57 protein-coding genes (1 of these 57 cut by a window edge) are annotated in these 55,845 nt (G+C 55.9%); 29 read left to right on the forward strand and 28 right to left on the reverse strand.

Annotation, left to right across the window (positions count from 1 at the left end; all coding sequences use genetic code 11):
- The first annotated feature begins 65 nt into the window (after nt 1-65).
- From ACFIO0_RS01735 to ACFIO0_RS01755, 5 genes are all read left to right on the forward strand, one after another.
- Nucleotides 66-479 (forward strand): Hsp20 family protein, encoded by a 414-nt coding sequence (locus tag ACFIO0_RS01735; protein ID WP_390913014.1) that lies wholly within the window; start codon nt 66-68, stop codon nt 477-479.
- 3 nt (nt 480-482) lie between these two features.
- A complete protein-coding gene (locus ACFIO0_RS01740) occupies nt 483-707 on the forward strand; it encodes a DUF1150 family protein (RefSeq protein WP_390913016.1) in 225 nt (74 codons plus the stop codon).
- 185 nt (nt 708-892) lie between these two features.
- Nucleotides 893-1,831, forward strand: a complete 939-nt coding sequence (locus tag ACFIO0_RS01745) for a hypothetical protein (RefSeq protein WP_390913018.1) — start codon at nt 893-895, stop codon at nt 1,829-1,831.
- Entirely contained in the window at nt 1,828-2,703 is an 876-nt protein-coding gene (locus tag ACFIO0_RS01750) for a PhzF family phenazine biosynthesis isomerase (protein WP_390913020.1), read from the forward strand. Before ACFIO0_RS01745 ends, ACFIO0_RS01750 begins: the two co-directional genes overlap by 4 nt.
- A 28-nt stretch (nt 2,704-2,731) precedes the next feature.
- Nucleotides 2,732-3,589, forward strand: coding sequence for a glycosyltransferase family 10 domain-containing protein (locus ACFIO0_RS01755; RefSeq protein WP_390913021.1), 858 nt, complete (start codon nt 2,732-2,734; stop codon nt 3,587-3,589).
- A gap of 52 nt (nt 3,590-3,641) precedes the next feature.
- Here the strand turns inward: ACFIO0_RS01755 and ACFIO0_RS01760 are convergent, their stop codons facing one another.
- Together ACFIO0_RS01760 and trxB are read right to left on the reverse strand one after the other, a co-directional pair.
- Complete coding sequence (locus tag ACFIO0_RS01760; protein ID WP_390913022.1) at nt 3,642-5,360, reverse strand: bifunctional sulfate adenylyltransferase/adenylylsulfate kinase; 1,719 nt, start codon at nt 5,358-5,360, stop codon at nt 3,642-3,644.
- A gap of 227 nt (nt 5,361-5,587) precedes the next feature.
- Nucleotides 5,588-6,529, reverse strand: coding sequence for a thioredoxin-disulfide reductase (gene trxB / locus ACFIO0_RS01765; RefSeq protein ID WP_390913023.1), 942 nt, complete (start codon nt 6,527-6,529; stop codon nt 5,588-5,590).
- 219 nt (nt 6,530-6,748) lie between these two features.
- On the opposite strand from trxB, the gene ACFIO0_RS01770 reads away from it, so the two are divergent.
- Complete coding sequence (locus tag ACFIO0_RS01770; protein WP_390913025.1) at nt 6,749-7,249, forward strand: winged helix-turn-helix transcriptional regulator; 501 nt, start codon at nt 6,749-6,751, stop codon at nt 7,247-7,249.
- On the opposite strand, the gene ACFIO0_RS01775 is transcribed toward ACFIO0_RS01770, so the two are convergent.
- From ACFIO0_RS01775 to lgt, 5 genes are all read right to left on the reverse strand, one after another.
- Nucleotides 7,246-8,007, reverse strand: a complete 762-nt coding sequence (locus tag ACFIO0_RS01775) for a Hint domain-containing protein (RefSeq protein WP_390913026.1) — start codon at nt 8,005-8,007, stop codon at nt 7,246-7,248. The genes ACFIO0_RS01770 and ACFIO0_RS01775 overlap by 4 nt on opposite strands.
- A gap of 297 nt (nt 8,008-8,304) precedes the next feature.
- Nucleotides 8,305-8,448: a hypothetical protein gene (locus ACFIO0_RS01780; protein WP_390913028.1), complete on the reverse strand. Its 144-nt coding sequence runs from the start codon at nt 8,446-8,448 to the stop codon at nt 8,305-8,307.
- A gap of 263 nt (nt 8,449-8,711) precedes the next feature.
- Nucleotides 8,712-9,467, reverse strand: a complete 756-nt coding sequence (gene pgeF / locus ACFIO0_RS01785; protein WP_390913030.1) for a peptidoglycan editing factor PgeF — start codon at nt 9,465-9,467, stop codon at nt 8,712-8,714.
- Complete coding sequence (locus ACFIO0_RS01790) at nt 9,464-10,522, reverse strand: SAM-dependent methyltransferase (protein WP_390913031.1); 1,059 nt, start codon at nt 10,520-10,522, stop codon at nt 9,464-9,466. Before ACFIO0_RS01790 ends, pgeF begins: the two co-directional genes overlap by 4 nt.
- On the reverse strand, nt 10,519-11,409 hold the full coding sequence (gene lgt, locus ACFIO0_RS01795) for a prolipoprotein diacylglyceryl transferase (protein ID WP_390913032.1): 891 nt from the start codon (nt 11,407-11,409) through the stop codon (nt 10,519-10,521). The genes ACFIO0_RS01790 and lgt overlap by 4 nt, the downstream gene beginning before the upstream one ends.
- Before the next feature lie 96 nt (nt 11,410-11,505).
- Here lgt and ACFIO0_RS01800 point away from each other — a divergent pair, with 96 nt between their 5' ends.
- From ACFIO0_RS01800 to ACFIO0_RS01820, 5 genes are all read left to right on the forward strand, one after another.
- Entirely contained in the window at nt 11,506-11,748 is a 243-nt protein-coding gene (locus tag ACFIO0_RS01800) for an accessory factor UbiK family protein (protein WP_390913033.1), read from the forward strand.
- Between the two features lie 285 nt (nt 11,749-12,033).
- Nucleotides 12,034-12,534 (forward strand): YbjN domain-containing protein, encoded by a 501-nt coding sequence (locus ACFIO0_RS01805; protein WP_390913034.1) that lies wholly within the window; start codon nt 12,034-12,036, stop codon nt 12,532-12,534.
- A gap of 36 nt (nt 12,535-12,570) precedes the next feature.
- On the forward strand, nt 12,571-13,386 hold the full coding sequence (proC, locus tag ACFIO0_RS01810) for a pyrroline-5-carboxylate reductase (protein WP_390913036.1): 816 nt from the start codon (nt 12,571-12,573) through the stop codon (nt 13,384-13,386).
- Nucleotides 13,379-13,717, forward strand: a complete 339-nt coding sequence (locus ACFIO0_RS01815) for a tRNA-binding protein (protein ID WP_390913037.1) — start codon at nt 13,379-13,381, stop codon at nt 13,715-13,717. The genes proC and ACFIO0_RS01815 overlap by 8 nt, the downstream gene beginning before the upstream one ends.
- Complete coding sequence (locus ACFIO0_RS01820) at nt 13,714-14,673, forward strand: NAD(P)-dependent oxidoreductase (protein ID WP_390915270.1); 960 nt, start codon at nt 13,714-13,716, stop codon at nt 14,671-14,673. Before ACFIO0_RS01815 ends, ACFIO0_RS01820 begins: the two co-directional genes overlap by 4 nt.
- Here the strand turns inward: ACFIO0_RS01820 and ACFIO0_RS01825 are convergent.
- Nucleotides 14,670-15,254 (reverse strand): thymidine kinase, encoded by a 585-nt coding sequence (locus ACFIO0_RS01825; RefSeq protein ID WP_390913039.1) that lies wholly within the window; start codon nt 15,252-15,254, stop codon nt 14,670-14,672. The genes ACFIO0_RS01820 and ACFIO0_RS01825 overlap by 4 nt on opposite strands.
- Before the next feature lie 453 nt (nt 15,255-15,707).
- On the opposite strand from ACFIO0_RS01825, the gene ACFIO0_RS01830 reads away from it, so the two are divergent.
- Nucleotides 15,708-16,172, forward strand: a complete 465-nt coding sequence (locus ACFIO0_RS01830) for a hypothetical protein (RefSeq protein WP_390913041.1) — start codon at nt 15,708-15,710, stop codon at nt 16,170-16,172.
- Nucleotides 16,159-16,872, forward strand: coding sequence for an arsenical resistance protein ArsH (gene arsH / locus ACFIO0_RS01835; RefSeq protein ID WP_390913042.1), 714 nt, complete (start codon nt 16,159-16,161; stop codon nt 16,870-16,872). The genes ACFIO0_RS01830 and arsH overlap by 14 nt, the downstream gene beginning before the upstream one ends.
- Before the next feature lie 50 nt (nt 16,873-16,922).
- On the opposite strand, the gene ACFIO0_RS01840 is transcribed toward arsH, so the two are convergent.
- Nucleotides 16,923-18,047: a beta-ketoacyl-ACP synthase III gene (locus ACFIO0_RS01840; RefSeq protein WP_390913043.1), complete on the reverse strand. Its 1,125-nt coding sequence runs from the start codon at nt 18,045-18,047 to the stop codon at nt 16,923-16,925.
- A gap of 165 nt (nt 18,048-18,212) precedes the next feature.
- On the opposite strand from ACFIO0_RS01840, the gene ACFIO0_RS01845 reads away from it, so the two are divergent.
- Nucleotides 18,213-19,091, forward strand: coding sequence for a hypothetical protein (locus tag ACFIO0_RS01845; RefSeq protein WP_390913044.1), 879 nt, complete (start codon nt 18,213-18,215; stop codon nt 19,089-19,091).
- Between the two features lie 39 nt (nt 19,092-19,130).
- Here ACFIO0_RS01845 and carB read toward each other — a convergent pair whose 3' ends face one another.
- A complete protein-coding gene (gene carB, locus ACFIO0_RS01850) occupies nt 19,131-22,463 on the reverse strand; it encodes a carbamoyl-phosphate synthase large subunit (RefSeq protein ID WP_390913046.1) in 3,333 nt (1,110 codons plus the stop codon).
- 135 nt (nt 22,464-22,598) lie between these two features.
- On the reverse strand, nt 22,599-23,366 hold the full coding sequence (locus ACFIO0_RS01855; protein ID WP_390913048.1) for an alpha/beta fold hydrolase: 768 nt from the start codon (nt 23,364-23,366) through the stop codon (nt 22,599-22,601).
- A 75-nt stretch (nt 23,367-23,441) separates the two neighbouring features.
- Between ACFIO0_RS01855 and ACFIO0_RS01860 the strand changes: the two genes are divergently transcribed.
- The 4 genes from ACFIO0_RS01860 (at nt 23,442) to ACFIO0_RS01875 (ending at nt 25,554) form a co-directional block, all read left to right on the forward strand.
- The gene (locus ACFIO0_RS01860) at nt 23,442-23,816 is read left to right on the forward strand and encodes a hypothetical protein (protein WP_390913049.1); all 375 of its coding nucleotides are present in this window, start codon (nt 23,442-23,444) and stop codon (nt 23,814-23,816) included.
- Nucleotides 23,817-23,874: 58 nt separating this feature from the next.
- On the forward strand, nt 23,875-24,468 hold the full coding sequence (locus ACFIO0_RS01865) for a WHG domain-containing protein (protein WP_390915271.1): 594 nt from the start codon (nt 23,875-23,877) through the stop codon (nt 24,466-24,468).
- A gap of 86 nt (nt 24,469-24,554) precedes the next feature.
- Nucleotides 24,555-25,229 carry a PspA/IM30 family protein gene (locus ACFIO0_RS01870; protein WP_390913051.1) on the forward strand — a complete coding sequence of 225 codons (675 nt, stop codon included), beginning with the start codon at nt 24,555-24,557 and terminating at the stop codon, nt 25,227-25,229.
- 43 nt (nt 25,230-25,272) lie between these two features.
- The gene (locus ACFIO0_RS01875; RefSeq protein ID WP_390913053.1) at nt 25,273-25,554 is read left to right on the forward strand and encodes a YiaA/YiaB family inner membrane protein; all 282 of its coding nucleotides are present in this window, start codon (nt 25,273-25,275) and stop codon (nt 25,552-25,554) included.
- Between the two features lie 55 nt (nt 25,555-25,609).
- On the opposite strand, the gene glyA is transcribed toward ACFIO0_RS01875, so the two are convergent.
- A complete protein-coding gene (glyA, locus tag ACFIO0_RS01880) occupies nt 25,610-26,893 on the reverse strand; it encodes a serine hydroxymethyltransferase (protein WP_390913054.1) in 1,284 nt (427 codons plus the stop codon).
- A gap of 171 nt (nt 26,894-27,064) precedes the next feature.
- Between glyA and ACFIO0_RS01885 the strand changes: the two genes are divergently transcribed.
- On the forward strand, nt 27,065-27,826 hold the full coding sequence (locus ACFIO0_RS01885; RefSeq protein WP_390913055.1) for an NAD kinase: 762 nt from the start codon (nt 27,065-27,067) through the stop codon (nt 27,824-27,826).
- Here ACFIO0_RS01885 and ACFIO0_RS01890 read toward each other — a convergent pair.
- From ACFIO0_RS01890 to ACFIO0_RS01900, 3 genes are read right to left on the reverse strand one after another with little or no spacing between them, the layout of a single operon-like run.
- On the reverse strand, nt 27,819-28,379 hold the full coding sequence (locus ACFIO0_RS01890) for an SCO family protein (RefSeq protein WP_390913056.1): 561 nt from the start codon (nt 28,377-28,379) through the stop codon (nt 27,819-27,821). The genes ACFIO0_RS01885 and ACFIO0_RS01890 overlap by 8 nt on opposite strands.
- A complete protein-coding gene (locus ACFIO0_RS01895) occupies nt 28,376-28,936 on the reverse strand; it encodes a hypothetical protein (RefSeq protein WP_390913058.1) in 561 nt (186 codons plus the stop codon). The genes ACFIO0_RS01890 and ACFIO0_RS01895 overlap by 4 nt, the downstream gene beginning before the upstream one ends.
- Nucleotides 28,933-29,382 (reverse strand): hypothetical protein, encoded by a 450-nt coding sequence (locus ACFIO0_RS01900; RefSeq protein ID WP_390913060.1) that lies wholly within the window; start codon nt 29,380-29,382, stop codon nt 28,933-28,935. The genes ACFIO0_RS01895 and ACFIO0_RS01900 overlap by 4 nt, the downstream gene beginning before the upstream one ends.
- A 151-nt stretch (nt 29,383-29,533) precedes the next feature.
- Here ACFIO0_RS01900 and ACFIO0_RS01905 point away from each other — a divergent pair, with 151 nt between their 5' ends.
- Nucleotides 29,534-30,811: an Hsp70 family protein gene (locus ACFIO0_RS01905; protein WP_390913062.1), complete on the forward strand. Its 1,278-nt coding sequence runs from the start codon at nt 29,534-29,536 to the stop codon at nt 30,809-30,811.
- On the opposite strand, the gene ACFIO0_RS01910 is transcribed toward ACFIO0_RS01905, so the two are convergent.
- Together ACFIO0_RS01910 and ACFIO0_RS01915 are read right to left on the reverse strand one after the other, a co-directional pair.
- Nucleotides 30,812-32,701, reverse strand: coding sequence for an AMP-binding protein (locus ACFIO0_RS01910; protein ID WP_390913064.1), 1,890 nt, complete (start codon nt 32,699-32,701; stop codon nt 30,812-30,814).
- Between the two features lie 140 nt (nt 32,702-32,841).
- Nucleotides 32,842-35,115, reverse strand: coding sequence for a phosphate acyltransferase (locus ACFIO0_RS01915; protein WP_390913066.1), 2,274 nt, complete (start codon nt 35,113-35,115; stop codon nt 32,842-32,844).
- Nucleotides 35,116-35,348: 233 nt separating this feature from the next.
- On the opposite strand from ACFIO0_RS01915, the gene ACFIO0_RS01920 reads away from it, so the two are divergent.
- The 6 genes from ACFIO0_RS01920 to ACFIO0_RS01945 all read left to right on the forward strand — a co-directional run bounded on the left by ACFIO0_RS01920 (nt 35,349) and on the right by ACFIO0_RS01945 (nt 41,516).
- Nucleotides 35,349-36,437, forward strand: coding sequence for a cupin domain-containing protein (locus ACFIO0_RS01920; protein WP_390913068.1), 1,089 nt, complete (start codon nt 35,349-35,351; stop codon nt 36,435-36,437).
- Nucleotides 36,438-36,463: 26 nt separating this feature from the next.
- Complete coding sequence (locus ACFIO0_RS01925; RefSeq protein WP_390913070.1) at nt 36,464-36,862, forward strand: cytidine deaminase; 399 nt, start codon at nt 36,464-36,466, stop codon at nt 36,860-36,862.
- 5 nt (nt 36,863-36,867) lie between these two features.
- Nucleotides 36,868-38,172: a thymidine phosphorylase gene (locus ACFIO0_RS01930; RefSeq protein WP_390915272.1), complete on the forward strand. Its 1,305-nt coding sequence runs from the start codon at nt 36,868-36,870 to the stop codon at nt 38,170-38,172.
- Nucleotides 38,172-39,362 (forward strand): phosphopentomutase, encoded by a 1,191-nt coding sequence (locus ACFIO0_RS01935; RefSeq protein ID WP_390913072.1) that lies wholly within the window; start codon nt 38,172-38,174, stop codon nt 39,360-39,362. The genes ACFIO0_RS01930 and ACFIO0_RS01935 overlap by 1 nt, the downstream gene beginning before the upstream one ends.
- Nucleotides 39,363-39,428: 66 nt before the next feature.
- Complete coding sequence (upp, locus tag ACFIO0_RS01940) at nt 39,429-40,061, forward strand: uracil phosphoribosyltransferase (RefSeq protein WP_390913074.1); 633 nt, start codon at nt 39,429-39,431, stop codon at nt 40,059-40,061.
- 81 nt (nt 40,062-40,142) lie between these two features.
- Nucleotides 40,143-41,516: an SPOR domain-containing protein gene (locus ACFIO0_RS01945; RefSeq protein ID WP_390913076.1), complete on the forward strand. Its 1,374-nt coding sequence runs from the start codon at nt 40,143-40,145 to the stop codon at nt 41,514-41,516.
- A 55-nt stretch (nt 41,517-41,571) separates the two neighbouring features.
- Here ACFIO0_RS01945 and ACFIO0_RS01950 read toward each other — a convergent pair whose 3' ends face one another.
- Together ACFIO0_RS01950 and ACFIO0_RS01955 are read right to left on the reverse strand one after the other, a co-directional pair.
- The gene (locus tag ACFIO0_RS01950; protein WP_390913078.1) at nt 41,572-42,585 is read right to left on the reverse strand and encodes a hypothetical protein; all 1,014 of its coding nucleotides are present in this window, start codon (nt 42,583-42,585) and stop codon (nt 41,572-41,574) included.
- 92 nt (nt 42,586-42,677) lie between these two features.
- Entirely contained in the window at nt 42,678-44,306 is a 1,629-nt protein-coding gene (locus ACFIO0_RS01955; protein WP_390913080.1) for an AMP-binding protein, read from the reverse strand.
- A 109-nt stretch (nt 44,307-44,415) separates the two neighbouring features.
- Between ACFIO0_RS01955 and ACFIO0_RS01960 the strand changes: the two genes are divergently transcribed.
- The 3 genes from ACFIO0_RS01960 (at nt 44,416) to ACFIO0_RS01970 (ending at nt 46,856) form a co-directional block, all read left to right on the forward strand.
- The gene (locus ACFIO0_RS01960; RefSeq protein ID WP_390913082.1) at nt 44,416-45,321 is read left to right on the forward strand and encodes an EamA family transporter; all 906 of its coding nucleotides are present in this window, start codon (nt 44,416-44,418) and stop codon (nt 45,319-45,321) included.
- 41 nt (nt 45,322-45,362) lie between these two features.
- On the forward strand, nt 45,363-46,010 hold the full coding sequence (locus tag ACFIO0_RS01965) for a sulfotransferase family 2 domain-containing protein (protein WP_390913084.1): 648 nt from the start codon (nt 45,363-45,365) through the stop codon (nt 46,008-46,010).
- A 204-nt stretch (nt 46,011-46,214) separates the two neighbouring features.
- Nucleotides 46,215-46,856, forward strand: coding sequence for a Hint domain-containing protein (locus tag ACFIO0_RS01970; protein ID WP_390913086.1), 642 nt, complete (start codon nt 46,215-46,217; stop codon nt 46,854-46,856).
- A 165-nt stretch (nt 46,857-47,021) separates the two neighbouring features.
- Here ACFIO0_RS01970 and ACFIO0_RS01975 read toward each other — a convergent pair whose 3' ends face one another.
- From ACFIO0_RS01975 to ACFIO0_RS02015, 9 genes are all read right to left on the reverse strand, one after another.
- Nucleotides 47,022-47,642: a TIGR02466 family protein gene (locus ACFIO0_RS01975; protein WP_390913088.1), complete on the reverse strand. Its 621-nt coding sequence runs from the start codon at nt 47,640-47,642 to the stop codon at nt 47,022-47,024.
- A 78-nt stretch (nt 47,643-47,720) separates the two neighbouring features.
- Nucleotides 47,721-49,922: a 3-hydroxyacyl-CoA dehydrogenase NAD-binding domain-containing protein gene (locus ACFIO0_RS01980; protein ID WP_390913090.1), complete on the reverse strand. Its 2,202-nt coding sequence runs from the start codon at nt 49,920-49,922 to the stop codon at nt 47,721-47,723.
- A 67-nt stretch (nt 49,923-49,989) separates the two neighbouring features.
- On the reverse strand, nt 49,990-50,382 hold the full coding sequence (locus ACFIO0_RS01985) for a hypothetical protein (protein WP_390913092.1): 393 nt from the start codon (nt 50,380-50,382) through the stop codon (nt 49,990-49,992).
- Between the two features lie 80 nt (nt 50,383-50,462).
- A complete protein-coding gene (locus ACFIO0_RS01990) occupies nt 50,463-51,674 on the reverse strand; it encodes an acetyl-CoA C-acetyltransferase (RefSeq protein WP_390913094.1) in 1,212 nt (403 codons plus the stop codon).
- Between the two features lie 28 nt (nt 51,675-51,702).
- Nucleotides 51,703-52,083, reverse strand: coding sequence for a membrane protein insertion efficiency factor YidD (gene yidD / locus ACFIO0_RS01995; protein ID WP_390913096.1), 381 nt, complete (start codon nt 52,081-52,083; stop codon nt 51,703-51,705).
- 5 nt (nt 52,084-52,088) lie between these two features.
- Nucleotides 52,089-52,730: a glutathione binding-like protein gene (locus ACFIO0_RS02000; RefSeq protein WP_390913098.1), complete on the reverse strand. Its 642-nt coding sequence runs from the start codon at nt 52,728-52,730 to the stop codon at nt 52,089-52,091.
- Between the two features lie 35 nt (nt 52,731-52,765).
- Nucleotides 52,766-53,914 carry an acyl-CoA dehydrogenase family protein gene (locus ACFIO0_RS02005; RefSeq protein ID WP_390915273.1) on the reverse strand — a complete coding sequence of 383 codons (1,149 nt, stop codon included), beginning with the start codon at nt 53,912-53,914 and terminating at the stop codon, nt 52,766-52,768.
- Between the two features lie 29 nt (nt 53,915-53,943).
- Entirely contained in the window at nt 53,944-54,156 is a 213-nt protein-coding gene (locus ACFIO0_RS02010) for a hypothetical protein (RefSeq protein WP_390913100.1), read from the reverse strand.
- A gap of 55 nt (nt 54,157-54,211) precedes the next feature.
- Nucleotides 54,212-55,845, reverse strand: partial view of an acyl-CoA dehydrogenase C-terminal domain-containing protein gene (locus tag ACFIO0_RS02015; RefSeq protein WP_390913102.1) — the 3' portion only. The gene runs 148 nt beyond the window's last position; only the last 1,634 of its 1,782 coding nucleotides appear in the window; the start codon falls outside the window, past its right edge — the gene reads right to left on this strand; the stop codon is at nt 54,212-54,214.

Here is a 55,845-nt window from a genome sequence, read left to right on the forward strand (position 1 = left end):
TCTAACGGTTGCCGCTGATGGGACCGAAGAATGAGATGTCGCTTGACCTAAAAAGGACGTGTCGCATGACGAAAATGACGCTTGCCTCATACCCGCACATGCTGGGATTTGAGCAGTTGGAACGCCTGCTGGAACGTACGGCGAAATCTGGTAACGAAGGCTATCCGCCTTTCAACATTGAACAAACCTCTGATTTTTCCTATCGGATTACGCTGGCTGTTGCCGGTTTCGGTGATGACGATCTGACCATAACTGTCGAAGATCGCCAATTGGTTATCCGTGGTCGGTTGGACGAAGACACCGAGGGCCGCGTGTTCTTGCATCGCGGGATCGCTGGGCGACAATTTCAACGCTCGTTCGTGTTGGCAGACGGGGTGGACGTTGGCGAAGCAATCATGGAGAACGGGCTATTGCACATCGATTTGACCCGCTCCAAACCCGAAACTGTCGTTCAAACCATCAACATAAAGAAAGGCTAAGCCATGAATACCGATTTTGATTTTTCAAGCGTCACAGGCGGAATGGTCTATGTGAAACCTGTTGAGGTTGCTGATCTACCGGCCGCAGTGCGCGAGCAGATCGAAGGCACTGAGCAGTTGTTTTCTGTGCACGATCCCGAAGGTCAGCAATTGGCCCTCGTTGCTGATCGGCGCTTGGCGTTTGATCTGGCGCGTCAGCACGACTACGCACCTCAGGCCGTGCACTGACCTAAATGTTATGGCGGGGTTTGGCATTTGCGTTTTGCATGATGGCAGCCCCGATTTTCGCAAGCGAAAGGATCGCGTGCGTTCAATCCCAACTGGCGTCGTTAGGCTACGACATCGGGAAGATTGATGGGCAAATCCAACCACAAACGCGCACAGCAACGCGCGCAGCCTTTCACGATATAGGCGTGGACACCAAATTAATTTTGCCATTTGATGACCGGCGCGCTGGCCAGTGGTGTCGCCAATTGGGTCTGTCTAACGTAGATTTGCAGGCAGCATGGCCATCGCAAAACGCAGTTCGCATTTATACGGATCAGTTTGAAAACGCGCTAAAGCTGGCGTTGCTTTCAAAGGCCGAAGCCACTGCGCGTCAATTCTTTAAAGATCAGTTTGGCATAAGGCTATCGGGCAGTTTTGCACTGATTGGCACCGAAGACCCTGAACACGTAAACCCGCTTTTGAACACGGCGCTGGCTGAACGGGGGGTAAGACCCCGCAAGTCGCCGCTGGATTTCGAAAAGATATGTCAAGGACGCAAAATTGGTGCTGCGGCCAATCGTGAATTCATCACCATGTGCTGGCAAAAACCGGACGCATATAATTCTGCTTGGGCAAATCAGATCTCGCCGCGCCTGACCGCAATTTTGGTGCATGAATTCATGCATCAGGCGCAGTACGAACTGGCAATTGATATCCCTGCGCGTCGGTTGTCGAACAACAAGGATTGGCTGCTTGGCCCGGCCTGGATGATCGAAGGCAGCGCCGAGGTGGTCGAAGAAATATTTCAGAACGCGGATGTGCAAACCAGTGATGGAAACACGTTATTCACGATGCAAAAACCTGCGCGACGAGCGCGTGTGCTTCTGTCCGATCTCAACCAAAGCGGCGCAGTGAACGACAGCGCCGACTATGGGACTGCTCGTTTTGCGGCCTATATTCTGGCGCAAAAGCATGGGGTGCAATCGTTGTTCGACTATTTTCGCGCGCTGGGCGATACAGAAGACCGCGACGCTGCATTTCGACAGGTGTTCGGTCAGTCTCTGGGCTCATTCGAGGTCGAGTTTGAAAACGTGCGCCGTGATTTTGGTGCCGCACGTAAATACATCAAAAAGGGAACGCCATGAGCTTTGAATTCGACTGGGTAGATGCCTTTACAGACCAAGCATTCGGGGGCAACGGCTGTGCGGTTGTGCATGGCGGTGCAGGTCTCAGCGCCCAAACCTGCATGGCCTACGTGCGTGAAACATCCCTTGTCGAATGTACATTTACGGGCCCGTCAGACGTGGCTGATGTGCGTGTTCGCTATTTTTTGGCATCTCGTGAAATTCCGTTTGCCGGGCACCCGACCTTGGCGACAGTGGTGGCCATGCGCCATCGCGGTTTAATCGAAGACGGGCCGCTGGTTTTGGAGACTATGGCCGGTTTGGTGCCTGTTATCGTCAACGGGACGCATGTGACCATGACCCAAATACCGCCGGAATTTGGCATCGAAGTGCCGCACGAAATCGTTGCTGAGGTTGGGGGCATCGATGCGGACGACATCTTGTTTGCACCACAAGTCGTGTCCACAGGCCTGCCATTTTGTGTGACTGTGGTGAAATCGCGCGAGGTGCTAGAAAAGGTAGCGCTGAACGTAGATGCATTGAAAAAGTACAGCGCCTTTTTGGGCCAAAACACCATCGACATAATGGAACCATTTTGGGTCACGCTGACCGGTGCCACACAGGCTGGTGATACCTCTGCACGCTTGTTGCTTGCACCACCGAGCCCTGCTGAGGATCCTTTTACAGGTTCTGCAACAGGGGCGATGGCGTCGTATTTGTGGGCCAAAGGTGCGATCGAAACGCCTGATTTTATTGCCGAGCAAGGGCACGGCATGGGCCGCCCGGGACAGGCACAAGTCAAAGTTTTGGGGCCACGTGATGCAATCGCAGGCGTCGATGTCGGGGGATCCGGGTTTGTCTTGATGTCTGGTCAGGTGTATTTGACCGATTAAGAGGATTTTCCAACAGGACCGAACCTAAATGACTGATGCTGCGATCGCCATTCTGCCCTACGGCTATAGCCTTGGAACGCACCTAAAAGACATGTCGTTGGACTTGTTGAAATGGCCTTTGGGGCGGCCCAAACGGGCAGCCGGATGCGTGAGTGATCTGGGTAAAAATGATCACTTGATCGTTTTTCCCAAGTTTTCGATGCACACAAAGCTGCGTTGGGGAACCCGCGCCAAAGTGTCTTTGATGGTTGTTGAACCACGGTTAATTCATGCTCGGCATTTGCAGGCCCTGCGCTTGTCGCATCACCGGTTTCACCGCGTGTTTACCCATGATGCAGTCACATTGGCGCGCTTGCCAAACGCGCGATTTTTGCCAGCGGCCAGCACATGGGTGCAAGATTATGCCGGTTTGAAAATCAAGAAAACGGACAATGTTTCACTGATTGCGTCCGCCCGACTGGATCAAGAAGGCCACCGTTTGCGTCATGCAATTGTCGATGACGTACGTGCCCAAGGGATAGATGTAGATGTGATGGGGCGCGCCTATCGCCCGTTTGATGAAAAGTCCGAAGGCCTCGCGCCATACCGTTTTTCTGTGGTGATTGAAAACATCCGCAGCTCTGGATATTTTACTGAAAAATTGATTGATGCGCTGTTGTGCGAAACCATTCCGATTTACTGGGGCGCACCTGACGTTGCCGATCATTTTGACCCGGGCGGCATGATCGTGTGTGAAACGCACGATCAGATTGTGAATGCCGTGCGCGGCGCAAACGCATCCCGATATGACGCGATGAAACCTGGATTGCTACGGGCCAAAGACCAAGCGGTTGGCCTGCGCGACTACCAACTTTTGGCGGCTCAAAGCCTTCGGAACGAAACATAAAAAAGGCGGGGCAATCGACCCCGCCTTCTTCGTCAGCCTGATGGCACGTTACTTAGTTCGCAGCGATCAAACCCATGCTTTCCAGCTTGAGCAACACCTGATGCGCACAGTTATCAACCGCAACATTTTCGGTCTCAACGCTTAGTTCTGGGTTGGCGGGCACATCGTAGGGGTCTGAAATTCCTGTGAATTCCTTAATTTTGCCTTCACGTGCCAGTTTGTACAGGCCTTTGCGATCACGTTTTTCGCATTCATCAATGGATGTGGCCACATGGACCTCCACAAAGGCACCAAATTCCTCAACGTCTTCACGTACGGCGCGGCGCGTTGTGGCGTAAGGCGCGATGGGTGCGCAAATAGCGATACCACCGTTTTTGGTGATTTCTGACGCTACATAGCCGATGCGGCGAATGTTCAAATCGCGGTGCTCTTTGCTAAAGCCCAATTCTGACGACAGGTTTTTGCGCACGATATCACCGTCCAGCAAAGTTACCGGGCGGCCGCCCATTTCCATCAGTTTGACCATCAGCGCATTCGCGATGGTGGATTTGCCGGAGCCAGAGAAACCAGTGAAGAACACGGTGAACCCTTGTTTGGAGCGCGGTGGTTTGGTGCGGCGCAATTCTTTGACGACCTCAGGGAACGAGAACCATTCAGGGATCTCAAGACCTTCTGCCAAGCGACGGCGCAATTCGGTACCCGAGATATTCAGAACCGTGACGTTTTCGCGATCTGCGATCTCGTCGTTTGGCTCGTATTGGGCGCGTTCTTGCACATAGACCATGTGTTTGAAGTCGACCATTTCGATGCCCATTTCTTCTTGATGCGCGCGGAACAGGTCCTGGGCATCATAGGGGCCGTAAAAATCTTCGCCTTTGGAATTGTTGCCGGGGCCAGCGTGGTCGCGACCGACAATAAAGTGTGTGCAGCCGTGGTTTTTGCGGATCAAGCCGTGCCAAACCGCCTCGCGGGGGCCAGCCATGCGCATGGCCAAGTTCAACAATGACATTGCTGTGGTGGCTTGTGGATACTTGTCCAGAACCGCCTCGTAGCAGCGCACGCGGGTAAAGTGGTCAACGTCGCCCGGTTTGGTCAGGCCAACAACAGGGTGGATCAACAAGTTGGCTTGCGCTTCACGTGCGGCGCGAAAGGTCAGTTCCTGGTGTGCGCGGTGCAGGGGGTTGCGGGTTTGGAACGCCACAACTTTGCGCCAGCCCATTTTGCGGAAATAGGCGCGCATTTCATTTGGCGTGTCGCGACGGGCACGGAAATCATAGTGCACGGGCTGCTGGATACCGACGATCGGGCCGCCGAGGTAAATCTTGCCAGCTGTGTTGTGCAGATAGTTGACGGCAGGGTGCGCATCGTCGTCGGCACCAAAGACCATTTCGGCTTCGCGGGCTTTGTTCGGCTCCCATCGGTCGGTCACCGTCATGGTGCCCAAAATCACGCCTTCTTGGTCGCGCAGGGCAATGTCCTGACCCAGCTTTAGCTTGCTGGCAAATTCTTCGCTCACATCCAGCGTGATCGGCATTGGCCAAAGTTCGCCAGACGCCAGACGCATATTTTCGACAACACCGTTATAGTCTTCTTCGGTCAGAAAGCCTTTGAGCGGGTTAAACCCACCGTTCATCAGCAGTTCCATGTCGCAAATCTGGCGCGGGGATAGATCATGGCTGACCAGATCGCCGGCTTCTGCCTTTAGCTTTTGCGCGGATTCATAGGATACATATAGCTCAGGGATCGGAGCAAGGTTACTCATCGGTGTCATATTGCGTCTCGTTTTTTTTATTGCCTCAGGTGGACCGTTTTCGGCCTTTCGCGCGTCGGATACAGCTTGATTGTGTCAAAAGTCTAGCAAACACAAAAGATTTTCACGACTAAAGACGGAATTACCTCATAATTGACAGGGGCGAGGGAATTTTCCCCGCCAGAGCCAAAAAAACGGCAACAATTCGCGCTTGGGTGGATCGCAACACTAGGGCCGCAGCCGCATTATTAATCGTTTTCAGCGATCCAGCGTTCGGCCTCGAGGGCGGCCATGCACCCCATGCCGGCAGAGGTCACTGCTTGGCGGTATTTGTGATCGGTCAAATCGCCCGCCGCGAACACGCCTGGAATGGATGTTTCGGTGCTGTCGGGTTTGGTCACAACGTAGCCACCCATGTGGGTTTCCATCACGTCTTTGACCAGTTCGTTTGCGGGCGCGTGGCCGATCGCAACAAACACACCTTTGCATGGAATGTCGGTGATTTCGCCGGTTTTGGTGTGTTTTACTTTGATCCCTTCGACGCCCAAGGGGGCATCGGTGCCGTAAACTTCTTCAAGTTGGTTGAACCAAAGTGGCACGATTTTCGGGTTCTTTTCCAAACGGTCGATCAAGATTTTCTCGGCCCGCAGTTCGTCGCGGCGGTGGACCAGCGTGACTTTTGACGCAAAGTTGGTCAGGAACAGTGCTTCTTCGACGGCTGTATTGCCGCCGCCGATCACGACGATTTCTTGGCCGCGGTAGAAAAAACCGTCGCAGGTGGCACATGCTGACACACCAAAGCCTTTGAATTTCTCTTCGGTTTCCAGACCCAGCCATTTGGCGCGCGCACCGGTCGCAAGGATGATCGCATCCGCCACATATTCCGTGCCGCTGTCAGATTGCGCCACAAACGGACGTTTGCTGAAATCGACGGACGAAATGATATCGCCAATGATTTCGCAACCCATGGCTTTTGCGTGGTCCTGCATGCGGATCATCAGATCGGGGCCTTGAACCTCGGTATCGCCGGGCCAGTTTTCGACTTCTGTTGTTGTGGTCAGCTGCCCGCCCGGTTCAATCCCTTGCACCAGGATGGGTTCCAGCATCGCGCGGCTGGCATAAACGCCTGCGGTATAGCCCGCGGGACCAGATCCGATGATCAAAACTTTGGTTTTACGTGTCTCGCCCATCAGGACCCCCAATTGAAAATAGTGCAGCGGCCCCTGATATAGCGATGCAGGCGCGGCGCTTAAACCCCGCAAATTCATGACGGAGCGTGAGCGCCTACATATTGTCGTGATGGGCAGATCGGTAATATTCTTGCGTGCTGACGTAATATTATTGCGCACAAGTGCTGCGCTGTTATAACAAGCGAAAATTCGACGATGAGTTCTGGATAGGGTTTCAAAATGGCAAGCACGCGGCTCGATCCGATTGATCGCAAGATTCTGGCGGAACTGCAGGCGGATGGTCGCATGACCAACGTTGAACTTGCCAAACGGGTCGGAATTTCAGCGCCACCTTGCTTGCGCCGCGTGCGCACGCTTGAGGAAAGCGGCTATATCAAAGGGTACCACGCCGAAGTCGACGCCAAGGAACTGGGGTTTGAGGTGCAGGTGTTCGCGATGGTCGGCCTTGCGTCCCAAGCGGAAAGCGACCTGAGCACGTTTGAAGCCAAGTGCAAATCATGGCCGCTGGTCCGCGAATGTCACATGCTGAACGGCGAGGTGGATTTCATTTTGAAATGCGTCGCACCCGATTTGTCGAGCTTTCAATCATTTCTGACCGGCGAATTGCTGACCACGCCAAATGTGGCCAGCGTTAAAACATCATTGGTTATTCGTGGCGAAAAAGACGAGCCGGGCGTGCCTTTTGACGTGTTAGAGGCGCGGCTCGCCAAGGACGCTTAGATCGCGACAGATTCGTGATCATCCGGCGCGCGCGGGTGTGCCAAAGGTCCAAAATCGCTGAGATGCGAAATATGCGGAAACATCGACAAGAACAGATCGCGCACGGCGTGGCTGACACTGCGTGTGGCCGCCGAACCGGGATGAAACGTTTCCATCTCTAATCCGCCCACATTGATCGCCGCGTGACGCGACAAGCATAGGTGGAACATGCGCACCGGCGTCGGTGGGCAAATTTCAATCACATTCACACCGTCCACAAAGCTGCGGGCAGGGGTGAACATGCGCGTGCCGCCTGCTTCGCCGCGCAGATAGTCAGGCGTTTGCAGCAAACGGGCAGAGGGGCCAACGGTCAGAAATGACGCAGGGCGCCCCTGACCGAATGTGTCGGCCATAATCCGGATGATTGGCATGCGACGCGCAACGTCAGAGGGCACAAAGGTGCTGGACCCGATCCACATGATTTTCGCGGCCTCGCCTGTGGATGTGTGCACCATGTCACCCGGTTGCAGGTCTTCGATTGCCATTTGGCCGTTCACTGTGTTGATCAAAGTGCCACGGGCAAAGGCGGAAAAGGCAGAATCAAACAGCGGCAGCGCCGGTGCTTTGTGTTGTGAAATGTGCAACGAGTCATCCGCGCGCAAGGATGCGACCTCAAAGCTGCGTGTGGCTGGCAGTGCTGAACGCGGTGTCGCCTGGCGCGCCGGTACGCTGCGGATCGGATGATAGGGTTGGCGTGTAGCCGTGGCAGTCAATGTCATTGCGCATAACCTTTTGCGGTTGTCGCATCTGAAGCCGGCCCCCACCGACAACAACAGACGCAAAGGATTAAAATGTCTTAATAAGACATTGATCCGGTGCATTCAGTGTTATTGTCAAAAAGAAAGCGACATTGATGGCCAAAAACGCACCAATGAGGCGAATTTCGCACAATTGTGTCGGCTGATTTGTGTGCGGCTGCCACAATTACAAGGCGAGGTGTTGGCCCACCCATCGAATCGCGAGGGGAAAGCCGTTTAGATAAAAAGTGCCCGTTTGGTTGTGCCGCGCACTTGGTTTTACGCTGCTTTGCGTGTTTCGGTGACGCCTTTGCGCTTGGCTACAAAGGCCGCGCGGTTTGCGCCACGTGTCCAAGGCATAACAACATTTGCGTCTGCTGCGGTTTTGGTCACGGATTTGATAAAGCGCGTGTTGGTTTTCATTTCTGGTCTCCTGCTCGATTGCCACGTGGGCGTTTTGCCCTTTGTTGATCACAATATGACGAACCTTTGCGGCCGGTTTTTGACAGGTCGCGAAAAACTTTAGGAAATGATCAACCATATTGCCGAACTTTGTGGCAGTGCGTGTGGACTGCGCCGGGCTATACAAACAAGGGCGATAGGTCGTTTTGACGTGGGGAAAATCACATCGAATTGGTTCAAATTGGACATGCATGCGGCACAATGTGCCCAAGTCCTGCCTTGATCTAAAGCGTAATGGCCGCAATCAAACGGCCGTAGTCGGCCTCTTTGTTGTGCACGCTGCGCCGGTAGGAATAGAATCGATCCGGATCACTGTAGGTGCAATGGCGGGTCCATTCCGCGACGCCGACACCGGCTTGGCGCAGTCGATGCAACCCGAAGCCGGGCAAGTCAAAGTGCATGCGATCCCCGGCACCGCCCACGAAAAAGCGCGCGTTTTCCCGTTCCAGGTCGATGAATTCGTCCATGAATTCCGGTCCGACTTCGTAGGCGCGTTGACTGATGCATGGCCCGATGGCCGCGTTGATGGCGTCGCGGGTTGCCCCGAGCGCGATCATCGCATCGATTGTTGCGTCTAAAACTCCGTCCAATGCGCCGCGCCATCCTGCGTGTGCGGCCCCGATGACCCCGGCGGATGCGTCGTGAAACAGCACAGGTTGGCAATCCGCCGACAAAACCGACAGCGCGATGCCTTTGGTGGCTGTGACCATGGCGTCTGCTTTGGGGCGGTCGATTGAGGCTTTGGTCAACGTCAAAACGTCAGCGGAATGGATTTGATGCACACCGACCAGATGATCGGCAGGCACCTGCAGTGCTGTTGCCACACGGCTGCGATTGATCGCGACGATTTCGGATTGATCGGTGCTGCCGGCCCCGCAATTCAGCCCGGCATAAATGCCCGATGACGCACCGCCACGACGGGTAAAAAAACCGTGGCGCACGGCTCCAAGCACATCAGACGTGATAATTTCAAGCGTCATGGGTCCAGTCCGGGTGGTGGCGTTTTGCCTTTTGGATAAAGGCCAACAACTTTGAACAAGTTTCCCATTTCTTCGGGGTGGGTCAAGCGCCTATGTGCAGCAATGTGTTGATCCAGTGCCGTGCCGGATAGCGCCTGTGCCAAAAATTGCGCCCTTTGGGTGATGCCGAGGCGCTCCAGGAACACGCCTTGGGGGGTGACGCGGCTGTGGGCACACACGAGCGCACTACAGATCGCTTCGAAATCGACATGGGCAGTTAGGTCGGCGCAACCGGGTTCAGTGAGCGGGTCAACGGATGCATGTTTTTGCAAGGCTTGCAGCGTATCGCCAAGGCTGCGCCAGTCGCCGTAGTCAATAATCAACGCGGCACCGCTGTTGGCCTCGATGCGCGCGGTGATTTCCGAAAGGATCGGCGCGAGGGCAGGGCAATCTTCGATCAGATCCCCGTCTTTGGTATCATCCACCCGGTGCGCCAATGCGGGTTGCGGTGAATTTTGCGCCAGACCGAAAACCAGATTTCCGCCCTTTGCGCCCACGTGCCGTTCGCGCCATCCGCTGCCGTCGCGCACAAACTGGCGGATTGGCAGTGCGTCGAAAAATTCGTTTGCGACAAGGAATATGGGCATGTCGGGCAGGGTCGCCACGGTGTCGTGCCATGTGGGGTCGTATTGGTCCAACGCTTTGGCTTGGGTCTCGCGCAAGACGGGGGAGGCTTCGATCAGGTGGATTTGTGCTGCGGCATGAAACCCTGAAACGCCTTTGGTTGCGCGCAGGATGTCAGCCATCAGGGTGCCGCGACCGGGGCCAAGTTCTGCCAGCACAAATCGGTCGGGTGCCCCCTGATCAATCCAAGATTGCGCCAGCGACAGGCCAATAAGCTCGCCAAACATCTGCGAAATCTCGGGCGCTGTGGTGAAATCCCCAGCGGCACCAAGCGGGTCTTGGGTGGTGTAATAGCCAAGGGTCGGATGCAGCAGACAATCGGCCATATAATTAGCCACGCTGATCGGGCCGTTTGCAGCAATGCGCGCAAGAATATGGTCTTTCAGGGTCATGCCCCTGCTGAACGGCGCGCCCGCAGGATCAAAAGCACGCCCAAAGCGATCATGGGCAGCGACAGGGTTTGACCCATGGTGATGCCGTATCCGTTGATCTGAAAGGCGAGGCCCAAGGGGTTGCCAACAGAGATGAATTGCGCGTCCGGCTGGCGTACAAATTCAACGGCAAAGCGGGCCAACCCGTATCCGGCAAAGAACGTGCCAGCGATAACACCGGGGGTTTTGTAAGCGTTTCTGCGCCACGCGAGCCAGAGCAGGAGCGCGCCCAGAACGAACCCTTCGAGGGCCGCTTCGTACAGTTGGCTGGGGTGTCGGGCGCACAGGCCAATCACGTCAGGGCAATACTGCGCCGCTTGGGTTGGAAAAGCGACGCCCCAAGGCAGATCGGTCGGTCGTCCCCACAGCTCTGCATTGATAAAGTTCGCGATACGGCCCAGCAGCAAGCCCGCAGGGACCCCAAGCGCCATCGCATCAGCGGCGCTGAGTTTGTAGATGTTGCTGCGACCCGTATAGAGCAGACCGGCAACGATCACGCCGACAAGACCGCCGTGAAACGCCATGCCGCCTTGCCAGATGTACAAAATCTCTAGCGGGTTTTGCAGATAGTAGCTGGGCTGGTAGAACAACACATAGCCCAGACGCCCGCCCAAAATGACGCCCAAGATCACCCAGGTCAGCAAATCTTCGATCTGGGCCGGGGTCATGATGGGGGTATTGTTAGGCCAAAGGCGCGGGGTCTTGATGGTCATGACCACCAACCGCCAGCCGATCAAAATGCCCGCAATATACGCCAACGCATACCAACGCAGCGCGAAGTCCATCCCAAAGAGAGAGATCGTGAATATCTCGGGCGAGATATTGGGAAAGGGGAGCATTGCGTTCATCTGCGTCCACATGCCTCTGGAGGATTGGGGAAGTCAACCTTGCGCTGATCACAGTTGCGACCCATATAGAGGTCAAGCACGAAGGAGTGAACGTACATGCAAGCACGCGGTAAGATTTTCGACGATATTTCACAACTGATGACCAATGCGATGGGCGTGGCCCAAGGCGCAAAGGACGAAGCCGAAACAGCAATGAAGTCGCTGATGGACCGTTGGCTGGCGGATCGTGATTTCGTGACGCGCGAAGAATTCGACGCGGTGCGCGCCATGGCGCAAAAAGCCCGTGAAGAAAACGAAGCGCTTAAGGCGCGTTTGGACGCGCTTGATACCAAAGCCTGATCCAAAGGCGGCGCTGCCGCGCCATTGTTCCAATTATTGCAAGTTGATGATGATCACCCTAGCGCAACCGCTGGGGTGTTTTTCGTTTTGCGGCATTTTTCACCGTGTTCTCCACAGCTAAATCACTTTATCCCCAGACATTTTCGAAAAAAGGCTTGCCACAGAGTCCGTCAACCCGCACCATATGTAGTATATGAACGAGGGTTCGCCTCGTCACTTAGAGCAGTTGGCTAGCGATAGGGGCGCATTTTGCCTTGGACGCTAAATCGTAGAACAGGTGGTTTCATGGCCCTTTCAGAGCATATGATGGAAGACGATCTTCACCCTATTGATATTGTTGAACATTTGGCAGAGCACCACGCGTGGGATTTTGACCGGATTGCCGATGATCAGATTGCGATGGCCGTTGAAGGACAGTGGCGCACCTATTCGATCACCTTGGCGTGGTCTGGCTATGACGAGACGCTTCGGATGGTGTGTACGTTCGAAATGGAGCCCCCTGCAGAGAAACTTCCTAAACTGTACGAGCTGCTGAACCTGATCAACGATCAGTGCTGGGCCGGGTCGTTCACCTACTGGGAAGAACAAAAAATGATGGTGTATCGCTATGGATTGGTCCTGGCGGGTGGCCAAGACGCCGGGCCTGATCAGATCGACACGATGATCGGTGCTGCAGTCATGAGCGCGGAACGCTACTATCCCGCAATGCAGTTGTTGGTCTGGGGTGATCGCACGCCCAAGGACGCGATTCAGGTTGCCATTGCAGAGGCCTATGGCCGCGCGTAACACTTTGCCCTGAACGTTTTGCGCGAGGGGACTACCATGAAAAATAGCCGGATTGCTAAGCAGGGGCTTGTCCTGTTGGGCTGTGGCAAGATGGGCTCTGCCATGTTGGCGGGCTGGCTGGATCGCGGGCTGCCTGCGGATGCGGTGCATGTTGTTGATCCTTTCCCGTCTGACTGGCTGAAAGGGACCGGCGTGGCGATCAACGCCGACCTGCCTGCGAAACCCGCTATCGTATTGGTTGCCGTGAAACCGCAAATGATGGCCGCGGCGTTGCCGACCTTGCAGGCGATGGGCGGCGGAACCACGCTGTTTGTCAGCGTGGCAGCAGGCATCACAATCGCGACCTTTGAAAGCATCTTGGGCACGACGACCCCGATTGTGCGCGCCATGCCCAACACGCCAGCGGCCGTGGGCAAAGGCATCAGCGCGATTGTTGCAAATGGTGCAGCCCCCGCAGGCGCGCTGGACGAGGCCGAAGCTTTGCTCAGCGCTGTGGGCCAGGTCGTGCGCCTAGACAACGAGGCGCAAATTGACGCTGTGACGGGTGTCAGTGGGTCGGGCCCGGCGTACGTGTTTCACATGATCGAAACGCTGGCAGCAGCAGGCGAAGCACAAGGTTTGCCAGCCGCCATGGCAATGCAACTGGCTAAGGCGACTGTCGCGGGTGCTGGCGCGCTGGCCGAAGCCGCAGATGAAACGCCGAGCCAGTTGCGCGTCAATGTGACCAGCCCGAATGGCACCACGCAAGCCGGGCTTGAGGTGCTGATGGATGCCGAAAGCGGGCTGCCGATGTTAATGACAAAAACAGTCGCTGCAGCGACAAATCGATCCAAGGAACTGGCAAATGGCTGAAATCACCTTTGACGACTTTATGAACGTCGACATCCGCGTGGGGCGCGTCATCCGCGCCGAACCGTTTCCCGAGGCGCGCAAGCCTGCCATCAAGATGTGGATTGATTTTGGCGATGAAATTGGCGAACGCAAAACTTCGGCCCAAGTGACGGCGCATTACACGCCTGAAATGTTGCTGGGCAAACAGGTGATGGGGGTCGTGAATTTTCCGCCCCGCCAGATCGGGCCGTTCATGTCCGAAGTACTGGTTCTGGGGTTGCACGATGCGCAAGGCGGTATCGTGCTGATTGGACCGGACCAAGATGTGCAAGCAGGAGAGCGGATGTGCTGAAAAAAGTTTTGATTGCGCGCCCGTTGCCCGACGCGGTGATTGACGCAGCCCGCGCGCATTTTAACGTGGATGTGCGCGACAATACGGCCCCGTTGAACGGTGACGAAATGCGCGCGGCCTTGCAGAATTACGATGGTGTCATGCCGACCTTGGGTGACATGTTTGACGCACAGGTTTTTGCCGATGTTCCGGATGCGCGCTGCACAATTCTGGCGAACTTTGGCGTTGGTTATAACCACATCGACGCAGCGGCAGCGCAGGCCGCAGGCATCGGCGTTTCGAACACACCGGGGGCCGTGACCGACGCAACAGCAGACATCGCGATGACCTTGATGCTGATGAGCGCGCGGCGCGCAGGCGAGGGCGAACGAATGGTCCGCTCTGGCACCTGGCAAGGCTGGCATCCGACGCAAATGCTGGGTCTGCATCTGAGCGGCAAAACCGTTGGCATCGTTGGCATGGGGCGTATCGGGCAGGCGATTGCGCGGCGCTGCCACTTTGGGTTTGGCATGAAGGTCGCGTATTTCAGCCGTTCACCCAAGGAGTTGGACTTTGACGCGACTGCGTTCAGCGATCTGCACGAAATGGTTGGGGCCGTCGATGTTGTGGTTTTGGCCGTACCCGGCGGCCCTGCGACGCACCATTTGATCAATGCTGATGTGTTTGCGGCAATGCGCAAAGGCGGGCATCTGGTGAATATTTCGCGTGGGGATGTCGTTGACGAGGCCGCACTGATTGCAGCCCTTGAAGCAGGTCAGATCGCGGGCGCTGGGCTGGATGTTTACGAATTTGAACCAAAGGTTCCCGATGCGTTGATCGCGATGGAGAACGTCGTGCTGTTGCCGCATCTGGGCACAGCCGCGTTAGAGGTTCGCACTGACATGGGGCTGATGGCTGTGGCCAATCTCAAGGCGTATCTGGTCGATAACCTGCCCGCGCCAAATGCGGTGAACTAAGCGTCGTTGCCAACCGCTTCGCGCCAATGACGGCGGCACAGGGACACGTAGGTTTCGTTGCCGCCGATCTGGACCTGCGCACCCCCGGTCAAGACATTGCCCAGATCGTCTTTGCGCACGACCATCGTCGCTTTTTTGCCGCACTGACAAATCGTGCGGATTTCACGCATTTCGTCCGCCAAGGCCAACAGGGTCGCAGAGCCGGGGAACAGTTTGCCGCGGAAATCAACGCGCAAACCGTAGCACATGACGGGCACGTGCAGATCATCGACGGCGCGGGCTAACTGCCAAACTTGCGCGTCGCTCAAAAACTGGGCTTCGTCGATAAAAACGCAGGCAATCGGGCCGGTGGTCAGGCGGGCTTGGATTTTGGCGAACAAATCATCGATAGGGGCAAACGTATCTGCGTCAGACCCGATGCCGATACGCGATGCAATCCGGCCTTGGCCTGCGCGGTTGTCGAACTGGGCCGTCAACAAATAGGGCTCCATTTGCCCCTCGCGGTAGTTGTGCGCGGCTTGCAGCAACACGGTCGATTTGCCCGCGTTCATCGTTGAATAATGGAAGTACAGTTTTGCCATGCAAAGGTGTTATTATGCTCGGGCTTGTCGGGCAAGCGGTTGTTCTCACAAGTAAAGGGTGGGGACGCGCATGTGATGAAATTTAACCCGTCACGATCGGTGGTGACACCGTCGATACTCGTTACGCATTGCCTTGCTTGAGGCCGAAACCTCGAGGGATGGGTGCAAGGCAAATACCACTTTTCGTGACGGGCCCGTTCAGATGTGCAGGCTGGAAACCAGCGTAACGCATCCTGACGACCGAGTTTTCTACGTCCTCACCCTGAAACTGATTTGCACAAATCAGCTACTTGTTAAGTCCCCAAGCTTGATATTCAGGCAGCTAGGAATAATTGATCAATGACATTCAAGTTGTTAACGATTAATGGGAAAAGAACAGACAGGTTCCCCTTGGTGCAATACAAGGCGACAATGCTGACGCAAACGTGGACGTAAACAGTAGGGACGATCGCAATGGCCGGAATTGGTAGCTACCTAAAAAAGCACACCGAAGCTTTGGTGAAAGATGTTGGAATCGAACCGGCATGCGAGTTGACAGGTAAGTCAAAAGCGACCCTTGGGCGCTATTATTCCGATCATCCGGAACACGCGGACCGGTTCATGCCAATCGACGCTGTTGTTAATCTTGAGAAGTCCGCAGGCTACCCGCATGTCACTGGCGCGCTGGCTGAATTGCAGGGCATGTCGATCTCAAAAGATGAACGTCGGCCCAACGATACGCCTTCTAGCGGCGTAAATTCCGATGTTATTGCCCTGAGCCAGCGTTTTGCGATGCTGATGTCCGAGTACCAGCAATCCATCGAAGACGGCATTATTACCGTGAACGAAGCCAAGCGTTTGCTGCGTGAAACCAGCATGCTGCAACAGGTTTTGATCGACATGAAATTGCATCTTGAAGATGAAAATGTCGGATCATGACACACCTGCTCTGAAGGCGGGTCTGTTACCTGAAATCGATGTCGATGCATTGCGCGGCGGGGATGGTCCTGATCATCCGCCACGCATTTTGCTGCTGTACGGGTCGTTACGACCAGAAAGTTATTCCCGCAAAGCTGCCGAAGAATCAGCGCGAATCCTAAGGTTGTTAGGATGCGAAACGCGCATGTTTGACCCCTCGGGTCTGCCATTGGTGGATGATGCCGAGGCGGATCACGAAAAAGTTTCAGAATTACGTGCGCTGGCGGTTTGGGCGGAAGGCATGGTTTGGTCGAGCCCCGAACGTCACGGGGCGATGACAGGTGTTATGAAAACCCAAATCGATTGGTTGCCGTTGTCAATGCAAGGCGGAATTCGCCCAACGCAGGGTAAAACCTTGGCTGTAATGCAGGTGTCTGGTGGGTCGCAGTCGTTTAACGCGGTGAACCAAATGCGTATTTTGGGGCGTTGGATGCGGATGGTGACGATCCCGAACCAATCCAGCATTCCAAAAGCGTGGCTAGAGTTTGACAGTGATGGGCGCCTGCCCGACGGCCCATTGTACAACCGCATTGTGGATGTGATGGAAGAGTTGGTGAAATTTACATGGCTGGTACGTGGACGCGCGGATTATCTGGTGGATCGCTATTCCGAACGCGTTGAAAGCGCTGCTGATGTTCATGCGCGTGTGTCCGAAAAATAGAGCGTCTGGTGGTCTATTTTGCGATCGCAAAATGCGCCCACCCGCCGACCCTAATCGTGCCGTTCTACGATCACCGATCCGACTGAATACCCTGCGCCAAACGAACAGATCAACCCGACATCACCGTCGTTTAGATCGTCCGAGTATTTCGAAAAGGCGATGATTGATCCCGCTGAGGACGTGTTGGCGTAGTCTTGTAGAATATTGGGTTGCTCGCCTGCTTCGGGGCTGCGGCCCAGTACCTTTTTCCCGATAAAGTCGTTCATGGATTTGTTGGCTTGGTGCAGCCAAAGGCGTTTAAGATCAGAGGCTTGCACACCTTCATCCGACATATGGTCGGCGATGTGTGTGCTGACCATTGGTAGGACTTCTTTGAAGACTTTGCGCCCGTTTTGCATGAATTGCATGTCGCGTCGGTCTGCGGTGCCATCCGGGCGTGAACGGCGTAAAAAGCCGTTGTTGTTGCGAATGTTGTTTGAGAAATCTGTAGCGCAGCGCGTTGATTTGATTTCAAAATATGGCCCTGACGCGTTTTCTGCCCTTTCGATCAAGGTCGCAGTTGCCACATCACCAAAGATAAAGTGACAGTCGCGGTCGCGCCATTCCAAGTGGGCTGAGCAAATTTCAGGATTGACCACCAGTGCGCTTTTGATGCTGCCAGAACGGATCATGTCTGCGGCCGCTCGGATTCCGAAGGTGGCAGAGGAGCAGGCGACATTCATGTCAAAGGCAAAGCCATTGATGCCCAGCAGGTCTTGGATTTCGATTGCAACTGCCGGATACGCCCGTTCCAGATTTGAGGCCGCACAGATGACTGCATCGACATCAGCGGCTGTTTTGCCGGCTTGAGCAAGGGCTTTTTGAGCTGCATCAAGCGCCATTTCAGCCATAAGTGACGGGTCATCATCACTGCGCTGAGGCAGCATAGGGTGCATCATATCAGGATTTAAAATACCTTCTTTATCAACAACATAACGCTGCTCAATGCCAGATGCCTTAAAAATAAAATCCTCGGAAGAATGTGGTTTTTCCTGGATTTCGCCGGCCGCAATCTGATCTTTGTGGGCGGCGTTGAATTTGTCGGCATATGCATTGAATGCAACCACCAACTCTGCGTTGCTGATTGTGTTTTGCGGGGTGAAGACCCCGGTTCCAGTGATCGCAGGAATGTGCATTTTTTGCCTTTCGAAGTTCGCCTAATTTGCAAGCATCTGACTGCAAAGGTCAAGGGTCAGTGCAATTCTGTTAATGGCGAATTGTGCTCATTTGTTGCGCGATAACTCGATGTTAAGCGGCGTGTGGCATCCAGAGTTATGAACACAGAACATGAGGAACGCAGAATGATGCAGCGCATCTGCAGTGCTGGTATTATTGGACTTTTCGGGTTTCTTTTTGGCATTCAACCGGCGTTTGCCGGAAATACCAAACAGGTGTTTGCCCGTCTGGGTATGATCGAACGTCAGTCGATGTTGGCGCATCGGATGACGAAATCAGCGTGTCTGGTGATGATGGGGGCGAATGCGACGATTCACTCAGAGGTTGCATTGGCGACAGCTCAGGAATTCGAAGCGCATATGCAGGTGTTGATCGCTGGTGATGATGCGCAAAATGTTCAGAAAGAGGTGGACCCTGATTTGCGCACCGCTCTGCTTTCTACGCAAGAGTTTTCACTTGGGTTGACGGCCTCTTCGGCCCAGATTGCGTCGGGTGATTTCCATTCTGTGCCCGTCGGTTTGATGATCACCCGCAATAGTGATGTCGCGCGCCAAATGGAGGGTATTCGTTCTGGTACATTTGCGCGTTATTCCTCTGATTTTCAGAATGGTGATTTGGCCAAAACCGTTCATTGGGCAAATGCGCAAAATGCGTTGATCCAAGAACTGCTGCGTGATTTGTGCTTTATCACGTTGGATATTAGCGGTGCGGGTGCCAAGGACGCGTTGCTTGAAAAACTCGCGCTATTTGAGGCGCGATCTGTCGTGTTGAAAGAGGGCAGTGCAGCTGAAGGCATCGTTAAAGCGCCCAATATTCACATCAAGATTGAACTGGGCAAAGTGATTTCCAAGTGGAGCAAGATAAAGCCTTATCTCGAAGCTGCGGCAGCCGGCAAAACCTCGGATCTATCCGACATTCAACTGGCTTATGTATATGGTGAAGCAATCACCGATAATCTCAAAAAAATATTGGACCGATATGCGAAACTGTTGTCGACCGGCTGACAAAACATCAGCTGGTCGACAGTCAATTTCTCTGTCTGTTTAGCCTTGCAGGGATTTGACGACGACGTCGCCATCGGCTTGTTCTTTGATGGCAAGGGCTGCGGCATAACTGGCTGCTGCCGTCGTGAAATACGGGATTTTGTCGTATAGCGCGATAGAGCGGATCGACTTGGAGTCTTCGACGGCTTGAGCCCCTTCGGTGGTGTTCATGACCAGATGAATGCGTTCATCTTTCATCATGTCAGTGATGTCGGGGCGCCCTTCGTAGACTTTGTTTACTGTTCCACAAGGCACGTCATTTGCAACTAACCAAGCGGCCGTGCCGCTGGTTGCCACAAAGGTAAAGCCAAGCGAAACAAGAACGCGCGCGCCGTCCAGCATGTCCGCAGTTTTGTCAGCGTCTTTGATCGAGATAAAGACACAACCGGACCGCGGCAATGGGTTGCCCGCGCCCATTTGTGCCTTGAGGAATGCGCGCGGGAACGTGCGATCCCAGCCCATCACTTCGCCGGTTGAACGCATTTCAGGTCCGAGAATTGTGTCGACACCAGGGAAACGAGCGAACGGAAGTACTGCTTCCTTCACCGAAAACCACGGCATGTTTGGATCCGCCAATGTCATCGGATCACCCAATGGCAAAACGTCGTCATAACCAGCGTCAGCATCATACGGTTCGCGCATCGGGAAGTTGGTCAGTGGCTCACCTGCCATGACGCGCGCCGCGATCGACGCAATGGCGCTGTCGGTTGCTTTGGCGACGAACGGTACAGTGCGTGAGGCGCGTGGGTTGACCTCGATCAGGTAGATTTCGTTGTCTTTGATTGCGAACTGAATGTTCATCAAGCCGACCACATTCAGCCCGTGGGCCAGTGCATGGGTCTGTTTTTCGATTTCCGCGAGGATTTCTTTGGACAAGGAATAAGGTGGCAGCGAGCAGGCGCTGTCACCGGAGTGCACTCCGGCTTCCTCGATGTGCTGCATAATGCCGGCAACGTGTACGTTTGTGCCGTCGCAGATCGCATCAACATCCAATTCAACCGCGCCGGATAGATAGCTGTCGAGCAACACAGGGCTGTCACCGGACACCACCACAGCTTCGGAAATATAGCGCTCTAATTGTGCCTGATCGCGCACGATTTCCATCGCGCGACCACCCAAAACATAAGAGGGGCGAATGACCAAAGGAAATCCGATCCCTTGCGCAATTTGCATCGCTTCTGCGTCCGAATGGGCCAATCCGTTGTGCGGTTGTTTCAGGCCCAGCTTTTGCACAAGCTCTTGAAAACGCTCACGGTCTTCTGCCAGATCAATGGCGTCGGGGGTCGTGCCAAGGATCGGAATGCCTTCGTCTTGCAGGGCTTGGGCAATTTTCAGCGGTGTTTGCCCGCCAAACTGAACGATGACGCCATGCAGCGTGCCGTTCTCCAGCTCAACTCGTAGGATTTCCATGACGTGTTCGAACGTCAACGGTTCGAAATACAAACGGTCCGAGGTGTCGTAGTCGGTCGAAACGGTTTCTGGGTTACAGTTCACCATGATCGTTTCATAGCCAGCATCTGTCAGCGCGTAGCAGGCGTGGCAACAGCAGTAATCGAACTCGATTCCTTGGCCGATCCGGTTCGGACCACCGCCCAAAATGACAACTTTTTTGCGATCAGACGGCCGCGCTTCGCATTCAACGTCACCCATCATCGGGGCTTCGTATGTGGAATACATATACGGCGTTTGCGCTTCAAATTCGGCAGCACAGGTGTCGATCCGCTTGAACGAGGCGACAACGTTCACGGCTTGGCGTGCTTTGCGGACCTCGGATTCAGACATTTCCGCTAAAGTGGCGAGGCGCGCATCGGTAAAGCCCAGCATTTTGAGGGCGCGCAAGCCGGACTCATTCATCGGCAGACCGTCTGCGATAACTTCGGCCTCAGCCTCGATGATTTCGCGAATACGGGCGAGGAACCAAGGATCAAACGAGGTGACGGCAAAAATTTCGTCGTCCGTCAGCCCATGACGCATAGCTTGGGCGATGGTGCGCATCCGGTCGGGTGTGGTTTTGCTGATCGCCTTGACCACCGCCGCTTTGTCAGGTGCGCCGGGGATGTCGATGTCGTCAAAGCCTGTCAGGCCGGATTCCATCGACGCCAGCGCCTTTTGCAGCGATTCGTGGATCGTGCGGCCAATGGCCATCGCCTCGCCCACAGATTTCATCGCTGTGGTCAAATAGGGTTCTGATCCAGGGAATTTTTCAAATGCGAATTTTGGAATTTTTGTGACGACATAGTCGATTGTTGGTTCAAAAGACGCAGGCGTGATGCCTGTGATGTCGTTGTCGAGCTCATCCAGCGTATAGCCAACGGCCAGTTTCGCGGCGATCTTGGCAATCGGAAAACCTGTGGCTTTGGACGCCAGCGCCGAAGAACGCGAGACGCGTGGGTTCATTTCGATCACAACCATGCGGCCATCAGCAGGGTTAACGGCCCACTGCACGTTGGATCCGCCGGTTTCCACGCCGATTTCGCGCAAGACCGCGATCGAGTGGTTGCGCATGATTTGGTATTCCTTGTCGGTCAACGTCAGCGCCGGGGCGACGGTGATGGAATCACCGGTGTGCACGCCCATCGGGTCTACGTTTTCGATCGAGCAGACGATAATGGCGTTATCGGCAGTGTCGCGCACCACCTCCATTTCGTATTCTTTCCACCCTAGCAGGCTCTCGTCCACAAGGATTTGACCGACCGGAGACGCGTCCATTCCGGTGCGGCAAAAGTGCTCGTAATCTTCACGGTTGTAGGCGATGCCGCCGCCGGTTCCACCCATCGTAAAGGCGGGACGAATGATCGCTGGCAGGCCGACATAGTCGAGCGTTTCAACAGCCAGCGCAACGCCAGCTGCGAGGTCTTTTTTGCCATCGCTGCCTTTGGGGGCTGTGACAATTGTCGCCTTGGGGTTTTCGATGCCCAGACGGTCCATCGCTTCGCGGAACAGCTTGCGATCTTCTGCCATTTCAATGGCTTCGCGTTTTGCGCCGATCATTTCAACGTTGAATTTTTCCAGCACACCCATCTCTTCGAGTGCCAGCGAGGTGTTCAAACCGGTTTGCCCGCCCATCGTTGGCAGCAGCGCATCGGGGCGTTCTTTTTCGATGATTTTGGCAACAACTTCGGGGGTGATTGGCTCGATGTAGGTGGCGTCTGCCATGCCGGGGTCGGTCATGATTGTCGCCGGGTTCGAGTTGACCAGAATGATCCGGTAACCCTCTTCGCGCAGCGCCTTGCAGGCCTGTGCGCCAGAGTAGTCAAATTCGCAGGCTTGGCCGATCACAATAGGCCCCGCACCAATGATCATAATCGACTTTATGTCGGTTCTCTTTGGCATGGTTTTAACCCCCGATGATGTGCAAATTGTCGCGTTATTAGCGCGCTACAAATTATCGTGGGTTATAGGCATGGGGGCGGCTGTTGCAAGGGGTTTCCCCAAGTTGGTGCTCTGCGTTTCAACCGGCCATTTCGATTATGCGAGTTTGGCTTGAACCGCGTCCAGAAATACGCGCGCTGACGCTTCGAATTCGCGTGGCTTGTCGGCGTGCAACCAGTGGCCTGCGCCCGGGATTTTGGCAAAGCGTGCATGCGGGAACAGGGGTTTGATCAGTTCACGGTGTTCGGGCAAGACATAGTCTGACTGCGCGCCAGACAAAAACAGGGTCGGGCCGCTGTACGTGCCATTCAGGTCAGGAATGCCAATGATTGCGGGCATTTCTGCACCCAAGACATCCAAATTTAGCTTCCAGCCCTTGTTTTTCACATCCAGCGATTGGAGCAGAAACGGCTGCACAGCAGGATCGACACCTAGAACATCCATCTGTGCAATAGCATCCGAGCGGCGAGTGATGGTGCCGAGATCAATCGCCTGCATCGTCTGAACCAGGTGCATTTGCGTGTGGGCATAGTTGACGGGCGCGATGTCGCCGATAATCAGGCTGCGCACCAGATCGGGTTGGGTCACGGCCAGTGTCATCGCGGTCTTTCCACCCATCGAGTGACCAAGTACGTCCATAGGCGCACCTAAATGGGTGATGATTTCAGCCAGATCGCCGGCCATGTCGACATAGCCGTTGCTGTCAAATCGCGGACTGTCGCCGTGATTGCGCATATCAACGCTGATAACGCGGCGGGTGTCGGACAACCGTTTGGCGATGACGCCCCAATTGCGTGCAGACCCGAACAACCCGTGGGCGATCAGCAGGGCAGGGCCGGTTCCGATGTCAGTGTAATTCAGCATAAGATGTGATTACCGCAATGCGCGCAGGGTCGCCAGATGTATTGAAGCATGCGGCACTTGGGGGTAGATAGCCGCATGGATATTGAGGCCGATATTGCCACCAAGGCAGAAACGTTGCGCAAAGCGATGCACAGCAAGCTGAGCATTAAGGGGCGTAGCTTTGCCGGGGCGGTGCGCCGTGCGGGTCGTCTTTTGCCGGGGCGGATCAGGCGGCAGGCGGACGTCATTATCAAAGCACAAGAACTGGGCGGCCATCCGAAACTCATGCGAATGGTCGATCAAAAAGCCGTCGATGCCGCGTTCAAAGACATCAAAGGCTATCTGGCTGGGATCGATCCCGCAGAGCGCAAACGGTCATGGTGGCTGAAATGGACGGGTCTGAACGTCTTGAACGTGCTGATTGTTGCGGTCTGTTTTGTGATCTGGTTGGTGTGGTCCGGCACTATTTGACGCTTTGCAATGCTGTGCTGCGCGCCTATGAATGAACCGTGTTCAAACGTGAGGGCAAATCATGGGCAAAGTTCAAGAACGCAAAGCTAAATTGCACGACCGCCTGATTGATGTCGCCGAGGCGCAGATCATCGAGGGTGGCCTAAGCACGGTCAAAGCACGTGATCTGGCGCGCAAAGCCGAATGTGCGCTGGGTGCGATTTACAACGTGTTTGACGACATTAACGATCTGTTGATGGCCGTGAACGGGCGTACGTTTCACAAGCTGGGCGAGGCGGTCAGTGCTGCTGTAAAAGACGCTCATGACGAGGGGCCAAATGACCAACTGATCGCGATGTCCAAGGCGTATTTGGGGTTCGCAGCCGAGAATACGCATTTGTGGCGCGCATTGTTTGATCTGGAAATGTCGTCGGAATCAAAAGTGCCAGAGTGGTATCTGGCCGAGCTTGCCCAACTGTTCACGCATATCGCCCACCCTTTGGCGCGGCTTTTCCCTGATTTGCCACGGGACGAGCTGGATTTGATGGTACGTGCCTTGTTTTCGTCGGTGCACGGCATTGTTTTACTGGGGCTTGAAAAGCGCATCTCGGGGGTGCCACGCCCGCAGATCGAACATATGATTGCCCAGGTTCTTTCTCAAATCGGAAAATAATTGAACGATGTTCAAGCTTCTTCTTGAATTGCCGAGCTGGGTCTCTATATCCATTCCATGAACGATGTTCAAAAATGGAGAGTAAGATGTTTTCAACACTTAGAACTTTAGTAACAGGTGCAAATGCACGGGCCACGGAACAGCTGCGCGACGTCTATTCAATCGAGTTGATCGAGCAAAAAATCCGCGAAGCCCAAGAAGGACTGCGTGCGGCGAAATACACGCTTGCGGGATTGATCCAGCGCGCTCGGTCAGAAGATCGCCAGATTGCAGCGTTGGAAAATCGCGTGACCGATTTGTTGGCCCGCGCAACCGAGGCCATGGGCGCCGGACGCGACGACATGGCCCAAGAGGCAGCCCAAGCGATTGCAGACATGGAAAACGAAATTGCGCTGCGCCGCGAGACATCCAGCCGTCTTGAGACGCGTATTTTGCGACTGCGCGCCTCTGTTGAAACCGCCAACCGGCGCATCATTGACCTCAAGCAGGGGGCGATTGCCGCCAAGGCCGTGCGCCGCGAACAAGACATGCAATCGCGATTGGGTCGTACCTTGCACCAAGACAACGCAATGGACGAAGCCGACGCGCTGATCAAAGGCGTGATGGGGCGCGATGATCCGCTGGAACAAAGCGAAATTCTCGCTGAAATTGACACTGGCCTGAGCCATGAAAATCTAGGCGATCGCATGGCCGCTGCGGGTTTTGGTCCAAGCTCAAAAACTACCGCGAGCGACGTCTTGAGCCGTTTGAAAACCAAATAATCGCGCCGCGTGTGCGCATAAATTTACAGTACGGAGAATAAAAATGAACAACGAAAACACAGATAACGGTATGATTTTGTTTATTAACGTGGCGGGGGTGTTGATTGCCTACGTCTTGCTGGCGATTTCGCTTTGGCTGTCTACGGAGGTGCCGCTGTCGACCAAAGGTTATTGGGGCATGGGCATCGTATTGCTGACGATCAGCCTGATCAACGTGGTCAAATACCGATTTGATTGGAAGCTGAGCGGGGACCGGATCCAACGGATCGAAGACGCCAAGAACGAAAAAATTCTGGAAGATTTCGTGAGCGATCCGAAGGCGTAAATTCGGACACAAAAGCAAGCGTAAGGCGGGCCGTGATAGCCCGCCTTTTTAGTGCTTACAGGTTTTGGTACATTGGGAAACGCGCACACAGTTGCGCAACTTCTGCCTTTACCTTGTCTTCAACCGCGCCGTTGCCGTCTTCGCCGTTTGCGGCCAAACCGTCGACAACTTCGATGATCCAATCAGCAATCTGGCGGAACTCGGTCTCGCCAAATCCTCGTGTGGTTCCAGCAGGAGACCCCAAACGGATACCGGAAGTCACGGTTGGTTTTTCTGGGTCAAACGGCACGCCGTTTTTGTTGCACGTGATGTGCGCGCGGCCCAAGGCCTTGTCCACGATATTGCCTGTCACGCCTTTGGGGCGCAGATCGACCAGCACAACGTGGGTGTCGGTGCCGTGTGTGACAGTATCAAGACCGCCTTTGATCAACTGATCTGACAGGGCTTGGGCGTTTTTCACGACCTGTTGGATGTAGGTTTTGAACTCTGGCTGCAAGGCTTCGCCAAACGCCACGGCCTTGGCTGCAATCACGTGCATCAGCGGGCCGCCCTGGATACCAGGAAAGATCGCCGAGTTGAATTTTTTGGCCAGCGCCTCGTCATTCGTCAGGATCATGCCGCCCCGTGGGCCGCGCAGGGTTTTGTGCGTTGTCGTCGTTGCAACATGCGCATGCGGGAACGGCGATGGGTGTTCGCCAGCCGCGACCAGACCGGCAAAATGCGCCATGTCGACGTGCAGATATGCGCCAACCATGTCGGCAATTTCGCGCATGCGTTTGAAATCAATCTGGCGCGGAATGGCAGAGCCACCGGCGATGATCATTTTCGGTTGGTGCTCTTTTGCGAGCGCTTCGACTTGGTCGTAATCAAGCAGATTGTCCTCGCGTTTCACGCCATATTGCACAGCGTTAAACCATTTGCCCGACTGGTTCGGGGCCGCACCGTGTGTCAGGTGGCCGCCGGCGTCCAGCGACATGCCAAGAATGGTGTCGCCCGGTTTCAGCAACGCTTGGAACACGCCCTGGTTGGCTTGCGAACCCGAGTTCGGCTGCACGTTGGCAAAGCCACAGTCAAACAACTGCTTGGCGCGATCAATGGCGAGGTTCTCGGCAACATCGACGTATTGGCACCCACCATAATAGCGCCGCCCCGGATAGCCTTCGGCGTATTTGTTGGTCATCACTGACCCTTGCGCCTGCATTACTGCGGCAGACACGATGTTTTCTGAGGCGATCAATTCGATCTCGTCGCGCTGGCGACCCAATTCGGCTGTGATCGAGCCAAAGATTTCTGGATCGCGTGTTGCGAGGTCTTGGGTGAAAAAGGCGTTGTTGCTCATGGCGCGTGCTCCGCTGAGAGGGACAGGATTTTGAGGTTTCGTATCGGAAACCCTACCAATCTGGAAGCGGCTAAAGCGACGCAGGACAAAGAATATGCGGCAATGCTGGGCAAGGGAGGAATAATATGTTTGTTTCGGATACAACATGGCCGCGATAGGAAACAGATCAGCATGCCCCTGAAAATTGCTTTTGCCGCATCCCGTGCGCCTGTTGCCCAAACAGCCCGGGCGGCTTTGGTCGGGCGGTACGGGAATGCACCGCTTGAAAGCGCTGATATTATCGTCGCGTTGGGCGGTGATGGTTTTATGTTGCAGACCTTGCATGACACTCGAGAATTGTCGGCGCCTGTGTACGGGATGAACCGTGGCACGATCGGATTCTTGATGAACGAGTATAGCGAAAGCGCGTTGGTCGAACGTTTGGAAGCAGCAGAAGAGGCAGAAGTAAACCCACTGACCATGCGCGCCACAGGTGTGGACGGCACGACGCATGACGCGCTTGCGATCAACGAAGTGTCACTGCTACGCGCATCCGCGCAGGCGGCGAAATTGCGCATCACTGTCGATGGCAGGTTGCGGATGGAAGAACTGGTGTGCGACGGCGCGCTGGTTGCCACGCCTGCAGGCTCGACCGCCTACAACTACTCAGCCCACGGTCCTGTGTTACCGATTGGGTCTGACGTTTTGGCGCTGACGGCAGTTGCTGCATTCCGCCCACGTCGCTGGCGTGGTGCGCTGTTGCCCAAGACCGCGACTGTGCGATTTGATGTGCTCGAACCGGAAAAGCGCCCCGTCATGGCCGAGGCGGATTCACGCTCTGTTATGAACGTCACGTCGGTGGTTATCCGGTCCGAACCCAGCGTCGTTCACCGTATCCTGTTTGACCCCGGCCACGGGTTAGAAGAGCGTCTGATTTCAGAGCAATTCAGCTAGCCGGTTCCAGATATTTTAACGCAATGTCAGTGGCTTGTTCGGTCCCGATAATCGGTGGGATCAGGGTCATGACTTTGCCGTTCTCATCGAGCAGGTGAATGAACGAACCATGCGCGTAAATCCACCCGTATTCTGGATCTTGGAACAGGGGTTTTATGTCTACCGAAAAAGCTTCGTATGCCTCGTGAAGGGCCGCAGGCGCACCGGTTAAGCCTATGAAATCAGGGTGCCATTTGGACAGCGGGGCCTGCATCGTGTCGACGGTGTCTTGGTCTGGTGCAATGGTGATCATCACGGGTGTAATGTCGTGCCCTTTGGCCTCGAGCGCGGTGGTGATATCGGCCATCAATGGAAACGCGGCGGTGCAAATGTCGGGGCAATTTACGTAGCCGAAAAACACCAGTTGGGCGCGCCCGTCCGGCGCAATTTCGGTGCGGGTTTCACCGTATTGATTGATCAGCGCATAGGATCCGCCCAAGTCAAAGGGCAGGCCACTTTGTGCGGTCGCAGCACCCGCCCAAAGCGCTAGCGACACAGCAAGTGATTTAATCAAAAGTTTTCCTCGATAAAGGCTGCGTCAGCGTCTAGGCCCAACCCAAGATAGCCTTCGCGACCGATGATTTCCTTGATCCGAGGATCACGGCGAAACCATGCGCCTTTGCCTTTGGCTTCAGGAAATTGCTTGGCCCAAACTTTGGTGGCTTGGCTGGCTTTGCTCCACTCACCAGCGGCGGTTTTGATGCGCTGTACGAGATAGATATTCGATGCATTCAGGTCCTCGTCTTCAATCAACAGCCCGTCAACTTGCACGGTCTGACCGCAGTAAGGCGCAAGGTCGGTGGCAGCCCCCGTGAATGCAGGCTGGTTGTTTTTCAAAGGTAAAACCATGACGTTGTCTTCGGTGCGGATCAAACCCAGTTGACGGGTGCCATCGCCGCAATTGTTCGGGCAATTACCCGTCAAATTGCACAACACATCAACGACTTTGGCTTCAAAGGTTGCTGGGATCTCGGCATAGAGGTTCCATGATTTAGCTTCGGATCCTTCAGAAAAATCTTGGGCAGCAAGCGGGCTGGCGGCAAGCGCCAGAAGTGCGATGAGATGCTTCATTTGTTTGGGCCCGGGATCGAGAAGGGGGGGACGTTGCCGTAATCTTCGTGGTTGAGGTTCTGAATATCCAGATCGGAGACAACTTTGCTGACAACGAGGTAATTCAACCCGTCGCGTTCGTAATGCATGCCGTCTGCTTCAATCGTGTGGGCGGCCATGCGTAGGGCTGTGGCCCCGCCGTTGGATTGCGCGTCATCTTCGATCTTCAGAACCATGTAAACGGTACCGTCTTCGGCCAGCAACCCGACCGGAATACCGCCCGCGCTGCACCACAATGCGCAGGTGTGGTGGGCGGACCCCACAACCGCATCAGGGCCGCCCATGACGCCAGAATAATAGCACCACGTGTCGATAATTTCGCCTTTGACTTGGATGCGCGTGCCTTCGGCGGCCCACAGTGGGGTCGTCATCATACAGGCGGCAAGAGCCAGAATAAATCGTTTCATTTCAGTCCTATCGTTTCTGCTTGGATCAAGCCTAACCCTTGAAGCGTAGATGTGGCAAATGGAATGAGTTCAATTTCGATCACATCTTCGTCTTGAACCGCGTGGACGGCTCGGATACTGCGGGCTTTCGGCAGCCTTCAGGAGACGACAAATGACATCGACATGGGACGCACACACCCTTGGTATCGACTTTGGCACGTCCAACTCTGCGGCGGGGGTTTGTGTGGGCGGTAGGCCGTTCTTGATCCCCTCCGAGCCGGGGGAAACCACCTTGCCCACATCGGTTTTCTTTGGGGTAGGGCGGTCTGAAATGACCATCGGCAACATGGCCAACCGCGCGCTGATCAACGGTGACGAAGGGCGGTACATGCGGGCACTCAAAAGCGTTCTTGGCACGTCTTTGATGGGTGAAAAGCGGACGTTTCTGGGCGAAAAGATGGATTTTTATGACATCATCGGCCAGTTTTTGTCGGTGGTAAAAACCCGTGCCGAGGCGGCCTGCCATCAGCCGTTTGATTATGCGTTGTCAGGGCGTCCGGTGCGGTTTCATTCGCGTGATGCGGATCGCAATGCCAAGGCGCAATCGGACTTGGTCGAATGTTATTTGCGCGCCGGTTTCAGGGATGTGCGGTTTATGTTTGAGCCAGAGGCCGCGGCCTTGGCCACGCAATCTATCGGCGACGAGGGGCTGTCACTGATCGTGGATATTGGTGGCGGGACATCGGATTTTTCGGTGTTTCGTAGTGGCACTGACGGGGTCGAGGTCCTTGCCAGCCACGGTGTGCGTGTGGGCGGTACAGATTTTGACAAACGGCTTAGCGTCGATCACGTAATGCCCTTGTTGGGGCGCGGCGCGTTGATCCGCAAAGAGATGGGCAGCGGCACCATAACTTTGCCCAATTCGATGTTTCAGCAACTCGCCACGTGGGAACAAATCCCGTTCATGTACGGGCACGACGTAAAGCGTGATGTGGCGCGTATGCAGCGTCTGGCTGTCGATCCACCGGTGCTAGCACGTCTGTCGTATTTGCTGGAAATGGAGCTGGGCCATGATGTGGCCTTTGCGGTTGAGGCTGGTAAAATCAAAGCGAATAGCGGTGACGGGGCAGAGGCGCGCATCGACCTAAGCATCCTTGAAAAAGGCGTGTTTGCGCCGCTTGGTCGCGATCAGTTGGCCGTCAGTTTGGCTGAACACGTGCAAGAAGTCGTTGCTGCAGCGCTAGCAACGTTTGAACAAGCGGACTGCACAGCAGAGCAAATTAAGCGGATCATTTTTGTTGGTGGTTCCAGCCTGTTACGCCCAATCCAAAGTGCGATGCAAACGGCTTGCGTCAATGCGGAACTGGCCTATGCCGACGCGTTTACGGCAGTCATTGATGGGCTGGCTTTGGCAAGTGCGGCACCGCTGAAATACGGTACCGCGCCTTAGTTATTCGGCTGCGTAGCCAATGGTTTGCAGTGCGGTTTTGATCTCGTCCAAGATGGCTGGATCATCGATGGTTGCAGGCAGTTTGAACGTTTCGCTGTCGGCAATTTTCACCATGGTTCCACGCAGGATTTTACCCGAGCGCGTCTTTGGTAAACGATCAACCACCAGTGCCAGTTTGAACGCGGCAACAGGCCCGATTTTCTCGCGCACTAGTTTCACACATTCAGCGGTGATCTCTGAATGCGGGCGATTCACGCCGTTGGTCAGGCAGACAAATCCGACCGGCAATTGGCCCTTAAGCTGATCGGTCACGCCGACGACTGCGCATTCGGCGACATCGGGATGTGCAGCGAGAACTTCTTCCATCGCACCTGTGGACAGGCGGTGGCCAGCGACGTTGATCACGTCATCGGTGCGCGCCATGATGTATAAATAACCGTCTTCGTCGACCATGCCCGCATCGCCGGTTTCGTAGTATCCAGGAAAGGCGGTCAGGTAGCTTTTCTTAAACCGGTCGCCAGCATTCCAAAGGGTCGGCAATGTGCCCGGTGGCAAGGGCAATTTGATCGCGATTGCGCCCAATGTATTTGGTTCCAACGGGTGTCCGTCGTCGCCCAAGATCTGCACGTCATAACCGGGCATCGGCACGGTGGGTGATCCGATTTTGACGGGTAGTGCCTCGAGCCCTGCTGGGTTGCCTGCGATGGTGTAGCCGGTTTCGGTCTGCCACCAGTGGTCATAGACCGGCTTTTGCAGGATGTTCTGCGCCCACTCGATCGTGTCAGGGTCGGCCCGTTCGCCCGCAAGATACAGCGCGCGCAAGCAGCTGATGTCGTATTTGGCGCAGAATTCGCCTTTTGGATCTTCGCGCTTAACGGCGCGAATGGCGGTGGGGGCCGTGAAAAAGCTGCGCACGTTATGTTCTGAAATCACCCGCCAGAATGTGCCCGCATCTGGCGTGCCGACGGGTTTGCCCTCAAACACAATTGTGGTGTTGCCGTGGATCAGGGGCGCGTAGCAGATATAGCTGTGGCCAACGACCCAGCCCACATCGGACGCCGCCCAAAACACATCGCCAGGATCGACGTCGTAGATGTTTTTCATTGTCCAGTTCAGCGCAACCAAATGACCGCCAGTGTGGCGTACAACGCCTTTTGGCGCGCCTGTCGTACCTGAGGTATAGAGGATGTAGGCGGGGTGGTTGCCGTCTACCGAAACGCAATCCGCGGCAGATGTTCCGTTTTGGAAACCATGCCAGTCCACGTCGTTTGCGCCCATGTCGCAGGTGTGTTGTTCGCGCTGTAAAATCACAGTGAAATCAGGCTTGTGCGTCGCTAGTTCGATAGCACCATCAAGCAGGGGTTTGTATTCGACCACGCGGTTTGGTTCTAACCCGCAGGACGCCGCGATGATCGCTTTGGGGGTGCAATCGTCGATGCGCACGGCCAGTTCGTTGGCTGCAAAACCGCCAAACACGACCGAGTGCACGGCACCGATGCGTGCGCACGCCAGCATGGCTTCGAGGGCTTCGGGCACCATTGGCATGTAGATGATGACGCGGTCGCCTTTGGTCACACCTTTGGCAACCAACCCACCGGCAAAGGCGGCAACGCGCGCTTGCATTTCTGCGTAGGTGATTTTGGTTTGCGAATTGGTAATTGGGCTGTCGTGAATGACGGCCACCTGATCGCCGCGCCCCGCTGCCACATGTCGGTCAAGCGCGTTGTAGCAGGTGTTTACCTTGGCCTCGGCGAACCATTCGTACAGGTCATCCCCCAGCTCATAGAGCGCGCGTTTGGGGGCAACGTCCCAGTCAATCGCCTGCGCTGCATTGAGCCAATAGGCTTCGGGGTCTTGTAAAGACGCCTTGTATTCTGCGTGATAACCCATGGTTCAAATCTCCTCCACCTGAGTTCGAAGTGTTAAGAGGACAGGACCCTATGGGCAAGGGTGTAGGGCCAAAGTGCGATCATTGTAGTGAAGGAGTTTTCAACGCGACCTGACTGCGCGTTGAAAACTTTGCACAGCTGTTAACCGTAATGGGCCACCGGCGTGCCTGCGACGGCCCCCATATTCAGCAGGCCGCGCGCGGTAATTGACGGCGATACGATGTGAACTTTGTTGCCCATGCCCATCAAAATCGGACCAACCTCTAGCCCGCCGCCCTTCATCTTCAGAATGTTGCGCACCCCTGATGCGGCATCTGCGTGGGCAAAGACCAGCACATTTGCGGCCCCGTTCAGGCGACCTTCGGGCATGATGCGGGCGCGCAATTCCGGATCAAGGGCCGTGTCGATGTTCATCTCGCCGTCATACGTGAAATCGTGGCCACCTGCGTCCAGGATTTCGAGTGCTGCGCGCGCTTGCGCCCCGGTGCCCGTCGGTTGGTTGCCAAATTGCGAATGCGAACACAGGGCGATTTGCGGATCTAGACCAAAGCGGCGAACGTGACGCGCAGCCCCGATCACGATTTCAGCAAGCTGTTGCGGCGTCGGTTCTGTGTGCACATGCGTGTCGGCGATGAACAGTGGTCCGTCTTCTAGGATCATCATCGACAGCGCGCCCACAGGATGCAGATCACCGCGCCCAAGGATTTGTGCGGCATAATTCATGTGCCAACGGAACTCACCAAAGGTGCCGCAGATCAGGCTGTCGGCTTCGTCTCGGTGTACCATCACCGCGCCAATTGCAGTCGTATTGGTGCGCATAATGGCGCGGGCCAGATCAGGGGTAACGCCGCGGCGGGCCATCAGCGAATGATAGGTTTCCCAGTAATCGCGGTAGCGCGGATCGTTTTGCGGGTTCACCAGATCGACTTGTTCGCCCAGCTTGATCGTCAAACCTGCACGTTCGATCCGCTGTTCGATGACGTCTGGGCGACCAATTAAAATCGGGCGCTCGGCGGTTTCCTCAACCATGGCTTGGGCGGCGCGCAAGACGCGTTCGTCTTCACCTTCGGCAAACACGATGCGGCGTGGGGTCGTGCGGGCGGCCTCGAAAACGGGGCGCATCAGCAAGGCTGATTTGAAAACGGATCCGTCGAGTTTGGTTTTATACGCTTCAAGGTCTTCGATGGGTCGTGTGGCAACGCCGGTTTCCATCGCCGCACGTGCAACCGCAGAACTGACAATGCCAACAAGACGCGGATCAAAGGGTTTGGGGATCAAATAATCGACCCCGAATGTCATCTGCTCACCCTGATACGCTGCGGCGGCTTCGGCCGAGGTCGTGGCGCGCGCAAGGGCCGCAATGCCGTCGATACAAGCCAGCTGCATTTCGTCGTTGATGGTGGTCGCGCCGACATCCAATGCCCCGCGAAAGATGAAAGGAAAACACAGTACGTTGTTGACTTGGTTGGGAAAATCGCTGCGACCTGTGGCGATGATCGCATCGGGGGCCACCTCGCGCACGAGGTCAGGCAGAATTTCGGGCGTCGGATTGGCAAGGGCAAACACGATGGGTTGTTTGGTCATGCGTTTGACGTGATCTTGGGTCAAAACACCGGGACCAGACAGCCCAAGGAACATGTCGGCACCGTCGATCACATCATCTAACGTGCGCTTGTCCGAGCTTTGGGCAAAGGCAGATTTTGCAGGGTTCATGTCGACCTCGCGGCCCTCGTAAACCAGCCCGTGAATGTCGCAGAGCCAAACGTTTTCGCGTTTCACGCCCATTTTAAGTAGCATGTTGAGGCAGGCAATGCCCGCAGCTCCGCCACCGGTCGAGACGATCTTGATGTCTTCGAATTTCTTACCCGCAACGTGCAACGCGTTTGTGGCCGCAGCGCCCACAACAATCGCCGTGCCGTGCTGGTCATCGTGAAACACCGGAATGCCCATGCGCTCGCGGCAGATTTTTTCAACAATAAAACAGTCGGGCGCTTTGATGTCTTCAAGGTTGATCGCGCCAAAAGACGGTTCCAGCGCGCAGACGATGTCGGCCAGTTTTTCCGGGTCCGTTTCATCGACTTCAATGTCAAAACAATCGATCGAGGCGAACTTCTTGAACAGGACGGCCTTGCCCTCCATCACCGGCTTTGACGCCAACGCCCCGATGTTTCCCAGCCCCAGAACGGCCGTGCCATTGCTCACGACCGCAACCAGATTGGCGCGCGACGTGTAGCGTGCGGCCGTCGTTGGGTCCTTTTGGATTTCGAGACAAGCCTCTGCAACACCCGGTGAATAAGCGCGCGCCAGATCACGTCCGTTCGCCAGAGGTTTGGTTGCGCGAATCTCCAGTTTACCAGGGCGCGGAAATTCGTGATAATCGAGCGCGGCTTGGCGCAAATTTGGTGTATCGGACATCGTATACTCCGGCTGATTTCAGATTTAGTTTAGCGTTAAACTATTTTTTCATTTTGGCCAATAACCTTTATTTTACTGGCTTGGTTTCACGGAATTTTGCATCGCCGTGAGCAAGCCACAAAAATGCCAGGTAAAATGCCACGTAACAAGGTTAGCCGTGCGTCGGTGTTTTTGCCCAAAAGATGCCCCTTGATGGGTTGCTATTGTCCCACGAGCCTATCAGGTTCAAGTTTATGACAGATATACGCGCAGAAGTGTGTTTGCCGAGCATGGATTTGCGCGGCGACATCGGGTTTTTCACCAAGATTTTGGGGATGCGGATGGAAATGATCTATCCTGCGGATGACCCTTGTGTCGCGGTGTTTTCGGGCCATGGCCTGGCCGTGCGTTTAGATGCCGAGCAAAAGGGCGAACCGGGGCAGATCAACATTCGCTGCGCAGCACCTGACACTTTTGCTGATGACGCACGTGATTTGACTTCGCCCGGCGGCACAAAAATCGGCATCACCGAATTGAATCCGCCGCTGTTGATGCCGCAGACAGCGCATTCGTTTGTCGTGCGACGCCTTGCGGATCAGGCCCCTTGGGTCATTGGCCGCGCAGGCATGCATTACCGCGATTTGATCCCTGACCGTTTGGGCGGCTCGATCATCGCCAGCCACATTCGTATCCCTGACGGCGGCCCGGTGCCGGACATGGTGCATTACCACACCGTCGGGTTTCAACTGATTTTCTGCTACCGGGGCTGGGTCGATCTGGTCTACGAGGACCAAGGCGAACCGTTCCGCCTGCACGCCGGCAATTGCGTGATCCAACCCCCCGAAATCCGCCACCGTGTGCTGTTTGCCTCTGACAATATCGAGGTCATCGAAATTGGCGTGCCTGCGGAACACGTCACCACGATTGATCACGACATGGAATTGCCAAACGGGCCGGCGAACCCATCGCGCGACTTTAGCGGGCAACGCTTTGTACACCACAAGGCTGATCAGGCAACGTGGGCCCCGTTTCGGGTTCCGGGCTATCAAAGCCGCGACACGACGATTGCCGCGCACACCAATGATGTGGCGGGCGTGCATGTTATCCGCGCAGGCGCCGGTGCCCCCGATTGGACCAAACACACCACGGATATTCTGTTCACTTTTGTGATGGACGGCACCATGACGCTAGAGGGGGAAGGGCGCGATCCTTATCCCCTTGAGCCCGGCGACGCGTTTGTTATTCCACCCGACATGAAGACGCGCTATGCTGACCCTTCGCCAGATTTGGAACTGCTCGAGGTGTCACTGCCCGCAGCGTTTAAAACGGTGATCGGGGCCTAGCGCCTGCGCAGTATTTGGGGGCGAGTATGTCATTAAAAAAAGCGGCGTTTGCGGTGCGTGACAACGCTTATGCGCCTTATTCGAAATTCCACGTCGGGGCCGCTATTCGCGCAGAATCAGGCGCTGTCTACGTCGGCTGCAATGTCGAAAATGCAGCCTACCCCGAGGGAACCTGCGCCGAAGCGGGGGCCATTGCCGCAATGATCGCCGCAGGTGAAACCCGCCTGAGCGAAGTCTACGTGGCGGCTGGTGGATCAAAACTGATCACGCCGTGCGGCGGGTGTCGTCAGAAGCTTGCGGAATTTGCCGACGGCGACGTGCTTGTGCACATGGCGACGATCAGTGGACTAGAAAGCACGATGCGCATGGATGCGTTGTTGCCGGGGGCCTTTGGTGCCGGACATATGGAAGATACCCCAGAATGAGTGAGATCACCGCCCAAGCCATCATTGCAAAACTGCGCCAGCGCCAAACGCCGGGTCGTGAAGAATTGGCATGGTTTGCGCAAGGGCTGGCTGACCACACCGTCAGCGATGCGCAGGCCGGTGCCTTTGCCATGGCTGTGTGCCTGAACGGGTTGGGCGATGTGGGCCGTGTTGCGTTGACCATGGCAATGCGCGACAGCGGCACGGTGCTGAAATGGGACTTGGCGGGGCCGGTTCTGGACAAACATTCAACGGGCGGTGTTGGCGATTGCGTCAGCTTGATTTTGGCACCTGCGTTGGCGGCCTGCGGTGCGTTTGTGCCAATGATTTCGGGACGCGGTTTGGGTCACACGGGCGGAACGCTTGATAAACTCGACGCGATCCCTGGCGTATCGACGCACCTAAGCGCGGACCGGTTTGCCGAAGTTGTGCGCACGACAGGTTGCGCGATTGTTGGGGCCACGGGTGACATCGCCCCGGCAGACAAACGGCTTTACGCGGTGCGCGACGTGACCGCGACAGTGGAAAGCATGGATCTGATCACGGCCTCGATCTTGTCCAAGAAATTGGCGGGCGGGCTTGATGGTCTGGTGCTGGACGTAAAAGTCGGCAGCGGCGCGTTTATGAAAGACCTCAAGGCCGCGCAGGCGTTGGCCGAGGCGCTGACCAAAACCGCAAATGCTGCGGGTTGCCGCACAACGGCGATCATCAGTGACATGAACCAACCCTTGGCACCATCGCTCGGCAATGCGTTGGAAGTGGCCGAAGTCATGCGCGTCCTGACCTCGTCGCCCAAAGGGCCCCTGGTCGACATTTGCGCGGCATTGGGCGGTGTTCTGCTGGCAAATGGCGGCTTGGCGGATGACGTGCAAGCGGGGGCAAATGCGATCGTCGCCGCGATCCGCGATGGCCGCGCGGCTGAGCGGTTTGGCAAGATGATTGCGGCGATGGGCGGCCCTGTGCAGTTCACCGAAAACTGGTCACGTTTCTTGCCAGAGGCCACCGTCATTCGCGAAGTGACGGCGACCCAATCGGGCTACGTTACCGCAATTGATGGCGAGGCCTTGGGGCTGGCGGTTGTGGCAATGGGCGGCGGGCGTCGTGTCGAAACGGACCGGATCAATCCTGCGGTCGGGTTTTCGGATGTGGTGCGATTGGGGGCCAAAGTCACCAAGGGGCAACCATTGGGCGTGGTCCACGCAGGGCGCCCCGATCGCGCAGATCAAGCCGAAGCCGCTTTGCGCCGCGCGATCAAAATCGGGCCCTCGGTGCCGATGATCCCGGATTTGATTGTCGAAAGGATCGGGTAATGCCTGACCCAAAAGCGCGCGCGTTTCTGGTGGTTATGGATTCTGTCGGGATCGGCGGTGCGCCCGATGCAGACGCCTATTTCAATGGTGATTTGCCTGATGTTGGGGCCAACACGTTGGGCCATATTGCGCAGGCTTGCACCGCGGGGCGCGCCGAACAGGGTCGCAGCGGGCCATTGAATATCCCGAACCTGACTCGCTTGGGAATTTTCGCCGCAGAGGCGCTGGCCAATGATCGAGCGGTAGATTTAGAGGGTAGTTGGGGCGCTGCAACCGAAGTGTCAAAGGGCAAAGATACCCCGTCCGGCCACTGGGAACTTGCCGGTTTGCCGGTGCCTTGGGATTGGCACTATTTTCCAGATGCGACCCCCGCATTTCCCGACCACGTTACGCAGGCTGTCTGTGACGCGGCGGGTGTGGACGGGATTTTGGGCAACTGCCACGGGTCGGGCACCGATATATTGGTGCGGTTTGGAGCAGAGCATTTGGAAACCGGATTTCCGATTTGTTATACCTCGGCGGACAGCGTGTTTCAGATCGCAGCGCATGAGGATGCGTTTGGTTTAGACCGGTTGCTGGATCTTTGCGCCGCTGTCGCGCCTGTGTTGCACGACATGAAAGTGGGCCGCGTCATCGCGCGTCCGTTTGTTGGCACGCAAGGCGCGTTTGAACGGACCGGCAATCGCCGCGACTATGCAATCATGCCGCCAGCACCCGTGCTGAGCAATTGGGTGCAAAACGCGGGCCACCACGTCTATGGCATTGGCAAGATTGGCGATATTTTCACGATGCAAGGCTTTGACGAGGTGCGCAAAGGTGCGGACGCGACCTTGATGGGGCATCTGTCGGATTTGGTTGCTGATGCCGTCGACGGCAGCCTGACCTTTGCAAATTTTGTCGAATTCGACAGTCTGTTTGGCCATCGCCGCGATGTGTCGGGTTATGCGCGCCATCTGGAATGGTTCGATGCCGAAATCGGCAAAATCATCGCGCAAATGCGCCCAAGCGACATCATGGCTCTGACCGCTGATCACGGCAACGATCCGACGTGGGCTGGCACTGACCACACCCGCGAACGGGTGCCAGTTTTGGTGGCGGGGGGCGCGCTGCAAAATTTGGGTCACATCGGATTTGTCGATGTGGCAAAATTGATCGCCACGCATTTGGGTGTGACACCTCAAATCAAATAAAAGCGCGGTTCGTCGTTGTGTGTCCGCGTGCCTCTTGGCACAAAGGGGCAAACAAGGAGTCGCACTATGTCCGAGCATTTGAACGTCGTTGATCACCCGTTGGTGCAACACAAACTGACCATCATGCGGGACAAGGACACGCCAACAGCGGTCTTTCGCCAGTTATTGCGTGAGATTTCGCAACTGCTGGCCTATGAGGTCACGCGCGGGTTGCCCATGACCACCAAACGTATCGAAACGCCGATGCAGGAAATGGATGCACCGACGTTAGACGGCAAAAAGCTGGCGTTGATTTCGATTTTGCGCGCGGGCAACGGTCTGCTGGACGGGGTGCTTGAACTGATCCCGTCTGCGCGGGTTGGTTTTGTGGGGCTTTACCGTGACGAAGAAACGCTAAAACCGGTTGAATACTACTTTAAGGTCCCGGAAAGCATCGAAGATCGTCTGGTCATTGCCGTGGATCCGATGCTTGCCACAGGCAACAGTTCGGTCGCCGCGATTGACCGTCTAAAAGAGGCGGGGGCCACCAACATCCGGTTCTTGTGCTTGCTAGCTGCCCCTGAGGGAATCGCGCGCATGAAAGAGGCGCATCCCGATGTGCCGATCGTGACCGCTTCGGTTGATGAAAAGCTGAACGAAGTCGGCTACATCGTACCGGGTTTGGGCGATGCGGGCGACCGGATGTTCGGGACCAAGTAAAATAAGGCAAAATTGTGTCTGTGTTCTAGACTCCGCGGGCGTCCTGCGTCATTGTCACCCCTGTATCTTGTGGGGGCGTAGATGAAAATTACTAGAGTTATCGCTTTGGCTGTTATTGCCGCATCGACGGGTGTTGCGGCACTTCATGCGCAAAGCCTGCGAAATGCGAGCCAACCGGCTGAATTTCCACCTGCCAGCTACAAAAGCACGCAGTATGTCGATAGCCGTGGCTGCGTGTTTGTCCGCGCGGGAATCAGCGGCAACATCACGTGGGTGCCGCGTGTCACACGGTCGCGCAATCAGATTTGTAATCAGCAACCATCTTTGACGACACGTACGGCCACAGCCGCTCCGGCCCCTGCGGCCAAAGCGCCGGTTCAAATCACGATCGATCCGACGCCCAAGGCAACTGCTGCGGCCAAACCAAAAGTGCGCAAGCCAGTTGCTGTTGCGGCGGCCAAACCAGCAGTTGTGCGCAAACCAATCATTCGCCGCACACCCGTGCGCAAAGTGCCTGCCAAGGTTGTCGTTGCAAAGCCAGTCCAGATCGCGCCAGCCGCGCAAGTGGTTCAGCCGAAACCAGTGGTGCGCAAAACAACGACCCCGACTGTGCGCCGCCAAACTGCTTGCGCCGGTGCGTCTGCGGTTAGTCAGCTTTACTTGACAGGTAAAAATGTACGCTGCGGCCCGCAGACCCAAGCGATCTCGACAGGTCGTCGCGCTGTACCGGTACAGCAAACCGCGCGTCGTGTGGCATCGGCCCAGACCTATAACGGCAATGCGCAAGGCAACCAGATTAACGGGGCAACCCGTGTCGTGCCAAAACATGTTTTGATACAACGCCAAAACACGCAAAACCTGCCCGTGCCAAAAGGCTACCGCAGAGTTTGGGACGATGACCGTTTGAACCCGAACCGGGCCGAGCAATCGCTGGCTGGCCAGGCAGCCACCAAACTGATCTGGACCAGCACCGTGCCACGGCGCTTGATAAATCAATCCAGCGGGCGTGATGTGACGGCAACTGTGCCGTTGGTTTACCCGTATCTAGATGTGGCGACCCAGACCCGCGATCTGGGGGTTGTGTCGATTGTGCGCCGTGATGGCCAAGTTCTGAAACGCATTCAGCGAAATTCAGCACGCACCAACACCACTGTGCGCCAGCCTACGTTGTCCAGCCGTTCGGTGCCTAAACCCGCACCCAAAGCGGCAGTCCGCGCAACGCCCAAAGCAACAGCTGCGCAAGTCATCCAGGTTGGTACCTACGGGTCACAATCCAACGCGCAAACTGTCGCCAAAAAGTTGCAGCGCATGGGGTTGCCGGTGCGGATCGGTAAATACACGCGCGGTGCGCAAACCTATCGCATGGTCTTGGTTGGTCCGTTTGGACGTGACGCAGCCCAGCAGCTAAGTGCTGTACGCCGTGCCGGATATTCGGACGCATTCCTGCGCAACTAAGTTTGGTCTGACGTAATTCTGAACGGGCGTGCTGTCGTGGCGCGCCCGTTTTGCGTTACCCGCCGCAGATCGCTTGTAGGCGCAGCCAGTCAGCGTCGCGCAGCAGCGGGCGGCTGTCTTCAGGCTTGATCGGGTCAGCCTCAATCAGGCCAACGGTCAATTCACCGGTCACATCAACGGCAAGCGCATAGGGCGTGCTGCGAATATTTGCGGCCTCGAATGCAGACAGCAGGCTTTCGTCCGCCACGGCAGGGCGGGCTTGCGTCAACACGGCCTCTGCGTAATCATCCAAAGCGGTCGAGGGTAAATTCCCGGTCGTCAGCAAGGTAAAGCTGGCGCGCAGACCGGCATGATCCAGCAGCGCCTCAAGCGGATCGCGGTCTGCGGCGCGCTGCATTTCTGCAAGGATGTAACCCGCTGCAACATCAGGTTCCTCAAAGTCTTCGACCAGCGCCTTGTTCAGAATAACCGTGCCGCCGGGCAAGCTCAGGCTGTCGCGCACACCGCTGCGCAAGATCACGACGTCCGGCGCGCTGGTGCGCAGTGCGAGCATTTTGAGGGCCGGTGCGGCGTTGGGCTTGCGGCACGGTTTGCCGGCGACCCGTTCAATGCGGGCCAGAAGGCTATCGCCGATTTTGGCGCGGGTGACGTCTGGAACAACACCCAACGTGTGATTTTGTAAGGCATCCGGCAGCCACAACACCAAGGCGGCCAGCACTGAGCCGACCGAAACAACCAGGCCCACGGATCGCAATCGACCGGGACGCGGGCGTGATTTCAGAACCGCACGGCGCAGCGTCTCGATGGCGTCGATCATTTCGGATTCAGCATCGAGCAGCTCCAGTGTCTCGCTCGGATCGCCGTCAGGGTTAAACACGGCGGGATGGTTTGAACTGCCTTGCCGCTCGACTGCGGCCAGCGACCAATGGGTGATTGCTTGGTCGTTCATATCGCTGATCACAAGTGTGGCGTCCCCGATGGACACAACCACCTCGCGGCGCTGGTCACTGGGGGTTTGACGCCAAAGACCGGTCGCTTCGAGCCGGTCATATTTGGTAAGGGCGGTCATTTTTCTGCTCGTGCCGACATTTTGTGCTGCCTTGGTTTTGCACAACTGTAACAGGAGTTAACAACACGTCAAAGGGGGCGTGGAGCGTCGTTTTAAATGCTGGCCGCCAGTTTGCGCAGTTCGAATTTCTGGATCTTGCCGGTCGAGGTTTTTGGCAACTCCTGGAACACCACGCGCTTGGGCGCTTTGAAACCGGCAATGGTTTTTCGGGCAAAGGCGATCATGGCGGCCTCGTCTCCGATGCACCCGTCTTTGAGTTCAATAAAGGCGCACGGCACTTCGCCCCATTTTTCATCCGGCTTGGCAACAACTGCGGCCAGTGACACGTCCGGGTGGCCCATCAATACGCCTTCGACTTCGACCGAGCTGATGTTTTCACCGCCTGAGATGATGATGTCTTTGGCCCGGTCCGCGATCTGGATGTAGCCGTCAGGGTGCTGGATCGCGAGGTCTTCGGAATGGAAATAGCCGCCCTTGAACACCTTGGCGGTGGCCTCAGGATTTTTTAGATAGCCTTTCATCACCGAGTTGCCGCGCATGACGATTTCGCCTTGGGTGGTGCTGTCCATCGGGACCTGAACCATGTGATCGTCCATGACTGTGATGTGTTCCATCATCGGAAATGCGACGCCTTGGCGGGCCTTGATCGCGGCCTTTTCTGCTTGATCCAGTTCGTCCCAATCATCGCCGCGCCAGATGCATTCGGTCACGTGGCCGTAGGTTTCAGTCAGCCCGTACACTTGGGTGACGTTGAACCCCAGCGCTTCGATTTTGCCCAAAGTTGCAGGGGCAGGGGGCGCGCCTGCGGTAAAGACTTCGACTTGGTGGGTAAAATCGCGACGTTCGCTGTCCGGTGCGTTCACGATCATGTTCAGCACGATGGGCGCGCCGCCAAAATGCGTGACGCCTTCGTCTGCAATCGCATCATAGATCGCACCTGCGGTGATGTCGCGGCAGCAAACGAGCGTGCCGCCAACCAGTGGCATCATCCACGTGTGGTTCCAGCCATTGCAGTGAAACAGCGGCACAATTGCCATGAAAACGGGGTGCAAAACCATGCGCCAGCTGATCACAGTGCCCATCGTCATCATGTACGCACCGCGGTGGTGATAGACGACGCCTTTGGGGCGACCGGTGGTGCCAGACGTGTAATTCAGCGCGAGGCTTTCCCATTCGTCCGCCGGCATAACCCATTCGAAACCGGCGTCGCCTGTGGCTAGAAAGTCGTCATAGGTTGTGTGGCGTCCAGTGGCGGGCCAGCCATGCGCTGCGTCCGGAACTTCGATGATCAACGGTTTGGGCTCGTCCATTTTTGCGACCGACGCTTCGGCAAGCGCAACGAATTGCGTGTCCGCAAGGATCACTTTGGCTTCGCCGTGATCAAAGATGTAGGCGACGGTATCGACGTCCAAACGCGTGTTGATCGTGTTCAAAACAGCTCCGCAGGCAGGTACGCCAAAATGCGCCTCGGCTTGGGCGGGCAGGTTCGGGATCAGTGTGGCAACAACGTCGCCAGATTTAACGCCAGCGCGCACCAGAGCCGAGGCGAGTTGTGTGCAGCGGTCGTAGTATTCGCCGTAGCTGACGCGGTGATCGCCGTAGATCACGGCAGTGCGCTGGGCAAAAACATCACGTGCGCGGCGCAAGTGGGAAAGTGGCGTCAGCGGCACATAGTTTGCGTCACATTTGTCCAAACCAGCTTCATCTGACATCCAGCCCATCTGCATACTCCCATTTGCAAAAACCTAGAGTTCTTGAATTGCGCGGAAAACCCGATATTGCAATAGGGACGGTTTCTAATCGGCCCCTAATTAAAAAGAATCCCCCGACATGACCCTACTCCAAACGCGACCGATGGCTGCTGCGATGTGCATGCTGGGGGCTATGGCCTTGCTGGGGTTTGTCGACAATTACGTGGCCACGATCGCCACCGAAGTCAGCGTCTGGCAGTTTTTGAGCGTGCGTATGGTGATGGCGGTGGCCTTTGTGGCGGTGTTGTCTTGGGCGGGCCTCGGCACGATGAAGCCGCAACGCTGGTGGGCCGTGGCCTTGCGCAGCGGGTTGGTGGCTGTTGGCATGCTGCTGTATTTCGGGTCACTGGCGTTTATGCCGATCGCGCAATCGTTGGCGGGGTTGTTCACCTCACCGATCTTTGTGCTGCTGATGACGGTGCTGGTGTTGAAACAAAAGATCGGACCATGGCGCATCATTGCGGTGGCGATCGGATTTACCGGCATCTTGCTGGTGCTGGGCGTTCAAGACGGCGCGCCGGGCTGGATCATGGTCATGCCCGTGGCGGGCGGATTTTTCTATGCGATGGGCTCGCTGGTCACGCGGGTACTGTGCGCCGAGGAAAGCACACTGTCTATGTTGGCAGGCATCATGATCTCGCAAGCGATCATTGGCGTCATCGCCCTGATCACATTGGCGATCTGGCAACCCGAAGTTCCGGATGGTGCCGCCGGTTTCCTGTTGCGTGGCTGGGTTTGGCCGATCCCGTCAATCTTTCCCTACATCGCGCTTCAGGCGTTTGTGTCGGTCATGGGCGTGTTCTTGTTGATCCGCGCCTACCAATGGGGCGACGCAAGCCAAGTGTCGGTCCTTGAATACTCCATCATGATTTTTGGCCCATTCTTTGGCTGGTTGTTGATGGGCCAAATCATCACGCCAATGATGATCGCAGGAATTGCGTTGATCATCGTCGCAGGCGGGATCATCGCAGTGCGATCAAAATAAGTGGCGCTTTCAAATCGCCCCCGCACAGATAGAGTGTCGCCATGATTATCAGCCTTGGTCGGAAATACATCTTTGTGCATGCCCCCAAAACTGCGGGGACCTCGATGGCATTGGCGCTGGAAGAGCGGGCAATGAAAGACGACATCATGCTGGGTGACACCCCCAAGGCTGTGAAACGGCGACGACGTTTAAAGGATACGCAATCACGCGGGCGGCTTTGGAAACACGCTACACTGGCGGATATTGACGGGCTGATCACGCCGCAAGATCTGGAGGGGTTGTTTGCCTTTACGCTCGTGCGCAACCCTTGGGACCGGATGGTTAGCTATTATCACTGGCTGCAGGTGCAAACGTTCAATCATCCTGCTGTGTCACTGGCCAAACAGGTCACCTTTCACGAATTTGCACAGTCTGGCGTGATTGCGTCTAGCATGAAATCCAGTCCTGCGCGCCACTACATGACAAACGCTCATGGGGTCGAGCACTGCAACGCTTACATCCGGATCGAGCATTTCGCGCAGGATGCGGCCCCCTTGGTTGACCACCTCGGCTTTGATTTGGACCTAGGGCATGCAAACCGGTCCGAACGTCAGGCCGACTATCATAGCTATTACGATGCAAAGACCCGCCAAGCCGTGGCTGCGGCCTGCGCTGAAGACATCGAGAGATTCGGTTACGCCTTCGATTAAACTCAAATTTGTCTCAAAGTTGTTTCAAATTCGTCGCTAATTTTTCCAGAACGCCCCAGATTGTTCTGGCAAACGGAAACAATGCCCCATTTCGGCCCATTTGTTGGCCCAGCAGCGTCATGCGAATCGCAGCATCTGGTTTCAACAACACACATCAGCGTCCTTGCTGCACACTAGGCGCTACACACCATGGGGATGGAAAATATGTTTGGATGGAACACCAAAAAAAGCACACGTCCGATGCGCATGATGGAAACAACTGGCGCGTATGATGGCGGTTCGGTGCCGGTTTCACACGGGCTTTTGGCGACAACACGCATCGCCACGGCGATGGGGTGGCGGGCCATAAATGCGATCGCGATTGGCGACGAGGTTTTGACCTTTGACAACGGCACGCAGCGCGTCATCGACATCCAACGTACCACGCTGTGGGTGAATGCAACGCACGTGCCAGAGCACATGTGGAACGTGCATATCCCTGCCGGCGCTTTGGGCAACTTTGAGCCGCTCACAATGCTACCTGACCAAGGTGTGTTGATTGAAAGCGACGCGGCAGTTGATCAATATGGCGATCCGTTTGCGGTTGTTCCAGCGGCATCGCTTAGCGGTGTTTTGGGCATCACCCGTCAACCACCGCATCAATCCATCGAAGTCGTGACCTTGTTTTTTGCGAACGATCAAGTAATCTACGCAGAAGGCAATCTGCTGACGCATTTTGCAGCGCGCCATGTCACGTTGAACGACATGTTGACCCAAACGCATAGCGCATACGATGTGCTCGGCATGAGTGACGCGGCATTTCTAGCAGAGTGCATGGCTATCGAAAAACAAGGCATCGCGGCCTAAGCCGATACGTTTTTCACCTCTTTCGAGACGCGCGTGGTCTGTTGCTGACAGCCAGTGTTCTGGCCCAATGACACGCACACCTGCTCTGCATCTGGCCACGGGATCACCACCGCGGCTCCGCCCCCAATACCGGAGCTTCGGCTGGATGCAGGGACTAAGTTTTGATTAGCCCCAGCCGTAGTTAAAGCTGACGGAGATGCGTTCGTCATCGGCCATGTTCAAGGGCACCTCGTGGCGCAACCAGCTTTCCCATAACAGCACATCACCGACGTCCGGGGCGACATAGCTAAAGGTTTTTAACCCCGTTGGCGCGTCTTTGATCCGCGCGGGTGCTGCCATCATCATCGCCAACCGCGGGTCTTCGAATTTGATCGCGCTGGCCCCGTCCGGCATGGTCACGTAGGTCGTGCCGCTGATCACCGAATGGGGATGAATGTGCGATGTGTGCACGCCGCCTTGGGGCAGGATGTTGACCCACAGCGAATCCAGTTTCAGCTTTTTGCCATCCAGATCAAAGGCAAGGTCTTTTGCAAAGGCCGCGACGTGTTTGTCGAGCACTTTGACGAGATCCTTAAAGATCGGGAATCGCCAGCCAAGGTCGGTGAGCGATGCGTAGCTGGTGTAGCCCGGATAGCCGTTGGCTTCGCACCAGTCCTGGCCCGCTTCGTCATCTTCGGCGATGGACCAGCAGGAGGCTTCGATTTCGCCCATGTTGACGGCTTTGCCCTGTTCGGACAGCTGCGCATGGTACAGGCGGGTGACGAATAGTGATTCAATATGTGACATGAAGGGGTGTTTAGCGGCTCGCACTTGAAATGGCGAGAGGGGGATCGGAGCCTCGTGTGGGCCCCGATCCTATTGGTTTTACGCGGCTGCGGCGTCAGATTTGTCGAAGCGACCGTAGAACGTTTGGTTCTTGGCGGCCATTTCGCGCAACAGCGCTGGGCATTCGAAACGATCACCGTAGGCGGCTTGCAATTGGTCACAGCGTTCGGCGGCATAAGGTGTGCCGAGGATGTCCAGATAGCTGAATGGCCCACCGGTTGCAGGGGCAAAACCCCAACCAAGGATCGCGCCAACATCGCCTTCGCGGATGTCTTCTAACACGCCTTCTTCCAGCGCACGGACGGCCTCAAGCACTTGGGCAAACATCAACCGGTCCTGCACGTCTTGTAGTTTTGGCTGCTCGTCGGCCAATGGGTATTTGTCGTGCACGCCCTTCCAATAGCCAGTGCGCTTGCCCTTTTCGTCGTACTCGAAATAACCGGCGTTGGCTTTGCGACCCAAGCGGCCCAAGTCTTCCATCCAGACGATCAGATCGTCGGCTTCGGACGCAGGATAGGCGTTGCCCATCGCCGCTTTGGTGGCTTTCATGATGCGCACGCCAAGGTCGATGGACGTCTCATCCCCCAACTGGATTGGCCCCACTGGGAAACCAAGCTGTTGCGCCGCGCTGTCGATCAATCGCGGTGCGACGCCTTCGGTGACCATGCGCGTTGCTTCGTTGCCGTAAGGAATGATGCAACGGTTGGCGTAGAAGAAACGCGCGTCGTTCACAACGATTGGCGTTTTGCGGATTTGACGGACGTAATCCAGCGATTTTGCCACGGCGCGATCACCGGTTTCGGCCCCTTTGATGATCTCGACTAACAGCATTTTCTCGACTGGCGAGAAGAAGTGGATGCCGATGAACTGTTCCGGACGCGAAGACGCTTTGGCCAAATCGGAAATCGGTAGGGTCGAGGTGTTGGAAGCGAAAATGCAATCCTCAGGAATGACCGCTTCGACGCGTTTGGTGATCTCTGCCTTGACGGCTGGGTCCTCAAACACGGCCTCGATGATCAGGTCGCAACCCGCCAGTTTTTCAACGTCCGGGGTGGCGGTGATCAACGACAGCAATGCCTCTTTCTTCTCTGGCGTTGCTTTTTTACGGGCGATGCCTTTGTCCATGAAGGTTGCAGAATAGGCTTTGCCTTTGTCGGCGGCCTCTTGGTCACGGTCGATCAGGACAACTTCGATGCCTGCTTGGGCTGATACCAGTGCAATACCCGCGCCCATCATGCCTGCACCTAGAACGCCAAGCTTCTTAACCCGTTGATCAGGCACATCTTTGGGACGTACAGCGCCTTTTTCCAACGCTTCCTTGTTCAGGAACAAAGATCGGATCATGGCCGAAGAAGACGGGTTCATCAGGATATTGGTGAACCAGCGCGCCTCGATTTTCAGGGCGGTGTCAAAGGGCACAAGTGCGCCCTCATAGATGGCGGATAGCATGGCCTTGGCGGCAGGAAACGCGCCTTTGGTTTTGCCGTTGACCATCGCGTTGGCCCCAACAAAGTTCATGAAACCGGCTGGGTGATACGGTGCGCCGCCGGGCAATTTGTAGCCTTTGGCGTCCCATGGTTTCACGAGGTCCGCGTCGGATGCGTTCAGCACCCAAGCGCGGGCTGCGGCAACCGGATCGTCGGCGATTTCGTCAATCACGCCGGCTTGCTTGGCTTTTTCCGGCGAATTCATCCGGCCCTCAAGCAACAAGGATGATGCGCCCATCAGGCCCAGTTTGCGAACCAAACGGGTCGTGCCGCCAGCGCCCGGAAAGATACCAACCAGAATTTCCGGCAGGCCGATTTTGGCCTTTGGATTGTTGGCGGCAAAAATGCGGTGCGTTGCCAATGGCAGTTCCAGGCCAATGCCAGCGGCAGTGCCGGGCAGGGCGGCGGCGATAGGTTTGCCGCCTTTGTTGGTCTTTGCATCCATATTCGCGCGCTCGATCTTGCGCAGCAAATGGTGCATTTTCATTGTGCCCTCGAACAGGCCGCGTGCAGGATCATCGCCTGCGTCTGCCTTCATTTTGGCGAGCAGGTTCAAGTCCATGCCGCCAGCAAACGTGTCTTTGCCAGACGTGATCACGATACCTTTGACGGCCTCGTCACCCAGTGCGTCATCCACCAATGCATCAAGGGTTTCTAGCCCCTCGACGGACATCACGTTCATGGTCTTGTCGGCCACATCCCACGTGATTACTGCGACGCCATCGGCATCTTTGGTCATTGTAAAGTCAGTCATATCTTATCTCCTTTGGAGAGGTTGTCTAAAACCAGAACCACGGTTCTGATCTAATTTCTGTGTCGGACTAACCATCGTCCAACAGCGTTGATTTTCCGGCCGACATCAATGCGCGGCCTTGTCCACTTTTCTCATCAAGAGCATGGTCGCCCGATACAATCAGCCAGTTGCCGTCGATTTTTTCGATCACGGAATAGACTGGATATGGAGCGTCCAGGCGTTGGCCGTTGCGGATGACGTGGCTGACGTGTGTGGCCGTGATGCGCGTCGGCGAGGTGAAAGAAGCCGCTTCGATGAAGCGCAGCAATTCAGTGACGCCCATGGATTTGAAGTGTGCATGCATATTGTCAAATACACTCTTCAACTCACTGCGCGTGCTGATCAAAACCTTCTTGCCGTCCATCGCCAAATGTTGTGGCAAATGGAAGGCGCTCGCAAAACTGTCAAAGTCACCAGACATCAGGGCGGTGCCCGTCAGGTCCAGATGACCTTCGCAAATTTGTTTTGCTGCGTCGTCGCTTTGATCAGCCATGCCTGAGCTTACACCCGCTCGATGATTGTGGCAGCCCCCATTCCCGATGCAATACACAGCGTGGCAAGGCCAACTTCTTTGTCTTTGCGTTCCAGTTCGTCCAAAAGCGTGCCGATGATCATCGCGCCTGTGGCCCCCAACGGGTGACCCATCGCGATAGAGCCGCCGTTCACGTTAACCTTTGAGTGATCGACCCCAAACGCATCCATGAACAACAACACGACCGAGGCGAAGGCTTCGTTGACTTCGAACAGATCAATATCGGAAATCGTCATGCCGTGATCCGCGAGGATTTTCTTGGTGGCAGGCACGGGACCCGTCAACATGATGGTTGGATCGGTGCCGATTTTGGTCGTCGCACGAATGCGCGCACGTGGTTTCAACCCGTATTTTTCGCCGAATTCTTTGTTGCCGATCAGCACGGCAGCAGAGCCATCAACGATACCTGACGAATTGCCCGCGTGGTGGATGTGGTTGATTTTCTCAAGGTGCGGGTATTTCATCAACGCGACCTTATCAAAGCCGGGCATGACTTCGCCCATGGCTTGGAACGCGGGGTTCAAACCACCAAGGCTTTGCATGTCGGTTTGTGGGCGCATGTATTCGTCGTGGTCCAGAATAGAGAGGCCATTGACGTCACGCACGGTGATCACCGAGTTGGCAAAACGTTTCTCGTCCCATGCCATTTTTGCGCGGCGCTGGGATTCAACCGCCAACAGATCGGCGTCATCACGACTAAAGCCGTACTGCGTTGCGATGATGTCGGCGCTGATGCCTTGCGGGACAAAATACGTGTCGAGCGCCACAGACGGATCCGCCGCGATCGCCGCCCCGTCAGAACCCATAGGCACGCGGCCCATCATTTCCACACCGCCGGCGATATACGCCATGCCAGCGCCGCCTTTGACTTGGTTGGCAGCCAAATTCACGGCTTCCATGCCGGACGCGCAAAACCGGTTGATCGCGAGGCCGGGGATGGATTCGTCTAGATCGGATGCCAACACGGCCGAGCGTGCGAGGCAACCGCCCTGTTCCATCACTTGGGTCACGTTGCCCCAAATCACGTCTTCAACGGCGTGACCGTCCAGATTGTTGCGTTCCTTCATTGCGTTCATTGTCACAGCGGACAGGCGCAATGCTGTCACTTCGTGCAACGCGCCATCCTTGCGGCCTTTGCCACGCGGGGTGCGCAGAGCGTCGTAGATATAGGCTTCGGTCATTGGTTTTTTCCTTTGTCGTTCAATTCGGTCAAAAGCTGCAGCAATCAGGAGCGCAGGCGCAGTCAGGTGTTAGATCGCATCCGTTGGATTGCTGGCCAGAGGCACCGCAATAGCCGCAGGCACTGCAAGGGTCGCAATAATTGTACCAACGGGATTTACGTTTCTTGGGTTGGTTTTGGTCCGCTTGGGCGGTCATTTTCAGGGACAAAGCCGCGCGTTTGCAGGCGGCAAAGCGTTGGAAAATGCTGGGCATGGCGCGGATCACGCCGGTTTCAGCAATGCGGTGTTTGACGTAGCCGGAACAACCGGTGCCGCCATGGGCCAGACGATAGGCGCAGCCATAGCCTTTGCGCGGGGACAGATAAGTCTGATACCCGCGAATAAGGACAAGAGAGGCTGCGTTGAGCATCCGGGTTACGCCCGATCCGCTGGGTTGCCGGGCATCAAATCGTAGGGCGCTTTCCAACCGGGTGTTTCAGATAGACGGGTCAACCAGGCGTCGATGTTCGGGTAGGCGGCACGGTCAAAGCCAAACGGCTCTGGGTAATACAGGTAGCCACAGCAGCTGAGATCAGCGTTGGTGATGCCGTCGCCAACGATCCAGTCGCGCCCTTCAAGGTGGGCGTTCAAAACGGCATAGGCCCCTTTCAATCGCCCTTGATTAAAGGCGATAACTTCTTGTGGGCGTTTGTCTTCGGGTAGGAAATTCATCAAGAAACGGGTGACACCGGCCATCGAGCTGAGCTTGTGATTGTCCCACAAAACCCAGCGCAAAACTTCGCGGCGATCTTCGGGGGTGTTGCCGGCGAATTTGCCGCTTAGGTGGCTGATGTAGTCTTGGATCGCGCCGGATTGGGTGACGGTATAGTTGTGATCGGTGTCGATCAGCACCGGCGCTTCGGCCATCGTGTTGAGCGATTTGAATTCATCTGTGCGTGCCGCGCCGCCGAAGAAATCGACAAAGACGGCTTCCCATTCAAGCCCGGACAATTCCAGCGCGAGGGCTGCTTTGTAAGAATTTCCGCTTTCACCAAAGCATTGCAATTGTAATGTCATCGTGGCCTCCCAAGGCAGTCTTCTGTTTGTCGTGATTATAAGGCGCGGGCGATCAGCTCTTTCATGATTTCATTGGTGCCGCCGTAGATGCGCTGCACACGTGCATCTGTCCACATTTCACCAATCGCATATTCCTGCATGAACCCGTATCCGCCGTGCAGTTGCAAGCATTCATCCAGCACCCAAGCCTGCGTGTCCGTCGTCCAGTATTTGCACATCGCGGCCTTGTCTGGCGTCAGTTCACCGCGCAAATGCTCGGCCATACATTCATCAAAAAACGCGCGGCTGACCATGGTTTTGGTTTTGCATTCGGCCAGTTTGAAACGGGTGTTCTGGAACTGCATGATTGGCCCGCCAAAAGCTTCGCGTTCGCGACAGTACGCCACCGTACGTTCAACAGCACCCTCCATTGCGCCAATCGCAGAGCAGGCAATGATCAAGCGTTCTTGAGGCAGCTGGTTCATCAGTTGGTAGAAACCTTGCCCCTCAACGCCACCCAGAATGTTTTCTGGCGCAATCTCGACGTTGTCAAAGAACAACTCGGATGTGTCTGCCGCGTGCATCCCGATTTTTTCCAAGTTGCGACCGCGGGCGAACCCTTTGGCTCCGTCAGTTTCCAACACAACCAGCGACACGCCTTTTGAACCCAGCGACGGATCGGTCTTGGCTGCCACGATGATCAAATTGGCATGCTGACCGTTGGTGATAAACGTCTTTTGACCGGACAGGCGGTAGGCATTGCCGTCCTTGATCGCGCGGGTTTTGATCGCCTGCACGTCCGACCCGGTAGACGGTTCCGTCATCGCCAGCGCGCCAACCAATTCACCCGATACCATTTTCGGCAACCAGCGTGCTTTTTGCTCGTCGGTGCCACAGTTCAAGATGTAATGCGCGACGATTCCGGAATGAATCCCGTGCCCCCAGCTGGCCAGATTGGCGCGGCTGCCTTCGATCAGGATCGCGGCCTCGTGCCCGAAATCACCACCTGCGCCGCCGAATTCCTCTGGGATTGAGGGGCACAATAGACCCAAATCACCGGCCTCGGCCCAGGTTGAGCGATCCATCTGACCTTGCCTGCGCCAATCAGCGAATTTAGGGGCCCACTCGTTGGTGATGAATTGCGCTGTCATATCGGCAATCATCTGGTGTTCGTCGGTCATCCAACCCGTTTGGGCCGCGTCCATATCTTTCATGTCGTTTCCCTCAGGTGGCGTTATCGCTTGCGGTCATCAAGTTCCGCATTGAACTGGCGCAGGCGTGTTGTCAGGTTTTCTTCATCCGTAACACTGTCAAAGTTTTCGAATAAAAACGACAGTGCTTCGCCTTCATCCAGCCCGGCATCAGCAGCAAAACGCTTGAGCTTGCGATAGCCGTCTTCTGTCATTGCGACAGGAAAGCGGCGGGTCAAACGAAAGCGTTTTGGCATCTTGGGACCTCAAAAATGGGCGGGTAAGGTGGGGGTGTCCCCCACCACACCGTGATCAAAAGTTGGCAGCATCCAGCGCCATAACTGTATCTGCGCCGGATTGGATACGTGTCAGGTGCAGCGCTGTCGATGGCAATTGACGCGCCATATAGAAACGACCAGTCGCCAGTTTTGTCTCGTAGAACGTCGCGTCCGACGTGCCCGCTGCCAGCTTTTCAGATGCAACTTTACCCATACGCGCCCACATCAGGCCAAGGCAGACGTGCCCGAACATGTGCATAAAGTCATTGGACCCGGACAGCGCGTGGTTTGGATTACTCATGCCGTTTTGCATGAAATACATTCCGGCGGCTTGTAAATCCTTGGACGCAGCCTTGAGCGGATCAAGGAAGTCTTTGTCGAAGGCTTCGTCTTGCCCCGCGTTGTCCTTGATAAAGTTTTTGACCAGGTCAAAGAACGCCATCACGTGCTTGCCGCCGTCTTGGGCCAATTTACGACCGACCAGATCAAGCGCCTGAACACCGTTTGCGCCCTCGTAAATCATCGCAATCCGCGCATCACGGGTGAATTGGGACATGCCCCATTCTTCGATGTAGCCGTGGCCGCCATAAACCTGTTGCGCTTTGACGGTCATGTCATAGCCCACATCGGTCAGGAAGCCTTTGATGACGGGCGTCAGCAACGACACGAGACCATCGGCATCTTTGTCATCTGAACGGTGGGCGGCGTCGATCATTGTAGCCCCCCACAGAATGAACGCGCGCGCGCCTTCTGCGAATGACTTTTGTTCCATCAACGAACGGCGAATGTCGGGATGCACGATCAACGGGTCGGCTGGGCCGTCCGGGTTTTCGGCACCGGTCACGGCGCGGCCTTGCAGGCGATCCTTGGCGTAATCCAGCGCGTTTTGGTACGCGGCTTCGGCTTGCGCCAAACCTTGCATGCCGACACCCAAACGGGCCTCGTTCATCATGGTGAACATGGCGCGCATGCCTTTATGTTCGTCGCCCAACAGGTACCCGGTTGCGCCGTCATAGTTCATCACGCAGGTCGAATTGCCGTGGATGCCCATCTTTTCTTCGATGTTACCCACGGCCACACCGTTGCGTTCGCCAAGTGAACCATCGTCATTCACGATGAACTTTGGCACGATGAACAGGGACACGCCTTTGATCCCTTCGGGACCGTCAGTGATCTTTGCCAGACACAGGTGGATAATGTTGTCAGCCATGTCGTGCTCGCCCGACGAGATAAAGATTTTCTGCCCGGTGATTTTGAACGATCCGTCATCTTGGGGTTCGGCTTTGGTGCGCATCAGGCCCAGATCGGTACCGCAATGTGGCTCGGTCAGGTTCATGGTGCCGGTCCATTCGCAAGACACCATGTTTGGCAACCATTTGTCTTTTTGGGCGTCAGTACCGTGCGCCAAAATGGCAGAGGCCGCGCCGTGCGTTAGGCCTTGATACATCGTGAACGCCATGTTCGACGACGAAAACAATTCGCCCACTGCAGACCCGATCACGGCCGGCATGTTTTGCCCGCCGTATTGCTCTGGCATGTCCAGACCGGTCCAGCCGCCCTCTTTGACCTTTTCAAACGCTTCTTTGAAACCGGTCGGCGTGTAGACAATGCCGTTTTCCAAACGACAGCCCTCTTTGTCGCCCACTGCGTTCAACGGGGCCAACACTT

This window comes from Pseudosulfitobacter sp. SM2401 (assembly GCF_042932805.1).
Classification (GTDB): Bacteria; Pseudomonadota; Alphaproteobacteria; order Rhodobacterales; family Rhodobacteraceae; genus Ascidiaceihabitans.

Bases quoted from the DNA above. Each gene is read 5' to 3' on its own strand.
- ACFIO0_RS01735 (WP_390913014.1), top strand. From the start codon at position 66: ATGACGAAAATGACGCTTGCCTCATACCCGCACATGCTGGGATTTGAG.
- ACFIO0_RS01740 (WP_390913016.1), top strand. From the start codon at position 483: ATGAATACCGATTTTGATTTTTCAAGCGTCACAGGCGGAATGGTCTAT.
- ACFIO0_RS01750 (WP_390913020.1), top strand. From the start codon at position 1,828: ATGAGCTTTGAATTCGACTGGGTAGATGCCTTTACAGACCAAGCATTC.
- ACFIO0_RS01755 (WP_390913021.1), top strand. From the start codon at position 2,732: ATGACTGATGCTGCGATCGCCATTCTGCCCTACGGCTATAGCCTTGGA.
- ACFIO0_RS01760 (WP_390913022.1), bottom strand. From the start codon at position 5,360: ATGACACCGATGAGTAACCTTGCTCCGATCCCTGAGCTATATGTATCC.
- trxB (WP_390913023.1), bottom strand. From the start codon at position 6,529: ATGGGCGAGACACGTAAAACCAAAGTTTTGATCATCGGATCTGGTCCC.
- ACFIO0_RS01770 (WP_390913025.1), top strand. From the start codon at position 6,749: ATGGCAAGCACGCGGCTCGATCCGATTGATCGCAAGATTCTGGCGGAA.
- ACFIO0_RS01775 (WP_390913026.1), bottom strand. From the start codon at position 8,007: ATGACATTGACTGCCACGGCTACACGCCAACCCTATCATCCGATCCGC.
- ACFIO0_RS01780 (WP_390913028.1), bottom strand. From the start codon at position 8,448: ATGAAAACCAACACGCGCTTTATCAAATCCGTGACCAAAACCGCAGCA.
- pgeF (WP_390913030.1), bottom strand. From the start codon at position 9,467: ATGACGCTTGAAATTATCACGTCTGATGTGCTTGGAGCCGTGCGCCAC.
- ACFIO0_RS01790 (WP_390913031.1), bottom strand. From the start codon at position 10,522: ATGACCCTGAAAGACCATATTCTTGCGCGCATTGCTGCAAACGGCCCG.
- lgt (WP_390913032.1), bottom strand. From the start codon at position 11,409: ATGAACGCAATGCTCCCCTTTCCCAATATCTCGCCCGAGATATTCACG.
- ACFIO0_RS01800 (WP_390913033.1), top strand. From the start codon at position 11,506: ATGCAAGCACGCGGTAAGATTTTCGACGATATTTCACAACTGATGACC.
- ACFIO0_RS01805 (WP_390913034.1), top strand. From the start codon at position 12,034: ATGGCCCTTTCAGAGCATATGATGGAAGACGATCTTCACCCTATTGAT.
- proC (WP_390913036.1), top strand. From the start codon at position 12,571: ATGAAAAATAGCCGGATTGCTAAGCAGGGGCTTGTCCTGTTGGGCTGT.
- ACFIO0_RS01815 (WP_390913037.1), top strand. From the start codon at position 13,379: ATGGCTGAAATCACCTTTGACGACTTTATGAACGTCGACATCCGCGTG.
- ACFIO0_RS01825 (WP_390913039.1), bottom strand. From the start codon at position 15,254: ATGGCAAAACTGTACTTCCATTATTCAACGATGAACGCGGGCAAATCG.
- ACFIO0_RS01830 (WP_390913041.1), top strand. From the start codon at position 15,708: ATGGCCGGAATTGGTAGCTACCTAAAAAAGCACACCGAAGCTTTGGTG.
- arsH (WP_390913042.1), top strand. From the start codon at position 16,159: ATGTCGGATCATGACACACCTGCTCTGAAGGCGGGTCTGTTACCTGAA.
- ACFIO0_RS01840 (WP_390913043.1), bottom strand. From the start codon at position 18,047: ATGCACATTCCTGCGATCACTGGAACCGGGGTCTTCACCCCGCAAAAC.
- ACFIO0_RS01845 (WP_390913044.1), top strand. From the start codon at position 18,213: ATGATGCAGCGCATCTGCAGTGCTGGTATTATTGGACTTTTCGGGTTT.
- carB (WP_390913046.1), bottom strand. From the start codon at position 22,463: ATGCCAAAGAGAACCGACATAAAGTCGATTATGATCATTGGTGCGGGG.
- ACFIO0_RS01855 (WP_390913048.1), bottom strand. From the start codon at position 23,366: ATGCTGAATTACACTGACATCGGAACCGGCCCTGCCCTGCTGATCGCC.
- ACFIO0_RS01860 (WP_390913049.1), top strand. From the start codon at position 23,442: ATGGATATTGAGGCCGATATTGCCACCAAGGCAGAAACGTTGCGCAAA.
- ACFIO0_RS01870 (WP_390913051.1), top strand. From the start codon at position 24,555: ATGTTTTCAACACTTAGAACTTTAGTAACAGGTGCAAATGCACGGGCC.
- ACFIO0_RS01875 (WP_390913053.1), top strand. From the start codon at position 25,273: ATGAACAACGAAAACACAGATAACGGTATGATTTTGTTTATTAACGTG.
- glyA (WP_390913054.1), bottom strand. From the start codon at position 26,893: ATGAGCAACAACGCCTTTTTCACCCAAGACCTCGCAACACGCGATCCA.
- ACFIO0_RS01885 (WP_390913055.1), top strand. From the start codon at position 27,065: ATGCCCCTGAAAATTGCTTTTGCCGCATCCCGTGCGCCTGTTGCCCAA.
- ACFIO0_RS01895 (WP_390913058.1), bottom strand. From the start codon at position 28,936: ATGAAGCATCTCATCGCACTTCTGGCGCTTGCCGCCAGCCCGCTTGCT.
- ACFIO0_RS01900 (WP_390913060.1), bottom strand. From the start codon at position 29,382: ATGAAACGATTTATTCTGGCTCTTGCCGCCTGTATGATGACGACCCCA.
- ACFIO0_RS01905 (WP_390913062.1), top strand. From the start codon at position 29,534: ATGACATCGACATGGGACGCACACACCCTTGGTATCGACTTTGGCACG.
- ACFIO0_RS01910 (WP_390913064.1), bottom strand. From the start codon at position 32,701: ATGGGTTATCACGCAGAATACAAGGCGTCTTTACAAGACCCCGAAGCC.
- ACFIO0_RS01915 (WP_390913066.1), bottom strand. From the start codon at position 35,115: ATGTCCGATACACCAAATTTGCGCCAAGCCGCGCTCGATTATCACGAA.
- ACFIO0_RS01920 (WP_390913068.1), top strand. From the start codon at position 35,349: ATGACAGATATACGCGCAGAAGTGTGTTTGCCGAGCATGGATTTGCGC.
- ACFIO0_RS01925 (WP_390913070.1), top strand. From the start codon at position 36,464: ATGTCATTAAAAAAAGCGGCGTTTGCGGTGCGTGACAACGCTTATGCG.
- ACFIO0_RS01935 (WP_390913072.1), top strand. From the start codon at position 38,172: ATGCCTGACCCAAAAGCGCGCGCGTTTCTGGTGGTTATGGATTCTGTC.
- upp (WP_390913074.1), top strand. From the start codon at position 39,429: ATGTCCGAGCATTTGAACGTCGTTGATCACCCGTTGGTGCAACACAAA.
- ACFIO0_RS01945 (WP_390913076.1), top strand. From the start codon at position 40,143: ATGAAAATTACTAGAGTTATCGCTTTGGCTGTTATTGCCGCATCGACG.
- ACFIO0_RS01950 (WP_390913078.1), bottom strand. From the start codon at position 42,585: ATGACCGCCCTTACCAAATATGACCGGCTCGAAGCGACCGGTCTTTGG.
- ACFIO0_RS01955 (WP_390913080.1), bottom strand. From the start codon at position 44,306: ATGGGCTGGATGTCAGATGAAGCTGGTTTGGACAAATGTGACGCAAAC.
- ACFIO0_RS01960 (WP_390913082.1), top strand. From the start codon at position 44,416: ATGACCCTACTCCAAACGCGACCGATGGCTGCTGCGATGTGCATGCTG.
- ACFIO0_RS01965 (WP_390913084.1), top strand. From the start codon at position 45,363: ATGATTATCAGCCTTGGTCGGAAATACATCTTTGTGCATGCCCCCAAA.
- ACFIO0_RS01970 (WP_390913086.1), top strand. From the start codon at position 46,215: ATGTTTGGATGGAACACCAAAAAAAGCACACGTCCGATGCGCATGATG.
- ACFIO0_RS01975 (WP_390913088.1), bottom strand. From the start codon at position 47,642: ATGTCACATATTGAATCACTATTCGTCACCCGCCTGTACCATGCGCAG.
- ACFIO0_RS01980 (WP_390913090.1), bottom strand. From the start codon at position 49,922: ATGACTGACTTTACAATGACCAAAGATGCCGATGGCGTCGCAGTAATC.
- ACFIO0_RS01985 (WP_390913092.1), bottom strand. From the start codon at position 50,382: ATGTCTGGTGACTTTGACAGTTTTGCGAGCGCCTTCCATTTGCCACAA.
- ACFIO0_RS01990 (WP_390913094.1), bottom strand. From the start codon at position 51,674: ATGACCGAAGCCTATATCTACGACGCTCTGCGCACCCCGCGTGGCAAA.
- yidD (WP_390913096.1), bottom strand. From the start codon at position 52,083: ATGCTCAACGCAGCCTCTCTTGTCCTTATTCGCGGGTATCAGACTTAT.
- ACFIO0_RS02000 (WP_390913098.1), bottom strand. From the start codon at position 52,730: ATGACATTACAATTGCAATGCTTTGGTGAAAGCGGAAATTCTTACAAA.
- ACFIO0_RS02005 (WP_390915273.1), bottom strand. From the start codon at position 53,914: ATGGACGCGGCCCAAACGGGTTGGATGACCGACGAACACCAGATGATT.
- ACFIO0_RS02010 (WP_390913100.1), bottom strand. From the start codon at position 54,156: ATGCCAAAACGCTTTCGTTTGACCCGCCGCTTTCCTGTCGCAATGACA.